This is a genomic window from Streptomyces sp. NPDC002463, assembly GCF_042889835.1.
Classification (GTDB): Bacteria; Actinomycetota; Actinomycetes; order Streptomycetales; family Streptomycetaceae; genus Streptomyces; species Streptomyces nymphaeiformis.
The window spans coordinates 1-56,410 of sequence record NZ_JBIARL010000035.1; the positions used below are offsets into that span (position 1 = coordinate 1).

Annotated in this window: 54 protein-coding genes and 1 riboswitch; of the genes, 9 read left to right on the forward strand and 45 right to left on the reverse strand. The window is 72.1% G+C overall.

Translation table 11 applies throughout. The features are described from left to right. From ACFYX3_RS39405 to ribD, 11 genes are all read right to left on the reverse strand, one after another. The coding region (locus ACFYX3_RS39405; protein ID WP_389024628.1) for a CapA family protein at positions 1-1,242 on the reverse strand (1,242 nt) is incomplete at its 3' end. An 87-nt stretch (positions 1,243-1,329) separates the two neighbouring features. Then, on the reverse strand, positions 1,330-2,400 hold the full coding sequence (locus tag ACFYX3_RS39410) for a hemolysin family protein (RefSeq protein WP_376590794.1): 1,071 nt from the start codon (positions 2,398-2,400) through the stop codon (positions 1,330-1,332). Beyond that, on the reverse strand, positions 2,397-3,806 hold the full coding sequence (locus ACFYX3_RS39415) for a hemolysin family protein (RefSeq protein ID WP_389024630.1): 1,410 nt from the start codon (positions 3,804-3,806) through the stop codon (positions 2,397-2,399). Before ACFYX3_RS39415 ends, ACFYX3_RS39410 begins: the two co-directional genes overlap by 4 nt. 219 nt (positions 3,807-4,025) lie before the next feature. Beyond that, positions 4,026-4,478, reverse strand: a complete 453-nt coding sequence (locus ACFYX3_RS39420) for a PH domain-containing protein (RefSeq protein WP_359511851.1) — start codon at positions 4,476-4,478, stop codon at positions 4,026-4,028. Between the two features lie 46 nt (positions 4,479-4,524). Then, positions 4,525-5,373, reverse strand: a complete 849-nt coding sequence (hisG, locus tag ACFYX3_RS39425) for an ATP phosphoribosyltransferase (RefSeq protein WP_030691289.1) — start codon at positions 5,371-5,373, stop codon at positions 4,525-4,527. A gap of 92 nt (positions 5,374-5,465) precedes the next feature. Then, entirely contained in the window at positions 5,466-5,738 is a 273-nt protein-coding gene (locus ACFYX3_RS39430) for a phosphoribosyl-ATP diphosphatase (protein ID WP_116162050.1), read from the reverse strand. Between the two features lie 35 nt (positions 5,739-5,773). Next, positions 5,774-6,259, reverse strand: a complete 486-nt coding sequence (ribH, locus tag ACFYX3_RS39435) for a 6,7-dimethyl-8-ribityllumazine synthase (protein WP_024760819.1) — start codon at positions 6,257-6,259, stop codon at positions 5,774-5,776. 55 nt (positions 6,260-6,314) lie between these two features. Next, the gene (locus ACFYX3_RS39440) at positions 6,315-7,592 is read right to left on the reverse strand and encodes a bifunctional 3,4-dihydroxy-2-butanone-4-phosphate synthase/GTP cyclohydrolase II (RefSeq protein ID WP_389024634.1); all 1,278 of its coding nucleotides are present in this window, start codon (positions 7,590-7,592) and stop codon (positions 6,315-6,317) included. Next, positions 7,589-8,179, reverse strand: coding sequence for a nicotinamide mononucleotide transporter family protein (locus ACFYX3_RS39445; protein ID WP_116165633.1), 591 nt, complete (start codon positions 8,177-8,179; stop codon positions 7,589-7,591). Before ACFYX3_RS39445 ends, ACFYX3_RS39440 begins: the two co-directional genes overlap by 4 nt. A gap of 44 nt (positions 8,180-8,223) precedes the next feature. Then, complete coding sequence (locus tag ACFYX3_RS39450; RefSeq protein WP_359511843.1) at positions 8,224-8,832, reverse strand: riboflavin synthase; 609 nt, start codon at positions 8,830-8,832, stop codon at positions 8,224-8,226. A gap of 2 nt (positions 8,833-8,834) precedes the next feature. Beyond that, on the reverse strand, positions 8,835-9,908 hold the full coding sequence (ribD, locus tag ACFYX3_RS39455) for a bifunctional diaminohydroxyphosphoribosylaminopyrimidine deaminase/5-amino-6-(5-phosphoribosylamino)uracil reductase RibD (protein ID WP_389024637.1): 1,074 nt from the start codon (positions 9,906-9,908) through the stop codon (positions 8,835-8,837). A gap of 171 nt (positions 9,909-10,079) precedes the next feature. Then, positions 10,080-10,210, reverse strand: a riboswitch (FMN riboswitch). A gap of 245 nt (positions 10,211-10,455) precedes the next feature. Here ribD and ACFYX3_RS39460 point away from each other — a divergent pair. Next, the gene (locus ACFYX3_RS39460) at positions 10,456-12,825 is read left to right on the forward strand and encodes a chitinase C-terminal domain-containing protein (protein WP_389024639.1); all 2,370 of its coding nucleotides are present in this window, start codon (positions 10,456-10,458) and stop codon (positions 12,823-12,825) included. A 132-nt stretch (positions 12,826-12,957) separates the two neighbouring features. Continuing rightward, complete coding sequence (locus tag ACFYX3_RS39465) at positions 12,958-13,698, forward strand: SDR family oxidoreductase (protein ID WP_389024641.1); 741 nt, start codon at positions 12,958-12,960, stop codon at positions 13,696-13,698. Between the two features lie 43 nt (positions 13,699-13,741). On the opposite strand, the gene ACFYX3_RS39470 is transcribed toward ACFYX3_RS39465, so the two are convergent. Next, the gene (locus ACFYX3_RS39470; RefSeq protein WP_389024643.1) at positions 13,742-14,866 is read right to left on the reverse strand and encodes an ROK family transcriptional regulator; all 1,125 of its coding nucleotides are present in this window, start codon (positions 14,864-14,866) and stop codon (positions 13,742-13,744) included. A gap of 119 nt (positions 14,867-14,985) precedes the next feature. On the opposite strand from ACFYX3_RS39470, the gene ACFYX3_RS39475 reads away from it, so the two are divergent. The 3 genes from ACFYX3_RS39475 (at position 14,986) to ACFYX3_RS39485 (ending at position 18,485) form a co-directional block, all read left to right on the forward strand. Next, positions 14,986-16,200: an MFS transporter gene (locus tag ACFYX3_RS39475; RefSeq protein ID WP_376590811.1), complete on the forward strand. Its 1,215-nt coding sequence runs from the start codon at positions 14,986-14,988 to the stop codon at positions 16,198-16,200. A 109-nt stretch (positions 16,201-16,309) separates the two neighbouring features. Further along, the gene (locus tag ACFYX3_RS39480; RefSeq protein ID WP_389024645.1) at positions 16,310-17,704 is read left to right on the forward strand and encodes a uracil-xanthine permease family protein; all 1,395 of its coding nucleotides are present in this window, start codon (positions 16,310-16,312) and stop codon (positions 17,702-17,704) included. Between the two features lie 73 nt (positions 17,705-17,777). After that, positions 17,778-18,485, forward strand: coding sequence for a DUF5995 family protein (locus ACFYX3_RS39485; protein WP_382662569.1), 708 nt, complete (start codon positions 17,778-17,780; stop codon positions 18,483-18,485). 6 nt (positions 18,486-18,491) lie between these two features. Here ACFYX3_RS39485 and ACFYX3_RS39490 read toward each other — a convergent pair whose 3' ends face one another. Continuing rightward, on the reverse strand, positions 18,492-20,189 hold the full coding sequence (locus ACFYX3_RS39490) for a flavin monoamine oxidase family protein (protein WP_385664470.1): 1,698 nt from the start codon (positions 20,187-20,189) through the stop codon (positions 18,492-18,494). Between the two features lie 60 nt (positions 20,190-20,249). Beyond that, complete coding sequence (locus ACFYX3_RS39495) at positions 20,250-21,056, reverse strand: carbon-nitrogen hydrolase family protein (protein WP_389024648.1); 807 nt, start codon at positions 21,054-21,056, stop codon at positions 20,250-20,252. Between the two features lie 286 nt (positions 21,057-21,342). Here ACFYX3_RS39495 and ACFYX3_RS39500 point away from each other — a divergent pair, with 286 nt between their 5' ends. Next, entirely contained in the window at positions 21,343-21,900 is a 558-nt protein-coding gene (locus ACFYX3_RS39500) for a Repetin (protein ID WP_389024650.1), read from the forward strand. 76 nt (positions 21,901-21,976) lie between these two features. Here the strand turns inward: ACFYX3_RS39500 and ACFYX3_RS39505 are convergent, their stop codons facing one another. Next, a complete protein-coding gene (locus tag ACFYX3_RS39505; protein ID WP_030691274.1) occupies positions 21,977-22,432 on the reverse strand; it encodes an Lrp/AsnC family transcriptional regulator in 456 nt (151 codons plus the stop codon). Positions 22,433-22,442: 10 nt separating this feature from the next. Further along, positions 22,443-23,930, reverse strand: coding sequence for an amino acid permease (locus tag ACFYX3_RS39510; RefSeq protein WP_382662573.1), 1,488 nt, complete (start codon positions 23,928-23,930; stop codon positions 22,443-22,445). Positions 23,931-24,219: 289 nt separating this feature from the next. Here ACFYX3_RS39510 and ACFYX3_RS39515 point away from each other — a divergent pair, with 289 nt between their 5' ends. Continuing rightward, on the forward strand, positions 24,220-25,278 hold the full coding sequence (locus ACFYX3_RS39515) for a GDSL-type esterase/lipase family protein (protein WP_389024653.1): 1,059 nt from the start codon (positions 24,220-24,222) through the stop codon (positions 25,276-25,278). A 63-nt stretch (positions 25,279-25,341) separates the two neighbouring features. On the opposite strand, the gene ACFYX3_RS39520 is transcribed toward ACFYX3_RS39515, so the two are convergent. The 8 genes from ACFYX3_RS39520 to fmt form a co-directional block, all read right to left on the reverse strand. Further along, positions 25,342-26,784 (reverse strand): GuaB1 family IMP dehydrogenase-related protein, encoded by a 1,443-nt coding sequence (locus ACFYX3_RS39520; protein ID WP_382662576.1) that lies wholly within the window; start codon positions 26,782-26,784, stop codon positions 25,342-25,344. 116 nt (positions 26,785-26,900) lie between these two features. Beyond that, the gene (locus ACFYX3_RS39525; protein WP_389024655.1) at positions 26,901-27,233 is read right to left on the reverse strand and encodes a barstar family protein; all 333 of its coding nucleotides are present in this window, start codon (positions 27,231-27,233) and stop codon (positions 26,901-26,903) included. After that, a complete protein-coding gene (locus ACFYX3_RS39530; RefSeq protein ID WP_382662577.1) occupies positions 27,223-27,645 on the reverse strand; it encodes a ribonuclease domain-containing protein in 423 nt (140 codons plus the stop codon). The genes ACFYX3_RS39525 and ACFYX3_RS39530 overlap by 11 nt, the downstream gene beginning before the upstream one ends. 55 nt (positions 27,646-27,700) lie before the next feature. Continuing rightward, the gene (locus ACFYX3_RS39535; protein ID WP_181924900.1) at positions 27,701-28,750 is read right to left on the reverse strand and encodes a sugar-binding transcriptional regulator; all 1,050 of its coding nucleotides are present in this window, start codon (positions 28,748-28,750) and stop codon (positions 27,701-27,703) included. A 134-nt stretch (positions 28,751-28,884) separates the two neighbouring features. After that, complete coding sequence (gene rpe / locus ACFYX3_RS39540; RefSeq protein ID WP_389024657.1) at positions 28,885-29,568, reverse strand: ribulose-phosphate 3-epimerase; 684 nt, start codon at positions 29,566-29,568, stop codon at positions 28,885-28,887. A 150-nt stretch (positions 29,569-29,718) separates the two neighbouring features. Then, positions 29,719-31,131 (reverse strand): RsmB/NOP family class I SAM-dependent RNA methyltransferase, encoded by a 1,413-nt coding sequence (locus ACFYX3_RS39545; RefSeq protein WP_389024659.1) that lies wholly within the window; start codon positions 31,129-31,131, stop codon positions 29,719-29,721. A 37-nt stretch (positions 31,132-31,168) separates the two neighbouring features. After that, positions 31,169-31,525: a hypothetical protein gene (locus ACFYX3_RS39550; RefSeq protein ID WP_389024661.1), complete on the reverse strand. Its 357-nt coding sequence runs from the start codon at positions 31,523-31,525 to the stop codon at positions 31,169-31,171. Positions 31,526-31,527: 2 nt separating this feature from the next. Next, on the reverse strand, positions 31,528-32,460 hold the full coding sequence (gene fmt, locus ACFYX3_RS39555) for a methionyl-tRNA formyltransferase (RefSeq protein WP_376590839.1): 933 nt from the start codon (positions 32,458-32,460) through the stop codon (positions 31,528-31,530). Between the two features lie 227 nt (positions 32,461-32,687). On the opposite strand from fmt, the gene ACFYX3_RS39560 reads away from it, so the two are divergent. Continuing rightward, positions 32,688-33,206 carry a hypothetical protein gene (locus ACFYX3_RS39560; protein ID WP_389024663.1) on the forward strand — a complete coding sequence of 173 codons (519 nt, stop codon included), beginning with the start codon at positions 32,688-32,690 and terminating at the stop codon, positions 33,204-33,206. Positions 33,207-33,381: 175 nt separating this feature from the next. Here ACFYX3_RS39560 and ACFYX3_RS39565 read toward each other — a convergent pair whose 3' ends face one another. The 14 genes from ACFYX3_RS39565 to pyrR form a co-directional block, all read right to left on the reverse strand. After that, positions 33,382-35,511, reverse strand: coding sequence for a primosomal protein N' (locus tag ACFYX3_RS39565; protein ID WP_389024665.1), 2,130 nt, complete (start codon positions 35,509-35,511; stop codon positions 33,382-33,384). Between the two features lie 96 nt (positions 35,512-35,607). Continuing rightward, positions 35,608-36,816, reverse strand: a complete 1,209-nt coding sequence (gene metK / locus ACFYX3_RS39570) for a methionine adenosyltransferase (RefSeq protein ID WP_382662584.1) — start codon at positions 36,814-36,816, stop codon at positions 35,608-35,610. A 288-nt stretch (positions 36,817-37,104) separates the two neighbouring features. Continuing rightward, positions 37,105-38,316 carry a bifunctional phosphopantothenoylcysteine decarboxylase/phosphopantothenate--cysteine ligase CoaBC gene (gene coaBC / locus ACFYX3_RS39575; RefSeq protein ID WP_389024668.1) on the reverse strand — a complete coding sequence of 404 codons (1,212 nt, stop codon included), beginning with the start codon at positions 38,314-38,316 and terminating at the stop codon, positions 37,105-37,107. A 117-nt stretch (positions 38,317-38,433) separates the two neighbouring features. Further along, a complete protein-coding gene (gene rpoZ / locus ACFYX3_RS39580; protein WP_005319902.1) occupies positions 38,434-38,706 on the reverse strand; it encodes a DNA-directed RNA polymerase subunit omega in 273 nt (90 codons plus the stop codon). 28 nt (positions 38,707-38,734) lie between these two features. Then, positions 38,735-39,298, reverse strand: coding sequence for a guanylate kinase (gene gmk / locus ACFYX3_RS39585; RefSeq protein WP_359511801.1), 564 nt, complete (start codon positions 39,296-39,298; stop codon positions 38,735-38,737). Between the two features lie 73 nt (positions 39,299-39,371). After that, entirely contained in the window at positions 39,372-39,695 is a 324-nt protein-coding gene (locus ACFYX3_RS39590) for an integration host factor (protein ID WP_030204477.1), read from the reverse strand. 319 nt (positions 39,696-40,014) lie between these two features. Further along, positions 40,015-40,851, reverse strand: coding sequence for an orotidine-5'-phosphate decarboxylase (gene pyrF / locus ACFYX3_RS39595; RefSeq protein ID WP_116162024.1), 837 nt, complete (start codon positions 40,849-40,851; stop codon positions 40,015-40,017). Further along, entirely contained in the window at positions 40,848-41,957 is a 1,110-nt protein-coding gene (locus ACFYX3_RS39600) for a quinone-dependent dihydroorotate dehydrogenase (protein ID WP_389024671.1), read from the reverse strand. Before ACFYX3_RS39600 ends, pyrF begins: the two co-directional genes overlap by 4 nt. Positions 41,958-42,028: 71 nt before the next feature. Continuing rightward, positions 42,029-45,337 carry a carbamoyl-phosphate synthase large subunit gene (gene carB, locus ACFYX3_RS39605; RefSeq protein WP_389024673.1) on the reverse strand — a complete coding sequence of 1,103 codons (3,309 nt, stop codon included), beginning with the start codon at positions 45,335-45,337 and terminating at the stop codon, positions 42,029-42,031. Then, positions 45,330-46,472, reverse strand: a complete 1,143-nt coding sequence (carA, locus tag ACFYX3_RS39610) for a glutamine-hydrolyzing carbamoyl-phosphate synthase small subunit (RefSeq protein WP_376585869.1) — start codon at positions 46,470-46,472, stop codon at positions 45,330-45,332. The genes carB and carA overlap by 8 nt, the downstream gene beginning before the upstream one ends. Further along, entirely contained in the window at positions 46,469-47,050 is a 582-nt protein-coding gene (locus tag ACFYX3_RS39615) for a hypothetical protein (RefSeq protein WP_352024447.1), read from the reverse strand. The genes carA and ACFYX3_RS39615 overlap by 4 nt, the downstream gene beginning before the upstream one ends. Next, entirely contained in the window at positions 47,047-48,333 is a 1,287-nt protein-coding gene (locus ACFYX3_RS39620; RefSeq protein ID WP_389024676.1) for a dihydroorotase, read from the reverse strand. Before ACFYX3_RS39620 ends, ACFYX3_RS39615 begins: the two co-directional genes overlap by 4 nt. Before the next feature lie 2 nt (positions 48,334-48,335). Next, positions 48,336-49,313 (reverse strand): aspartate carbamoyltransferase catalytic subunit, encoded by a 978-nt coding sequence (locus ACFYX3_RS39625; protein WP_352024449.1) that lies wholly within the window; start codon positions 49,311-49,313, stop codon positions 48,336-48,338. An 83-nt stretch (positions 49,314-49,396) separates the two neighbouring features. Next, on the reverse strand, positions 49,397-49,966 hold the full coding sequence (pyrR, locus tag ACFYX3_RS39630; RefSeq protein WP_116162017.1) for a bifunctional pyr operon transcriptional regulator/uracil phosphoribosyltransferase PyrR: 570 nt from the start codon (positions 49,964-49,966) through the stop codon (positions 49,397-49,399). 245 nt (positions 49,967-50,211) lie between these two features. Here pyrR and bldD point away from each other — a divergent pair, with 245 nt between their 5' ends. Beyond that, positions 50,212-50,712, forward strand: a complete 501-nt coding sequence (gene bldD, locus ACFYX3_RS39635) for a transcriptional regulator BldD (protein ID WP_015032294.1) — start codon at positions 50,212-50,214, stop codon at positions 50,710-50,712. A 154-nt stretch (positions 50,713-50,866) separates the two neighbouring features. On the opposite strand, the gene nusB is transcribed toward bldD, so the two are convergent. The 7 genes from nusB to ACFYX3_RS39670 form a co-directional block, all read right to left on the reverse strand. Further along, complete coding sequence (gene nusB / locus ACFYX3_RS39640) at positions 50,867-51,304, reverse strand: transcription antitermination factor NusB (RefSeq protein ID WP_116162016.1); 438 nt, start codon at positions 51,302-51,304, stop codon at positions 50,867-50,869. A gap of 2 nt (positions 51,305-51,306) precedes the next feature. After that, on the reverse strand, positions 51,307-51,873 hold the full coding sequence (gene efp / locus ACFYX3_RS39645) for an elongation factor P (RefSeq protein WP_376585882.1): 567 nt from the start codon (positions 51,871-51,873) through the stop codon (positions 51,307-51,309). Positions 51,874-51,921: 48 nt separating this feature from the next. Then, complete coding sequence (locus tag ACFYX3_RS39650) at positions 51,922-53,034, reverse strand: aminopeptidase P family protein (RefSeq protein WP_389024681.1); 1,113 nt, start codon at positions 53,032-53,034, stop codon at positions 51,922-51,924. A gap of 60 nt (positions 53,035-53,094) precedes the next feature. Next, complete coding sequence (locus tag ACFYX3_RS39655; protein ID WP_389024683.1) at positions 53,095-54,171, reverse strand: AAA family ATPase; 1,077 nt, start codon at positions 54,169-54,171, stop codon at positions 53,095-53,097. A 122-nt stretch (positions 54,172-54,293) separates the two neighbouring features. Further along, complete coding sequence (gene aroQ, locus ACFYX3_RS39660; protein ID WP_376585891.1) at positions 54,294-54,740, reverse strand: type II 3-dehydroquinate dehydratase; 447 nt, start codon at positions 54,738-54,740, stop codon at positions 54,294-54,296. Further along, positions 54,737-55,834 carry a 3-dehydroquinate synthase gene (gene aroB, locus ACFYX3_RS39665; RefSeq protein ID WP_184932496.1) on the reverse strand — a complete coding sequence of 366 codons (1,098 nt, stop codon included), beginning with the start codon at positions 55,832-55,834 and terminating at the stop codon, positions 54,737-54,739. The genes aroQ and aroB overlap by 4 nt, the downstream gene beginning before the upstream one ends. Beyond that, on the reverse strand, positions 55,831-56,349 hold the full coding sequence (locus ACFYX3_RS39670; RefSeq protein ID WP_030693083.1) for a shikimate kinase: 519 nt from the start codon (positions 56,347-56,349) through the stop codon (positions 55,831-55,833). The genes aroB and ACFYX3_RS39670 overlap by 4 nt, the downstream gene beginning before the upstream one ends. Positions 56,350-56,410 lie beyond the last annotated feature (61 nt).

Consider the following 56,410-nt stretch of genomic DNA (forward strand, 5'->3'; position numbering starts at 1 on the left):
GAGAGCTACGCGGCAGGACTTCACCTTCGAGGATCGATCATGTGGCTGAAACACATCACCGCAGCCACATGATCCGAACCTCGAACAGCTCCTAGAGGCCGTCCCGGGCCCCCGCAGGGGCCGGGCCGTCAGGGCCGGGCCGTCGTCCTCTCCCTCGGGCGCGGAGTCGATCCGCATGCCGAAGGGGCGGCTGATCCGGCCGAGCACGTCATGGAGCCATCGCGCGTCCTGCCGTGGGACCCGTTCCAGCCGCAGCCGTCGGCTGCGCAGCGGCACGAGCCGGACCTCCGCCAGGGTGCCGTCCTCGTCGTGGACGGTGACGAAGTACAGCAGGCGCAGGTCGTCGCGGTACTGCTCCTGGCCGGTGATCCCTTCGTAGTCGTTGACGAGGTCGCCGCACCCGTGCAGCACGAGCCTGCCCCCGTACGCCTCCATGGGCCGCGGGTGGTGCGAGGAGTGCCCGTGCACGATGTCGGCGCCCGCGTCGACGAGGGCGTGCCCGAACGCGACCTGGGCGCGGTCCGGGGCGTAGCCCCAGTTGGAACCCCAGTGGACCGAGACGACGACCAGGTCTCCGGGGCGCCGGTCCGTACGCAGCCGGTCGGCCAGCCGGGTCGCGGCTCCGTCGTACGGCCCCTCGGCGTAGTGCACCCCTCCCCCGCGATCGGTGGCGGCCCATGCGCGGGGCACCCCGCTCGACGCCAGGCCGAGCGCGTGGACGAGCAGTCGGCGTCCGCCCGGCAGCGGCACCACCGCGGGCCGGATGGCCTCCTCGGCGTCCCGCCCCGCGCCCGCGGTGCGCAGCCCGGCGTCGGCGAGGGCGTCGAGGGTGTCGTCAAGGCCGCGCCGCCCGTAGTCGAGGACGTGGTTGTTGGCGAGGACGACCACATCGGGGTGGACGGCGGTGAGCGCGGGCAGATCGGCCGGCGACATGCGGTAGTGGACGGCCTTGCCGGGCGCAGGCACGTCGTGGTGGGTGACGGCGGTCTCCAGATTGACCACGCGGGCGTCCGGCCCGGCCTCGTCGATCAGTCGGAGCGCCTCGCCCCAGGGATAGGTGGGGGCGACCGGCCGGGGCACGGGCCCGGAGCGCGCCTCGGCGAGGGCCACGTAGTCACGGGCGTCCCGTACGTACCACTCGGTCAGGGCGGGATCCAGGGGATGGGGAAGGATCTGGTCGATTCCCCGGCCGAGCATCACATCTCCGCAGAGGAACAGTCCGGTCAGACCGCCGCCGCCCATGCTCCCAGGCTAGTCGCAGGGCCGTTCGGCGTTCCGCGGGCCCGTGACGTCCTGCCTCGACGGCGGACGTCACGGGCCTGCCGGATGCTAGCCCCGAGCCGGGACGGCGGCCGGAGCCGGGCCGGACGGCGGCTGGACCCGGTGGGCGGGGTCGCGGACCTCGCCGACCAGCATCTCCAGGACGTCCTCCAGGGCGACCAGGCCCAGGACCCGGCCCTGGCCGTCCGCGACCTGGGCCAGGTGGGTGGCGGCGCGGCGCATCACGGTGAGGGCGTCGTCGAGCGGCAGCTCCGCGCGGAGCGTCGCCATCGGGCGCCACAGCCGCTGCGGCACCGCCCGCTCCCGCTCCTCCAGGTCCAGGACGTCCTTCACGTGCACGAAGCCCATGAAGGTCGCCCGGCCCTCGGCGCGGACCGGGAAACGGGAGTACCCGGTCCGTACGGTCAGCTCCTCGATCTCGCGCGGGGTGACCGACGGCGGGACCGTGACGAGGGAGGCGGGGGCGATGAGGACGTCCGTCACCGGGCGGCTGCCCAGTTCGAGCGCGTCCTCCAGGCGCTCCTGCTCGACCGGGTCGAGCAGACCCGCCTGGCCCGCGTCCTCCACGAGGCGGCCGAGCTGGGTGCTGGTGAAGACCGCCTCCACCTCGTCCTTCGGCTCCACCTTGAACGCCCGCAGGACCAGCCGGGCGCAGGCCCCGAGCGCGGCCGTGACCGGCCGGCAGAGCCGCTCGAAGCCGACCAGACCGGGGGCGAGCCAGAGGGCGGTGCGCTCGGGGTCGGCCATCGCCAGGTTCTTCGGGACCATCTCGCCGATGACGAGGTGGAGGAAGACGACCGCGGCGAGGGCGATGACGTAGCCCAGCGGATGGATCAGCCCCTCCGGGACGCCGATCGAGTGGAAGACCGGTTCGAGGAGCTGGGCGACGGTCGGCTCGGCGACGGCGCCGAGCGTCAGGGAGCAGACGGTGATGCCGAACTGGGCGGCGGCCATCATCTGCGGCAGGTTCTCCAGGCCGTACAGGACCTGCTTGGCCCTGGCACCCCCGAGCGGCTCGATCTGGCTGCGCCGGACGGAGACGAGGGCGAACTCGGCGCCGACGAAGAAGCCGTTGGCGAGGACCAGGAGGACGGCGAAGAGGAGTTGCAGCGTGCTCATCGGCCGGCCTCCGCGGGGACGGGCACCGGGTCGGCCGCCGGGGCGGAAACCACCGCGACCGGGTCGTGACCCGAGGCCGACGCCTCGTCCTGCTCGGGTGCCGTCCGGACGATCCGCACCCGCTCGGCGCGGTAGCGGTCGACCTGGCGGACCGAGAGGCGCCAGCCGGGGAGCTCGGCGCGGTCTCCCGGGGCCGGGATGCGCCCGAGGAGGTCGGCGACGAGCCCGGCGACGGTCTCGTACGGCCCGTCGGGCACGTCGAGGCCTATCCGGCGCAGGGTGTGCACCCGGCAGGAGCCGTCGGCCTCCCAGGCGGGACGGCCGTCCTCGGCGGGCGCCGCGGCCAGCTCGGGCCTCCCGTCGGCGGCCGTGTCGTGCTCGTCGCGGACCTCGCCGACGAGCTCCTCCACGATGTCCTCCAGGGTGACGACCCCGGCCGTGCCGCCGTACTCGTCGACGACCACCGCGATCGGCTGCTCCCGGCGCAGCCGCTCCAGGAGCGTCTGGGCGGGCAGCGTCTCGGGGACGAGCAGCGGCGGGACCGCGATCCGTCCGACGGGCGTGCGCAGGCGGGCGTGCGGGGCGACGGCGAGCGCGTCCTTGAGGTGGACCATGCCGACGATCTCGTCGATCCGGTCGCGGTAGACCGGGAAGCGCGAGAGGCCGGTGGCCCGGGTGAGGTTGAGGACGTCGGCCGCGGTGGCGTCCCACTGGAGGGCGCTCACCTTCACGCGCGGCGTCATGACCTGCTCGGCGGTGAGACCGCCGAGGCTCAAAGTCCGTACGAAGAGGTCCGCGGTGTCCTGTTCGAGGGCGCCGGCCTCGGCGGAGTGCCGGGCCAGCGAGACGAGCTCGCCCGGGGTGCGGACCGAGTCCAGCTCCTCGGTGGGCTCGACGCCCAGGAGCCGTACCAGCCGGTTGGCGACCCGGTTGAGCAGCGAGATCACCGGCCGGAAGAGGGCCGAGAAGCGGCGCTGCGGGGTGGCGACGAAGCGGGCGACCTGGAGCGGCCGGGAGACCGCCCAGTTCTTCGGGACGAGCTCGCCGACCACCATCTGGACGGCGGAGGCGAGCAGCATGCCGATCACCACCGAGATCCCGGAGACGGCCCCTTCGGGCAGTCCAATCGCGGTGAGCGGCCCGTGCAGCAGTCCGGCGAGCGCGGGCTCGGCGAGCATGCCGACGACCAGCGAGGTGATCGTGATGCCGAGCTGGGTGCCGGAGAGCTGGAAGGACAGCTCGCGCAGGGCGGTGACGACGGTGCGGGCGCGCCGGTCGCCGGCGGCCGCGGCTCGCTCGGCCTCGGCGCGCTCGACGGTCACGAGACCGAACTCGGCGGCCACGAAGAAGCCGTTGGCGAGGATCAGGAGGAAGGCCGCGAAGAGCAGCAGAAGGGAGACGATCATGCCGCCGCCTCCGGGGAGGGGGCGGCGCAGGTACTACCGGACGATCCGTCCATTGCTGGAGGGAGTCACTCCTCGGGTCGAAGGGTGGTCTCGCGGGCCGCGGCTGCGGCCCTGCACACGCGAGACGGTGGCGCCGCTCGGCACCACCGTCTCCAGAGTAGTCATGTGGATGCCCCGAGGGGCAGGGGGTCGGCCCCCGGATGGGGGACGAACCAGGGTTCAGGCCTGCTCGGCGCCCGTCCCGTGGCTGTCCGCGAGGGCCCGCAGGGCGCGGGCGTCGCGGATCGCCGACTCCTTGGCGATGCCCGGCTGGATGCCGAGCACCGGCAGGCTGGTGCCGTCGCTCAGGTCGAGGAAGACCCAGGGGTCGCCGGGGCGGAGGTTGACCTTGAGGATCTCCGCCCAGGCGAGCCGCCGGGTCCTGGTGATGTTGACGACCGTCACGCCCTCGTCGTCGGCGACGACCTTGGGCCGGCTCAGCAGGACGAGGACCCCGGACAGCAGCACGGCGGTGAAGACGAAGCTGGCGCGCTCCCCCGGTCCGAGCCGCTCCAGCATCATCGCGACGCCGGTGATGACCACGAACATCGCGACGCTCATGGTCAGCAGGACGGCCCGGGTGCGCCCGGGACGGAAGGTGACCGGGAGGGCGGGCGTCGTGGACTGCGACATCGGAGGTTCCTCGGTGCCTGGTGGGACAGTGCGGGCAGGACGGCCGTCAGAGGCGGCAGGCGTGGATGGCGGTGGTGAGGATGGCGCGGGCGCCGATCTCGTACAGGTCGTCCATGATCCGCTGCGCCTCCTTGGCGGGGACCATCGCGCGGACGGCGACCCAGCCCTCGTTGTGCAGCGGGGAGACGGTCGGCGACTCCAGGCCCGGGGTGAGGGCGACGGCCTGCTCCAGGTGCTCGGCCCGGCAGTCGTAGTCCATCATCACGTACGAGCGGGCCACCAGGACGCCCTGGAGGCGGCGCATGAACTGCTGCACCTGCGGGTGGTCGTCGGAGGCGCCGTGGCGGCGGATGACGACGGCCTCGGAGGTCAGGATCGGCTCGCCGATGACCTCCAGGCCAGCGTTGCGCAGGCTGGTGCCGGTCTCCACGACGTCCGCGATGACCTGGGCGACGCCCAGCTGGATCGCGGTCTCGACCGCGCCGTCCAGGTGGACGACGGAGGCGTCGATGCCCTGGTCGGCGAGGTGCTTGGCGACGATGCCCTCGTAGGAGGTGGCGATCGTCATGCCGCCGAAGTCCTCGGGGCCGTTCGCGGTGCCCGGGCGGGTGGCGTAGCGGAAGGTGGACCGGCCGAAGTTCAGCGGGAGGATCTCCTCGGCGCTGGCTCCGGAGTCCAGGAGCAGGTCACGGCCGGTGATGCCGATGTCCAGCTTCCCCGAGGCGACGTAGATCGCGATGTCCTTCGGCCGCAGGTAGAAGAACTCGACCTCGTTGTCGGGGTCGATGACCACGAGCTCCTTGGACTCTTTGCGCTGGCGGTAGCCGGCCTCATGGAGCATTGCCGACGCAGGTCCTGAGAGGGAACCCTTGTTGGGGACGGCGATGCGCAGCATGGGGTGAGCTTCCTTTGCCTGGGAATTCGGGGAGGGGGTGACGCGTGTGCTCAGAAAGTCGTGCTCGGAGATTCGTGCTCGGAGGTTCGTGATCAGAGATGGGCGTAGACGTCGTCGAGCGAGATCCCGCGGGCGACCATCATCACCTGGACGTGGTACAGCAGCTGCGAGATCTCCTCGGCGGCCGCTTCCTTGCCCTCGTACTCGGCGGCCATCCAGACCTCGGCGGCCTCCTCGACGACCTTCTTGCCGATGGCATGGACGCCCTTGCCCACCAGTTCCGCGGTGCGGGAGGTGGCCGGGTCACCGGTCTCTGCCTTGAGCTTGAGCTCGGCGAAGAGCTCTTCGAAGGTTTTGTTCGCCATGATGGTCCTAAGAGTACGGGGTAAGGGTCGCGTCATCAGCGCCAGGGTTCGCTGACCGTGCGCAGCGTGGTGGCGGTGGCGACGGCTGCGGTGACGGCCTCGTGGCCCTTGTCCTCGGAGGATCCCTCGAGGCCGGCCCGGTCGAGCGCCTGCTCCTCGTTGTCGACGGTGAGGACACCGAATCCGACGGGTACGCCGGTGTCGATCGAGACCTGGGTGAGGCCGTGGGTGACGCCCTGGCACACGTACTCGAAGTGCGGCGTTCCGCCGCGGATGACGACGCCGAGCGCCACGATGGCATCGTAGCCGCGCCCGGCGAGGACCTTGGCCACGACCGGGAGCTCGAAGCTGCCGGGGACGCGGAGCAGCGTCGGCTCGTCGATGCCGAGCTCGCTGAGGGCGCGCAGGGCGCCGTCGACGAGGCCGTCCATGATCTTCTCGTGCCACTGCGCCGCGATGACCGCCACCCGGAGGTCGCCGCAGTTCTTCACGCTGAGGACGGGTGCGCCCTTGCCGCTCATGTCTCTCCTAGCCGACTTGCCGATTGATCGATTTACCGATGTCGTACGTACGTGGTTACTGGTTGCCGCAGGTGGAGGCCTGGGAGCCGTCCAGCCAGGGCAGGTCGTGCCCCATCCGGTCCCGCTTGGTGCGCAGGTAACGGAGGTTGTGCTCGCCGGCCTTGACCGGCATGGGCTCCCGGCCCTCGACGCGCAGGCCGTGCCGGGTGAGGGCGGCGATCTTGTCGGGGTTGTTGGTCATCAGGCGCAGGCTGCGGACGCCGAGGTCGCCGAGGATCTGCGCGCCGGCCGCGTAGTCGCGGGCGTCGGCGGGCAGTCCGAGTTCCAGGTTGGCGTCGAGGGTGTCGCGGCCCTGCTCCTGGAGCTCGTACGCGCGCAGCTTGGACAGCAGGCCGATGCCTCGGCCCTCGTGGCCGCGCAGGTAGACGACGACGCCGCGGCCGGCCTCGGTGATCCGGTCCATGGAGGCCTGGAGCTGGGGGCCGCAGTCGCAGCGCTGCGACTGGAAGATGTCGCCGGTCAGGCACTCGGAGTGGACGCGGACGAGGACGTCCTCGCCGTCGCCGATCTCGCCGTGGACGAGGGCGACGTGCTCGACGCCGTCGACGGTGGAGCGGTAGCCGTACGCGGTGAACTCGCCGTGCGCGGTGGGGAGCTGGACCTCGGCCTCGCGGCGGACGGTCGGCTCGGCGGAGCGGCGGTAGGCGATCAGGTCCTCGATGGAGATGATCGTCAGACCGTGCTTGCGGGCGAAGGGGACCAGTTCGGGCAGGCGCAGCATCACGCCGTCCTCGCCGGCGATCTCGACGATCGCGCCGGCCGGGCGGAGGCCCGCGAGGCGGGCGAGGTCGACGGCGGCCTCGGTGTGTCCGTTGCGGACGAGGACGCCGCCGGGCTTGGCCCGCAGCGGGAAGATGTGGCCGGGGCGGACGAAGTCGGACGGCTCGTGGCTGCCGGAGGCCAGCATCCGCAGGGTGGTGGCGCGGTCGGCGGCGGAGATGCCGGTGGTGACGCCGTGGGCGGGGGACGCGTCCACGGAGACGGTGAAGGCCGTGCGCATCGACTCGGTGTTGTGCTCGACCATCTGCGGGAGTTCGAGGCGCTGCAGCTCCTCGTCCTCCATGGGGGCGCAGATGAGGCCGCGGCACTCGCTCATCATGAAGGCGACGATCTCGGGCGTGGCCTTCTCGGCGGCGATGACGAGGTCGCCCTCGTTCTCGCGGTCCTCGTCGTCGACGACGACGACGGGGCGGCCGGCGGCGATGTCGCGGATGGCCTGCTCGACGGGGTCGAGGGCGAGGTCGGTGGCGTCCCACATCGGAAGCGCGCTCATGCCGTGACTCCTTCCAGGGCGGGGGTCGTGCGGGTCCGGAGCCACCAGTCGCGCATGCCCCAGATGACGAGGGCGAAGTAGACGACGTAGACGAGGCCGGAGAAGGCGAGGCCGCTGTTGAAGGCGAGCGGGACGCCGACGAGGTCGACGAGGAGCCAGGCGAACCAGAACTCGACGAGGCCGCGGGCCTGGGCGATCATCGCGACGAGGGTGCCGACGAAGATGTACGCGTCGGCCCAGGGGCTCCAGGAGAGCGACGGGTAGAGGGTGAAGAGCCCGCCGACGGCGAGGGTGCCGAGGGCAGCGCCGGCGAGGAGCAGTCCGCGCTCCTTCCAGGTGGCGAAGCGGACGGCGATGGAGCCGTCCTGGGCCTGCTGCTTGCCGCGGTTCCACTGCCACCAGCCCCAGGCGGCGACGCCGATGACGAGGAGCTGCTTGCCGACCCCGCCGGAGAGGTGGGCGGTGGCGTAGGCGCCGACGAGGATGACGCCGGAGAGCAGCTGGGCGGGCCAGGTGAGGATGGAGCGGCGCCAGCCGAGGGCCAGGGCGATCAGACCGATCGTGTTGCCGATCATGTCGGACCACATGATGTGCTGGCCGAAGACGCTGAACGCCTCGGAGTTGAGCCAGTTCACTTCTCGTTCTCCTTGGCGTCGGTGCCGAGCAGCCGCTCGACGTACTTGGCGATGACGTCCACTTCGAGGTTGACCGGGTCGCCGGACTGCTTGATGCCGAGCGTGGTCAGGTCGAGGGTGGTCGGGATGAGGCTGATGGTGAACCAGTCGTCGGCGACCTCGACGACGGTGAGGCTGACGCCGTCGACCGTGATCGAGCCCTTCTCGACGACGTACCGGGAGAGGTGGGCGGGCAGGCCGACCTTGACGAGTTCCCAGTGCTCGGACGGGGTCCGCTCCAGGATGGTGCCGGTGCCGTCGACGTGGCCCTGGACGATGTGACCGCCGAGGCGGCCGCCGACGGCCATGGGCCGCTCCAGGTTGACGCGGGATCCGACGGCGAGGGCGCCGAGGCTGGACCGCTTGAGGGTCTCGGCCATGACGTCGGCGGTGAACTCGCCGTCGCCGTGCTCGACGACCGTGAGACAGACACCGTTGACGGCGATGGAGTCGCCGTGCTGGGCGCCTTCCGTGACCAGGGGGCCGCGCAGCCGGAAGCGGGAGGCGTCCTCCAGCTGCTCGACGGCGACGACCTCTCCCAGTTCTTCGACGATTCCGGTGAACACGGTCAGGCTCCCTTGAGGGTGGCGGTGATGCGGATGTCGGATCCGATGTGCGCGGTCTCGGTGATGTCGAGCCGCAACGCTTCGGTGAGGGTGGTGATTCCGGCGTCGGCGAGGGCGGCGGGGCCCGCGCCGAGGAGGACCGGGGCGAGGTAGCCGACGACCTGGTCGACGGCGCCCTCGGCGAGGAAGGCGCCCGCGAGGGTGGGGCCGCCTTCGAGGAGTACGGAGCGGACACCGCGCGCGTGCAGGGCGTCCAGGAGGGCGGGGACGGCGAGGCCGCGCTCGGCCCTGGGGAGCCGTACGACGTCCGTGAGGGTGGTCTCGGCGTCCTCGGCGATCGCGATCAGGGTGGGGCCGGCGTCGTCGAGGACCCGGGCGCCGGGCTTGACGGCGGTGGCCTCGGTGTCGACGACGACCCGCAGCGGCTGGACGGCGCCGTCGACGCCCCGGACGGCCAGGTGGGGGTCGTCGGCGCGGGCGGTGCCGGAGCCGACGACGACGGCGTCGGCCTCGGCGCGCAGCCGGTGGACGTCGGCGCGGGACTCGGCGGAGCTGATCCAGCGGGAGGTGCCGTCGGCGGCGGCGATCCGGCCGTCGAGGGTGGCGGCGTACTTCCAGCGGACGAAGGGGCGGCCGCGGCGGACGGAGGTGAGCCAGGCGATGTTGCCGGCCTCGGCCTCGTCCTCCAGGAGGCCCTGCTCGACCTCGATCCCGGCGGCGCGGAGCGTGTCGGCACCGCCGGTGGCCTGCGGGTTCGGGTCGGCGACGGCGTACACGACGCGGCTGACGCCGGCCTCGATCAGGGCCTGGGCGCAGGGGCCGGTGCGGCCGGTGTGGTTGCAGGGTTCGAGGGTGACGTACGCGGTGCCGCCGCGGGCCAGGACGCCGGCCGCGCGCAGGGCGTGGACCTCGGCGTGGGGGCCGCCGGCGCGCTGGTGGAAGCCTTCGCCGACCGGGTGGCCGGAGGCGTCGGTGATGACGCAGCCGACGACCGGGTTGGGGCTGGTGGCGCCGAGACCGCGTGCGGCGAGCTCGACGGCGCGTCGCATGGCGGTGATGTCGGCCTGCTGGGCCACCGGGTCCTCCTGCCTCTTCGGGCACGGACTCCGGGGCCTGTCGATGACGACAGAGAGCGGGTACGACGCTACGCACGGGTGTGCCGGTACGGCCGGAGGTCCACGGGTGCGCCGACGGAACGCGGCCACCAGCGGACGTACGGCCGGCACACCCCTGGTGGGGGTCGCCCGCCGCGCACTGCCTCCCATCCGGACTTTCACCGTCGGTCCAGGAATCTCACCTGGTCAACCGGCCGCTGGCTTGCGGACGGGTCGCGGACTATACCGCCGGTTCGGAATTACACCGACCCCGGAGTGCGCTGCTGCTGATACAGGGCCAGTGTGCCACGACCGGCGTGGATCACCAGGCCCGGGCCCTGTGGGCTGACTCACAGATTCCCACACGTGGCGTCTTTGGTCCAGACCTATTGACGCACTGGTCTAGTCCTCTTAATCTCCGTGTCACCTCCGAGGTGACGGTCCGTCGGTGTGCGCACTCCACGGGCCCAACACGTACCACCCCCCTGTTCGTTGCGTGTTTTCTCCGACCTCCCCAGGAGGACCGATCGTGCTGTCCCCCACGACCAAGAGAGCCTCGCTGTTCGCGTCCGGCGCGGCCGCCGCCGGGCTGCTGCTCAGCTCGCTCTCCGGCGGCGTCTCGTACGCGGCCGACAACGAGTCCTGTCGCCCCGACGGGCTCTACAAGACCCCGGGCGTCGACGTCCCGTACTGCTCGGTCTACGACACCGAGGGCCGCGAGAAGATGGGCGCGGACCACCAGCGCCGGGTCATCGGCTACTTCACCGGCTGGCGCACCGGCAAGAACGGCCAGCCCGCGTACCTGGCCAAGGACATCCCGTGGGACAAGATCACCCACATCAACTACGCCTTCGGCCACATCGGCGGCGACAACAAGCTCTCCGTGGGCACGGACGGCCCGGACAACGCGGCCACCGGGATGACCTGGCCCGGTGTCGCCGGCGCGGAGATGGACCCCGCGTACCCGTACAAGGGCCACTTCAACCTGCTCAACAAGTTCAAGAAGCAGCACCCGAACGTCAAGACGCTGATCTCGGTCGGCGGCTGGGCGGAGACCGGCGGCTACTTCGCCGACAACGGCGACCGGGTCTCCTCCGGCGGCTTCTACTCGATGGCCACGAACGCCGACGGTTCGGTCAACCAGGCCGGGATCGACACCTTCGCGAACTCGGCCGTCGACTTCATCCGCAAGTACGGGTTCAACGGCGTCGACATCGACTACGAGTACCCGACCACGATGAAGGACTCGGGCAACCCGCTCGACTGGCAGATCTCCAACGCGCGCCGCGCCGGACTCGTGCAGGGCTACGCGGCCCTCATGAAGTCCCTGCGCGAGAAGCTGGACACGGCCGGTGCCGCCGACGGCAGGCACTACCTGCTGACCGTCGCCGCCCCGTCCTCCGGCTACCTCCTGCGCGGCATGGAGACGTTCCAGATGCAGAAGTACCTGGACTACGTCAACATCATGTCCTACGACCTGCACGGCGCCTGGAACGAGTACGTCGGCCCCAACGCCTCGCTCTTCGACGACGGCAAGGACGCCGAGCTCGCCGCCGCGAACGTCTACGGCTCCTCGCAGTACGGCTCCATCGGCTACCTCAACACCGACTGGGCGTACCACTACTTCCGCGGCTCCATGCCGGCCGGCCGCATCAACATCGGCCTGCCCTACTACACCCGGGGCTTCAAGAACGTGCAGGGCGGCACCGACGGCCTGTGGGGCAAGGCCGCCACGACCACCTGCCCGGCCGGCGCCGGCCTGACCAAGTGCGGCGACGGCGCCACCGGCATCGACAACCTCTGGCACGACAAGGACACCAACGGTGTCGAGTCGCCCGCCGGCTCCAACCCGATGTGGCACGCCAAGAACCTGGAGAAGGGGATCGTCGGCGACTACGTCACCCAGTACGGCTTCCCCGCGAACACCACGCTGACCGGCACGTACGCCCGCAAGTACGACGCGACCCTGGTCGCGCCGTGGCTGTGGAACGCCGACAAGAAGGTCTTCCTCTCCACCGAGGACGAGCAGTCCGTGGCCGCGAAGGCCGACTACGTGGTCGACCGCGGCATCGGCGGCACCATGGTCTGGGAGATGGCCGGCGACTACGCCTGGAACGCCGGCAAGGGCCAGTACGAGATGGGTTCCACGCTCACCTCGCTGATGTACGACAAGTTCAAGGCGGCCACCCCGTACGGCGCGAAGAAGGCCGGCAAGGCGCTGCCGACCCAGGCCGTGAAGATCGACACCCAGTTCACCGAGTTCAAGCTGGGCGACTCGAACTACCCGATCACGCCGAAGATCAAGATCACCAACAACACGGCGACGACGCTGCCCGGCGGCACGGAGTTCCAGTTCGACTACGGCACCTCGGCCCCGAACAACGCCTCCGACCAGTCCGGCTTCGGCACGAAGGTCATCAGCAGCGACCACACGGGCTCCAACGTGGGCGGTCTGAAGGGCGACTTCCACCGCGTCTCCCTGAAGCTCCCGGCCTGGCAGTCGCTGGCCCCGGGCGCGACGGTCGACCTGGCCTTCAACTACTACCTGCCGGTGTCCACCCCCTCCAACTGGACGGTGAACATCAACGGCACGACGTACGCCCTCGCCGGTGACCTGGCGCGCGGCACGACGGTCGTGGAGCCGGGCACCACCACCCCGCCGACCACGCCCCCGACCACGCCGCCCACCACCCCGCCGACGACTCCCCCGACCACGCCTCCGACGACGCCGCCCACCACGGGCTGCACCGCCCCGGCGTACGTGGCCGGCCAGGTCTACACCGCGGGCACCACGGTCTCCCACAAGGGCCACCAGTGGAAGGCCCAGTGGTGGACCCAGAACGAGGAGCCGGGCACGACCGGCGACTGGGGCGTCTGGAAGGACCTCGGCACCTGCTGACGCACCCCCGCTGAAACCCCCGGCGGCGGACACTCACGGCCCTTGCCCCCGCCGGGCCCCCTCCGCGCCGCGCCCCCCTGTCCGGGGCGCGGCGCGGTCGCGTTCGCGCTCCCGTGCGGTCAGTCTGGAGAGATGAGCACGATCCTGGTGACCGGCGGCACGGGAACGCTCGGCCGTCCCGTCTGCGAGCGGCTGCGCGCGGACGGCCACGAGGTGCGGGTGCTCAGCCGGCACTCCCCGCCGTACGCCGTCGACCTCCGCAAAGGCGGACCGCTTCTCGACCGGGCGGTCGACGGGGTCGACGCGGTCGTCCACTGCAGCAACATCCTGCGCGGCGACAGGGAGGCCGCCCGCCTCCTCGTCGAGGCCTCGCGGCGGGCCGGGGTGCCGCACCTGCTGTACATCTCGATCGTCGGCGTCGACCGGGTGCCGCTCGGCTACTACCGGACCAAGTACGCGGTGGAACGCATGATCCAGCAGTCCGGTGTCCCGTGGACCCTGCTGCGGGCCACCCAGTTCCACGACCTGATCCTCCAGCTGCTGCAGGGCCTCGCCAAGCCCCCGGTGATGCTCCTGCCGAAGGAGGTCCGGGACCAGCCGCTGGAGGTGACGGAGGCGGCCGCCCGCCTCGCCGAACTGGCCGCGGGGCCGCCGGCGGGCCGGGTGGAGGACATGGGCGGCCCCGAGATCCGCACCTTCGACGAGCTGGCCCGCGCCTACCTGCGGGCGAGCGGACGGGGGCGCCGGCTGGTGGAGGTGCCGCTGCCGGGCCGGGTCTACCGGGCGCTGCGGCGCGGCGGACACCTGGCGCCGGACCGCGCGGTGGGCCGGGTGACGTTCGAGGAGTTCCTCGCGCGGCGGTTCGCCGCTTGAGCCGGTTCGGGGACCTCCTCGCCCGGCGCCTCGCCGCCCGGACCTACGGGAACAGCTCGTCCTGGGCCGCGTCACGGGCGCGGAGCAGGGCGCCGCGGAGGACCGCCGCGTCGCCGAGGGTGGTGGCGCGGACCTCCGTGCGGAGGGGGGAGAGGGCCGCGAGTTCGGCCTCCACGCGGGCGGCGAGGCCGGCGCCGCCCTGGTGGCCGGTCTCTCCGGCGAGGACCACGCAGCCGGGGTCGAGGACGGAGACGACGGCGGCCGCGCCGACGGCGAGACGGCGGGCGAGGGCGTCGAGAAAAAGCCCGTGCCCGGAGGCGAGCGCGTCGGCCGGGGCGAGGCCGTGGTCGGCGGCGAGGGCCTCGACGGCGGCCGTGCAGGCCAGTTCGTGGAAGCCGCCGTCGCAGCCGGTGGCCGAGGGGAGCCCCGAGGTGCCGGGAACGGGCAGGAAGCCGATCTCCCCCGCGCCGCCGGAGGCTCCCCGGCGCAGGCGCCCGTCGAGGACGACGGCGGCGCCGACGCCCTGGCCGAGCCAGAGCAGGACGAAGTCCTCGCGGTCGCTGGCCGCGCCCTCGCGGAGCTCGGCGACGGCGGCGAGGTTGGTCTCGTTCTCGACGAGGACGTGGGCGGGCAGCCGTTCCTGGAGGACGCCGACGAGCCGGCGGTGCCAGGCGGGCAGCCCCGAGGAGTCGCGCAGTTCGCCGGTGGCGGGGTCGATGAGCCCGGGCGCGCCGACGGCGACGCTGTGCAGCCGGTCGGCGCCGGCCTCCTTCACGGTGCGCTCCAGGAGGGCGACCGCCTTCTCGACCGCGGGTCCCGTGCCGCTCTCGTCGCCGACGGGGACGGACGCCTCGGCGAGCGTGGTGCCGAGCAGGTCGGCGACGGTGACGGAGACGGAGCGGGTGCGGACGTCGAGGGCGGCGAGGTGGGCGCGGTCGGCGACGATCCCGTACAGCTTGGCGTTGGGGCCGCGGCGCTCGGCTCCGGCCTCGCCGACGACGTGGACGAGTCCGGAGCCCTGGAGCCGCTCGACGAGGTCGGCGACGGTCGGGCGGGAGAGTCCGGTGAGCGTCTTGAGCTGAGCGGCCGTCAACGGGCCTTCGTCCTGGAGCAGTCGCAGGGCGAACCGGTCGTTGATGGCTCGTGCGGTGCTCGGGGATGCGGCCATGCGGCGATCCTCTCAGACGTGCGAGGAGCTGGGCTCTCTCCGCGGTCTATTTATCAGGCAGGGTTCCTGATAGTTTACGCGGCACACACCACGAGCACCTACGAGCACCGGGAGGGCCCATGGCGGCGGAGACCGTCACCAGCACCGAACGCCTCCGGCGCGCGCGCTTCGCCGTCGCCGCCGTCTTCTGCGTCCACGGCGCCGTCACCGGCAGCTTCGCGACCCGGATCCCCTGGATCCAGGAGCACGCGGGCGTCGGCGCCGGGCAGCTCGGCCTCGCCCTCGCCTTCCCCGCGCTCGGCGCCTCCCTCGCGATGCCGCTCGCCGGGGCCGTCTCGCACCGCTTCGGCGCCCGCACGGCGCTGCGCGGCCTGCTCGCCCTGTGGACCCTCTCGCTCACCCTGCCCTCGCTCGCCCCGAACATCTGGGGCCTGTGCGGAGCACTCCTCGTGTACGGGGCGACCGCCGGCATGTCGGACGTGGCGATGAACGCGCTCGGCGTCGAGACCGAGAACCGGCTCGGCAGGTCCATCATGTCGAGCCTGCACGGCATGTGGAGCGTCGGCGCCCTGCTCGGCTCCGCCGCCGGCACGGTCGCCGCCCACCTCGGCGGCGACGCCCGGCTGCACCACCTGACCGCCGCCCTGGTGCTCACCGCGCTCGGCCTGGTCTTCTGCCAGGGCGTGCTCGACGTCCGCAGCACCCCGGAGGAGGAGCCGCCGCCGCGCTTCTCGCTGCCGCCGAGGTCCGCGCTGATCATCGGCGCCATCGGCTTCTGCGGGGTGTTCGCCGAGGGCGCCAGCCTCGACTGGTCGGCGGTCTACCTCAGGGACGAACTGAGCAGCTCGGCGGGGCTCGCGGCCGCGTCCACCACCGCCTTCGCGCTGACGATGGCGGTGGCACGGCTCGCCGGCGACCGCGTGGTGGACCGCTTCGGGGCCGTTCGTACGGTACGGGTCGGGGGCGCCGTCGCCACGCTCGGCGGGGTCCTGGTGGTCCTCGCCCCGCACGCCGCCGTCGCGATGGCCGGATTCGGTCTGATCGGACTCGGGATCGCGGTCGTCGTCCCGCTGGCCTTCGCGGCGGCCGGGCGCAGCGGCCCGAACCCGAGCCAGGCCATCGCGGGGGTCGCCACCATCACGTACACCTCGGGTCTCATCGCCCCCTCGGCGATCGGAGGCATCGCCGACGCGACCTCCCTGGTCCTCTCCTTCGGACTGGTCACGCTGCTCGCCCTGGGGCTGGTGCTCGGCGCGGGCGTCCTCAGGACCGGCGGGCGGGAGACGGCGTCGGGGACGCCGGAGCCGGCGAAGAGCGCAGGGCCCGTGGCGTAGACCGAGCGGCGTCCCGAAATCCCAGGTCCGCGGCCGTGGCGCCTACCATATGGCTGAACTTCTGCGGTCTCGACACGGCCGCCGGAACCGGAGAACGGGAGCAGACCTCATGAACCTCGGCGTGCGCTGGACCCTGCACGGCGACGGGAGAACACCCGCTCCCGGAGCCGTCGTCCGCCCGGACGAACGGCTCTCCTGGCCCCGTACGGTCGGGCTCGGAGCCCAGCACGTCGTCGCGATGTTCGGGGCGTCGTTCGTCGCCCCGGTCCTCATGGGTCTCGACCCGAACCTGGCGATCATGATGTCCGGTGTCGCCACCGCGATCTTCCTGCTCGCGACCCGCGGCACCGTCCCGTCCTACCTGGGCTGCTCGCTCTCCTTCGTCGGCGTCGCCGCGGCCATCCGGGCCTCGGGCGGCACCAGCGCCACCGTCACCGGTGCGGTGTTCGTCGTCGGCGGGGTGCTCTTCCTGGCCGGTCTCGCCGTGAAGAAGTTCGGCGCGCGGATCATCCACGCGGCGATGCCGCCGATCGTGACCGGCGCGGTCGTCATGCTGATCGGCTTCAACCTGGCGCCGGTCACCGCGTCGACGTACTGGCCGCAGGATCAGTGGACGGCCCTGCTCGTCATGCTGTTCACCGGTCTGGCCGTGGTGTGTCTGCGCGGCTTCTGGTCCCGGATCGCGATCTTCCTCGGCCTGATCTTCGGCTACGCCATCTCCTGGATCTTCGACCTCGTCTTCGGCAAGATCCACTCGGTGTCCCCGAGCGGCCAGGTCACCGACCACTGGCGGCTCGACCTCTCCGGCGTCTCCAAGGCCGACTGGATCGGTCTGCCGTCGCTGCACGGCCCGAGCTTCGAGTGGTCGGCGATCCTCGTGGCGCTGCCCGTGGTCATCGCGCTGATCGCCGAGAACGCCGGTCACGTCAAGGCCGTCGGCGAGATGACCGGTACCTCCCTCGACGACAAGCTCGGTACCGCGATCGCCGCCGACGGCGTCGCGTCCATGCTCTCCACCGGCGTGGGCGGCCCGCCGAACACCACGTACTCCGAGAACATCGGCGTCATGGCCGCCACCCGGGTCTACTCGACCGCCGCCTACTGGGCCGCCGCCGGCTTCGCGCTGCTCTTCGGCCTCTGCCCCAAGTTCGGCGCGGTCGTCGCCGCGATCCCCGGCGGTGTCCTCGGCGGCATCACCGTGATCCTGTACGGCATGATCGGCCTGCTCGGCGCCCAGATCTGGATCAACGCCAAGGTCGACCTGCGCAACCCGCTCAACCTGGTCCCGGCCGCCGCCGGCATCATCATCGGCGTCGGCGGCGTGAAGCTGCACTTCACCGACACCTTCGAACTGGGCGGCATCGCGCTCGGCACGATCGTCGTCATCACCGGCTACCACGTGCTGCGGGCCTTCGCCCCGGCCCACCTCAAGATCCAGGAACCGCTCCTGGACGCGGGCACCAGCTCGTACGAGACGGACACGGAAGACGTGTCGAAGAACTGAGTGATTCGCCCGTTCTGGGTAAGCCGGGCCCGAGGAGTTCCCCCGCGGGCCCGGCGGCTGGGAGCCTGCCCCCATGACGCAGACCCAGTGGTGCCCGGAACGGATCGGCCAGTTCGTCGCGGTCGACCCCGTGCTGGACCGGATGCGGGCGCTTCGCGCGGCCTGGCATCCGGCCGACGGGGTCGCCGTCTTCAACCGGGTCTACCTGACGGTCACCGAGGAGATCGGCCACGCGCTCGACGCGGGCGCCTTCGCCGACCGGCGGGCCGCCGCGACCCTCGACGTACGGTTCGCGGAGCGCTATCTCGCGGCGGTCGACGCCGCCACCACCGGCCGTCCCGCGCCCGCCTGCTGGCGGCCCCTCTTCCACTACCGGCGCCATCCCGGCGTACGGCCGCTGCAGTTCGCGCTCGCCGGGATCAACGCGCACATCGGCCACGACCTGGCGCTCGCGGTGGTCGACGCCTGCCGGATCCTGGAGTGCGCGCCGGCCGACCTGGAGGACGAGTTCGACCGGGTCGGCGACGTCCTCGTCCTCCTGGAGGAGCGCATCCGGGAGGAACTGATGCCGGGCCCGGACCTCCTGGAGGTCGCGGACCCGCTGACGCATCTGCTCGGCTGCTGGAGCCTGGACCGGGCCCGTGACGGGGCCTGGCTCGCCGCCCGCTCGCTGTGGCAGCTGCGGCGGCTGCCCGACCTGGCCGAGGAGTTCACGGAACGCCTCGACCGGTCGGTGGGCCTGGTGGGGCGGATGCTGCTCACGCCCCTGACCAGGCCCTGACGGGGATCAGTCCTCCGGCAGCTCGACCGGGGCGATCTCGTCGTACACGTCGCCCGGGCCGGGGTTGGTGCCGTCGGTCGCGCCACCGAAGTGGTGCATGACGCCCCAGACCGCGTTGAGCGCCGTCTGCACCGCGCCCTCGGCCCAGCCGGCCGTCCAGGAGATGTCGTCGCCGGCGAGGAAGATGCCCCGCTTGTCCTCGGGCAGCCGGTCCTGCATGAAGTGCGTGAACAGGCGGCGCTGGTAGCGGTAGTGGCCCGGCAGGTTCGCCTTGAAGGCGCCCATGAAGAAGGGCTCGTTCTCCCAGGAGACCGTCACCGGGTTGCCGATGATGTGCTTCCGGATGTCGACCTTCGGGTAGATCTCGCCGAGCGACTTCAGCATGACCTCCATCCGCTCGTTCGCCGAGAGCGGCAGCCACTTCAGGCTGTCGTCGCACCAGGTGTACGAGAGGCAGATGACGGCCGGCTTGTCCGGGCCGTCGTCCAGGAGGTACGTGCCGCGGGTCATCCGGTCGGTCAGCGTCATCGACATGACGTCGCGGCCGGTCTCCTCGTCCTTGTCCAGCCAGAACGGCCGGTCGACGGGGACGAAGAGCTTCGAGGACTCCATGTAGTGGGTGCGCTCGATCGCCGTCCAGTGGTCGATCGGGAAGAGCGAGTCGTCGCAGGCGATCTTGGACAGCAGCATCCAGGACTGGGCGGTGAAGATCGCCGCCTGGTACGTGCGGATGTCGCCGGAGGCGTCGGTGACCGTGATGCGGTTGCCGGCGGTCCGGTTCAGCCGGGTCACGGCCGGCTTCGGGGCGCCCTCGTGCAGGGAGCTGAGCGAGGTGCCCGGCGCCCAGTGGACGATCTTCTCCGGCTCGCGCTCCCACAGGCGCAGCGGCAGCTGCTGCGAGCCGCCGACGATGCCGCGGTGGTGGTCGTCGGCCTCGGTGTAGACGACGCGGAGGATCTCCAGGATGGAGTTGGGGAAGTCGGTGTCCCAGCCGCCGGTGCCGAAGCCGACCTGGCCGAAGATCTCGCGGTGGCGGAACGACTTGAAGGCCTCGGAGTCGCAGAGGAAGCCGTAGAAGGTCTGGTTGTCGAGCTTCTCGACGAGCTTCGCCCAGATCTCGCGGATGCGCGGGACGTCGCGCTCGCGCATGGCCTGGTTCATGTCGGAGAAGTCGGCGCCCTCGTCGAGGCACTTGTTCCAGGCCTCGGCGACGTCGCGGTAGACCTGCGGCAGGTCGGCGATCGTCTCGGCGTAGTGCGACTCGCCCTTGAGGTCGACGACGGTCGACGGGGTGGCCTCGGCCAGCGGGTTCGGGAAGTCCCTGGTCTCCAGGCCGACGAGGTCGATGTAGTACTGGAGCGCGGTCGAGGAGGGCGGGAAGCGCATGGCGCCCATCTCGGCGGTCAGGCCCTCGGTGCCGGTGCCCTCGAAGCCGACGGTGCGCAGCCGGCCGCCGATCTCGTCGGCCTCGTAGACGACGGGCTTGAGGCCCATCTTCATGAGCTCGTACGCGGCGATGATGCCGGAGAGCCCGCCGCCGATGACGGCGACCTCGGTGCCGTGCTCGGTGGCCGGTATCTGGCCGAGCCCGGCCGGGTGGGCCAGGAAGTCGTCGTAGGCGTACGGGAAGTCCGGACCGAACATGGTGATCGGCGGCTGGCCGTCGCTGTGCGGGACGGCGGTCGTGGGCACCGTGGACGTCATGGGGTACGGACTCCTTGCACGGAAAAAAGGGTGAGGCGGGGAGGTGGGTGGGGCAGCGGCTCAGACGAGGGGGCCGTAGAGGCCCGGGCGCCGGTCGCGGAGGTAGGGGTTCTCCTGACGGGAGGCCGCGAGGAAGGCCGGGTCGACGTCGCCGATGACGAGCTCCTCGCCGCGTCCGGCACGGGCCCGGGCGGTGCCGTCGGGACCGGCCAGGGTGGAGAGGCCGACGAACTCGAAGTCGCCCTCGGGGCCGGTCCGGTTGGCGTACGCGAGGTAGAGCTGGTTCTCGAAGGCGCGGACCGGCACCACGGACAGCGGCACGACCTCGGCGGGGTGCATGAGCGCGGTCGGTACGAGGAGGAGGTCCGTACCGGCCAGCGCGTGCGCCCGCACGTTCTCCGGGAACTCGACGTCGTAGCAGATCATCATGCCGACGGTGAGCCCGCCGAGCTCCGCCTGGACGACCGGCTGGTCGCCGGGGGTGAACCACTGCGTCTCGAAGCCTCCGAAGAGGTGGGTCTTGCGGTACTGCACCAGCGGGACGCCGTCGGCGCCGATGAGCTGCGCGGAGTTGTACAGGACGCCGTGCCGCTCGGTGTCCCGCTCCGGGTAGCCGTAGCCGACGGCCAGGCCGTGGCGCACGGCGATGGCCGCGACGGCGCGGGCGGAGGGCCCGTCGACAGGCTCGGCCAGGCGCGCGATGTCGGCGCCGATGGCGTAGCCGGTCAGGAAGAGCTCGGGGGCGAGCAGGACGCCCGCTCCGGCGGCCGCGGCGCGGGCGGCGGCCTCGTCGAGGATCTTGAGGTTGGCGGCCACGTCACCGAGCTCACCGGAGCTCTGGAGCAGGGCGGTGCGCAGCGCGGGCATCGGCGATCCTCGTGGGTCGGAAGTTGAGGGGGAAGACGTCAAAAACGGTACGGTTTCGCGCTCTCCCGGGACAAGGCGGAGGCGTTGCGGACCGACCGTCGAACCGTTGCGCGATCGGTGGCCGGTGCGTCGATTCGTTGCGTACGGCTCCGACCGGGGTCGTAGGGCTCCCCGCCGCGCGGCGGAGACGAGGACCGTCCTGCGGCCCGACGCCCGGGCGCGGTCCGGGCGGAAGAGTGGTGCTCGTCCGGAAGACCTGCCGGACGACCTGTCGAAGGGGACCACGATGAACCGTCGTACGAAGATCGTCGCCGTAGCCGCCGCGGTGCTGCTCACCCTGGGGGCCGGGGGTGTCGCCGTCGCCTCGGGGAACGACGCTCCCGCGCTGGCCGCCGCCACCGTCAAGGAGGCCGCCGCGCTGACCGGCACCGCCAAGCTGTACCGGCCGGCCGGGGACGACATCACGTTCAGCTTCGACGCGCATCTGGCGGCGAAGGACAACAAGGATCCCGAGGCGGCGACCGGCACCTTCCGGTTCAGCCACTACAAGGGCGGGAAGGGCGGCTACGCGGTGGCGAAGGTCGACTGCCTGGTCACCGGGGGGAAGGTCGCGGTGGTGACGGGGGTCGTCACCGAGACCGACGTGGAGGGATTCCGGAACAAGCGGGTCGGCGTGTCGGTGCACGACCTCGGCAGGCACGACCGGCTCGGCTACAGCTGGATGACCCGGGGCCAGACCACGGAACTGCCGCCCTGCCAGAGCATGCCGCCCTTCGAGAAGGTGCTGCCGGGCACCGGTGACTTCACGGTGCTGCCCTGGCAGATCGACTACCCGACCGAATAGACCGCCCCACGGGGGTGGGCGGGCGAGGGGGCGGTGCGGGAACCACGGCCCGCACCGCCCCGGCGGCCCACACCCGCTATGCGGGCGAGCCGGAGGAGAAGCGCCGCAGGAGCGGCGAGAGCACCAGGACGGACTTGGTGCGCTCCACGAAGGGCTCGCCCGCGATGCGCTCCAGGACGCGCTCGAAGTGGCGCATGTCCGAGGCGAAGACCTGGACGACGGCGTCCGCGTCACCGGTGACGGTCGACGCGGACACCACCTCGGGGTACCGCTCCAGACCTCGCCGGATGTCCTCCGGCGAGGTGTTGTGGCGGCAGTAGATCTCGACGAAGCCCTCGGTCTCCCAGCCGAGTGCCGCCGGGTCCACCCGGACGGTGAAGCCGGTGATGGCACCCTCGGCCCGGAGCCGGTCCACGCGCCGCTTCACGGCGGGCGCGGAGAGTCCGACGAGCGAGCCGATGTCGGCGTAGCTGCGGCGGGCGTCTTCCGCGAGGGCGTGGACGATGCGTTCGTCGAGGTCGTTGAGTCGCACTACGGGTGGATCACTTCTCTGCTGGAGCCTCTGCCAGGGCCGGAGCCGTGGCCAGTCGGGAGCGGCGCATGCCGTACAGGAAGTAGAACACGAGCCCGGCGGCCATCCATCCGCCGAAGTACGTCCAGGTGACGGCGTCGAGGCCGAACATGTTGTACACGCAGAAGCCCAGGCCGAGGATCGGGAAGACCGGTCCGAGGGCCACCTTGAAGGTGCGCGGCATGTCGGGGCGGGTGTACCGGAGCACGATGACCGCGATGTTGACCAGGCCGAAGGCGAAGAGCGTGCCGATGCTGGTGGCGTCGACGAGCTTGTAGAGCGGGACGACCGAGGCGAGGACGGCGCAGAAGAGCGACACGATGACCGTGTTCACGCGCGGGGTGCCGGTCTTGCCGCTGACCTTGCCGAAGACCTTGGGGACCAGACCGTCGCGGGACATGGCGAAGAGGATGCGGGTCTGGCCGTAGAGGACGGTGAGGACGACGCTGGCGATGGAGATGACCGCGCCGGCGGCGAGCATCGTGCCCCAGAAGGTCTGGCCGGTGACGTCGTTCATGATCGCCGCGAGCGTGGCCTCGGAGCCCTCGAACTCCTTCCAGTTCCACGCCCCGACCGCGACGGCGGCGACGAGGACGTAGAGGACGGTGACGATGAGCAGCGAGAGCATGATCGCGCGGGGCAGGTCGCGCTTGGGGTTCTTCGCCTCCTCGCCGGCCGTGGAGGCGGCGTCGAAGCCGATGTACGAGAAGAAGAGGCTGGCGCTCGCAGCGCCGACACCGGTCATGCCGAGCGGCATGAAGTCCTTGTAGTTGCCGGACTTGAAGCCCATGAAGCCGATCGCGCAGAAGAGGGCGAGCGCGGCGATCTTCACCACGACCATGATCGTGTTGACGACGGCGGACTCCTTGGCGCCGCCGAGCAGGAACACCATGGCGAGCAGCACGACGATCAGCCCGGGCAGGTTGATGAAGCCGCCCTCGCCCGGAGCCGAGGAGAGCACGTCGGGAATGGTGACGCCGATCGTCCCGTCGAGCAGCTCGTTGAGGTACTCGCCCCAGCCGACGGCCACGGCGGCGACGGAGACGCCGTACTCCAGGACCAGACACCAGCCGCAGACCCAGGCGACGAGTTCACCCATCGTTGCGTACGCGTACGAGTACGAGGAGCCGGCGACCGGTATGGAGCCGGCCAGCTCGGCGTACGAGAGCGCCGAGAACAGCGCCGTGAGGCCGGCGATGACGAAGGCGATCGTGACGGCGGGGCCGGCCTTCGGAACCGCGCCACCGAGGACGACGAAGATGCCGGTGCCGAGCGTGGCACCGATGCTGATCATGGTCAGCTGCCACATCGAGAGCGAGCGGCGGAGACTGCCACCCTCGCCCTGGCCACCCTCGTCGACCAGGCGTTCCACCGGCTTGCGCCGGACGAGTGCGCCGAGAGCGGAGGTCTTCGGGGCGGTCGCGTCGACGACCGGTGGGGCTGCGCCTTGATCCAGCACTGCGGAGGCTCCTTATCGCTGCCTGTGGGGTTCGGAGACGACCGCGGCGGTACGAAGGCATGCCGAAGCAAGCCATCGGGGGACGGAAACCGCCGAGCAGGCGGTCGACGCCACTCCTGGTACGGGGCACGAGCCTAAGGGGCGGAGCTTCGCAGTCGTAATGCAGGGTTGTTGCGCACTGCCGGATGATCATTGCGCGCTTCGGGCACAGACGGGTGAACATTGCGCTCCCCCGCATGAATCGACACATCCGGGTGTGAACCGGCACGTGCACGCGTATGGACTCCTCATGCGGAATGACGCACGCTGCGAGGCCCTGGCGACCGCCTTCGGCGCCCCACGATCGGAGGCCCCGGTGCACTGGCTCGACCCGGCTCCGTTCCTGCGCGGCACGGCCTGGCTTGACGGCGACCGGCCCGTCCGCGCCGACCCCGACGACCTCGAACGGCTGCCGTGGGACATCGCCGAGCGGGCCGCGCTGCCCATCGGCGTACGGATCGAGTTCGGGGCCGCCCCCGGCACGCGCGCGGTGGAGCTCCGCTACCGGGCGGCCGTCCCCGGGCCCGACGACCCCCTGCGCGCGCTGCGCCACTGCTTCGCCCTCTGGCAGGGGACACGGCTCGTCGGCGAGACGTGCGCGGCTCCGGCGCCGGAGGCCGTCGTGAGGCTCCCCCTCCCCCCGTGCGGCGGCGTCTTCACCGTCCACCTCCCGGAGGGCCAGGCGCCCGTTCCGCTCGCCCTGCGGGCCGTCGGCGGCGCCCTCTCCCCCGCCCCGGCCCGGCCCCGCTGGCTCGTCCACGGCGACTCGATCACCGAGGGCTGGTGGTCGACCCGCCCGGCACACTCCTGGCCCGCCACGGCGGGCCGGCTCCTCGGCCTCGACCCGGTCAACCTGGGGTACGCGGGCGGGGCGCGGGGCGAGCTGCCGCTGGCGGAGCATCTGGCGCGGCTCCGAGGCGATGTGATCACCCTCGCGTTCGGCACGAACTGCTGGTCCCGGGTGCCGGCGACGGCGGACTGGCTCTACGCGACGGTCCGCGCCTTCGTGGGCCTGGTCCGCAGGGGCCACCCGTCCACGCCGCTGTTGATCCTCTCCCCGGTCCTGCGCCCGGAGGCGGAGCACACCCGCAACGCCCTGGGGGCGACCCTGACGGAGCTGCGCAGGGCGATGGAGCGCGCGGGCCGGGACCTGGCCGCCGAGGGCGACCGTCGCCTCCTGGTCCTCTCCGGCCGCCCGCTCCTGGGCCCGGAACACCTGGCGGACGGGCTGCATCCGAACGACGCGGGGCATGCGCGGATGGCGCGCGCGGTGACGGAGGTGCTGCGGGAGGCGCTGGCGGGCCGGTGAGGGCCCCGCAGACGACCACGGGCCCCCGGGAGTGGTCTCCCGGGGGCCCGTGGCCTGTGACGACTAGCTCCAGCTGGCGTGGAGCGGCTTGCCCTCCGCGTAACCGGCGGCGGACTGGATGCCGACGGTCGCCTTCTCCTCGAACTCGGCCAGCGAGCTGGCGCCGGCGTAGGTGCACGACGACCGCACGCCCGCGATGATCGAGTCGATCAGGTCCTCGACGCCCGGACGCTGCGGGTCGAGGAACATGCGCGAGGTGGAGATGCCCTCCTCGAACAGCGCCTTGCGGGCGCGGTCGTAGGAGGACTCGTCGGAGGTCCGGTTCCGGACGGCGCGGGCCGAGGCCATGCCGAAGGACTCCTTGTACGCACGCCCCTTGGCGTCGTGCTGGAGGTCGCCCGGAGACTCGTACGTCCCGGCGAACCAGGAGCCGATCATCACGTTGGACGCGCCGGCGGCGAGCGCCATGGCGACGTCGCGCGGGTGGCGGACACCGCCGTCGGCCCAGACGTGCTTGCCGTACTTCTTCGCCTCGGCGGCGCACTCCAGGACGGCGGAGAACTGCGGCCGGCCGACGCCGGTCATCATGCGGGTGGTGCACATGGCGCCGGGGCCGACACCGACCTTGATGATGTCGGCGCCCGCCTCGATGAGGTCCTTGACTCCCTCGGCGGCGACGATGTTGCCCGCGACGATCGGGACCTGCGGGTCGAGCGCCCGCACGGTGCGGATCGCGCTGATCATCGACTCCTGGTGGCCGTGCGCGGTGTCGATGACGAGCGTGTCGACGCCCGCGTCGAGGAGCTGCTTGGCCTTGCCGGCCACGTCGCCGTTGATGCCGACGGCGGCGGCGATGCGCAGGCGGCCCTGGGCGTCGACGGCCGGGGAGTACAGCGTCGCGCGCAGCGCGCCCTTGCGGGTGAGGATGCCGACGAGCTTGCCGTCCGCGTCCACGGCGGGGGCGTAGCGGCGGTTGGCGGCGTCGAGGGTGTTGAAGGCCTCGCGCGGGTCGATGTCGGCGTCCAGGAGCAGCAGGTCCTTGGACATGACCTCGGAGAGCTGGGTGAAGCGGTCGACGCCGGAGAGGTCGGCGTCGGTGACGACGCCCACCGGGCGGCGGTTCTCGTCGACGACGACACCGGCCTCGTGGGCGCGCTTCGGCAGCAGCGACAGCGCGTCGGCGACGGTCTGGTGCGGCTCCAGGACGATCGGGGTGTCGAGCACGTGGTGGCGGCTCTTCACCCACGAGATGACGTCGGTGACGACCTCGATCGGGATGTCCTGCGGGATGACGACCAGGCCGCCGCGGCGGGCGACCGTCTCGGCCATCCGGCGGCCGGCGATGGCGGTCATGTTGGCGACGACGAGCGGGATGGTCGTCCCGGTGCCGTCGGGCGAGGAGAGGTCCACGGCCTGGCGGGAACCCACGGCCGAGCGGCTCGGCACCATGAACACATCGTCGTACGTCAGGTCGTAGGGCGGCTTGACGTCATTGAGGAAACGCACGTGCTGACATCCCAGTCGTTCGGATCGGCCCCTAGGCATTTCAGCCAGGGGAAAAAGCACGTAGTTCATTGTCCCACGCCAGTACGAATACCAGTCCAGGGCGAATCCTCCGAGGCTTACGACATGTGGTTCGTCGGATCCTCCGAAAAGCCCTCCCTCGGCTCCCCCAGCGCGAGGAGGACGGAGAGGTGGGTGGGGCGTTCGTCGACCGCCGTGGCGAAGACGTCCTGGGCGATCCCCCACTCGCGCGGGTGCGTCCTCGCGTAGGTCTGCCAGCCGGTGACGACGAGGGTGACCGGCTCGGGCAGGTCGGTGAGGCAGTCCGCGAGGGCGTCCCAGTTGCGGCCGAACCAGTCGGGCAGGGCGAGCGCGACGGCGCACCGGTCCATGAGGGCGGCCTTGTCCATCACGCCGGTCAGGTCGAGGACGACGGGGTCGTCAAGCCTCATCCGTGACCACCTCCCGGAAGGTCTCGTAGTGGTCGTCTGTGTAGTACGTCTCGCCGCCGCGCCCGGTGACGATGCGCCGCGCTCCCCGGTCGCGTTCGCCGGGGGTCTTCACGGTGTACTCGTGGTAGTAGCCGCGTTCGCGCCGGGGCAGGACCCGCTCGAAGTTCGAGAAGACCGTGCCGTCCTTGGCGTACGGGAAGGGGCCGCCGCGCGCGATGAGGGCGAGCGTCTCGCGCGCCTCGGGCGGCAGCTGCGACGCCCGTACGGTGGGCAGCCCGGAGGTTCCGGTGGCCGCGGCGGCCGCGGCCGTACGGGTCGGGGTGGCGGTGCCGGTGCCACCCGCCGACGAGCACCCGGCCAGGAGGACGGCGAGGACGAGCGCGAGGAGTACGCGCAGGGGCCGGAGCGACATGTCCCGAACATACCGTTACGGAACGGCTCCGGCCCCTGGGCTCACGCGGCCTCGTTCAGTTGCCGTCGGGGTCCTTGCGGTCGAGCGCCGGGTGCGTGCCCGGGCTGGACTCGGTGAGCAGGTAGTCCGCCGCGGCGCGGTCGGTGACCAGGCTGGTGACGAGGCCGGAGCGGAGCACCGCGCCGATCGCCGCCGCCTTGCGCTGGCCGCCGGCGATCGCGACGACCTCGGGAATCCGGCGCAGCCGGTCCGCCTCGACGGTGATGCAGCGCTCGCCCAGGTCGCGGCCGACCCGGCGCCCCTCGGTGTCGAAGAGGTGCGCGGACATCTCGGCGGCGACGCCGAGCGAGGCGTAGTGGGCGCGCTCGGCGTCGGAGAGCATGTCGTGGACGGTCGAGATGCCCGGCTCCCAGGAGCCGATGGAGACGCAGGCGACGGTCACCTTGTCGAAGTACTCGAAGGCCCGCGCGATGCCGGTCTGGCTGCGCAGCGCGGCCGCGGTCGCCGGGTCGGGCAGCAGCATGGGCGCGTAGATGGGGTGGGCCTCGCCGCCGGAGACCTGCGCGGCGCGGCGCACGGCCTCGACGGAGCCGCGCTCGGCGGTCCCTGCGTCGTACACACCGGTGAGCTGGACGACCGTACAGGGCGGCAGCCGGTCGAGGGCCGCCGCCATGTGGATGGTGGAGCGGCCCCAGGCCAGGCCGAGGACGTCGCCCTCGGTGACGAGCTCGCCGAGCAGGTCGGCCGCGACCTCGCCGAGGTTCTCCGGGTCGGGCGACTCGTCGTCACCCTCCGCCGGGGACTCGACGACGACGGCGTGGCGGAGCCCGTAGCGGGCGCGGAGCGCGTCGGAGCGCTCGGCGTCCAGCTCGGCCGGTACGCGGATCTCGATCCGCACGAGGTCGCGCTCCAGGGCGGTCTCCAGCACCCGGGCCACCTTGAAGCGGCTCACGCCGAACTCCTCGGCGATCTGGATCTTGGACTTGCCCTCGAGGTAGAAGCGGCGGGCCATGGCCGCCGCCTGCACCAGCTCCGCGGGGCCCATCCGCAGGGCTGACCGTCCCGCCGACATACCCGCCACCGCGATCTCCTCACTGCTGTTCACGTACCGCTGTTCACGTACGGAAGTCACATACCGATGTCGTTCACACTCTGGACTCGCCGTTCATCCTGTCAGATCCGGCGGGCCTTGATCAGTCCTGTCGACGGCCCGACGGACCGCGTTCATCCGCCGGAGGCTCAGTGGCCACACGCCCACGCGGCGGACGCGGTCGCGGCCTCCGCGCCGGCCCGGAGCGAGGCGACGGCCGCGGCCGGATCCGCCGCGCCGTACACCGCGGAACCGGCGACGAAGACGTCGGCACCGGCCTCGGCGCACCGCTCGATCGTGGACTCGGAGACCCCGCCGTCGACCTGGAGCCACAGCTCCAGACCGTGCTTGGAGATCAGCTCACGGGTGCGGCGGATCTTGGGAAGCATGATGTCGAGGAAGGCCTGGCCGCCGAAGCCGGGCTCGACGGTCATGATGAGCAGCATGTCGAGCTCGGGGAGCAGGTCCTCGAACGGCTCGATGGGCGTGGCCGGCTTGAGGGCCATCGACGCCCTCGCGCCCTTGGCCCGGATCTCCCGCGCGAGCCGGACCGGCGCGGCGGCCGCCTCGACGTGGAAGGTGACCGAGCCGGCGCCCGCCTCCACGTACTGCGGGGCCCAGCGGTCGGGGTCCTCGATCATCAGGTGGCAGTCGAGCGGGGTGTCCGTCGCGCGGGCCAGCGACTCCACGATCGGGACGCCGAGCGTCAGGTTGGGGACGAAGTGGTTGTCCATCACGTCGACGTGCAGCCAGTCGGCACCGCCGACGGCCTTCGCCTCATCGGCGAGCCGGGCGAAGTCCGCGGACAGGATGCTGGGGTTGATCTGCGCCATGTGCCAAGCCTCCCACGTTCTTGGGCACTTCTTTGCCGCTGAGCGGTTTCGGATCCGGTCCAGACCAATTTCGGTACGAAGCGACGAGTCCGGGACCCGCACAGACCGGGCGATTGCGGTCAGGTGATCGAACAGCCGATCGACCGGAGGTCAGGCGGTCCGGCGCAGCAGCGCCAGGTACATGGCGTCCGTGCCGTGCAGATGCGGCCACAGCTGGACGTCAGGACCGTCGCCGAGCTCCGGGACGCCGGGCAGCAGCGGGCGGGCGTCGATCAGCTCGGCGCCGCCGACCTTCTTCAGGACGTCGTCGACGACGACCCGGGTCTCGGCGAGGTGCGGCGAGCAGGTCGCGTACCCCACGACGCCGCCGACGCGGACGGCGCTCAGCGCCTCGGTGAGCAGGGCGCGCTGGAGCGGGGCGAAGCCGTCCAGGTCCTCGGGGCGGCGGCGCCAGCGGGCCTCGGGGCGGCGGCGCAGGGCGCCGAGACCCGAGCAGGGCACGTCCATGAGGACCCGGTCGAAGGAGCCGGGGAGCCACGGCGGGCGGGTGCCGTCGGCGGCGATCACCTGGTACGGGCCGGGGTTGCCGGCGAGGGCGCGCTCGACGAGGCGGGCACGGTGCGGCTGCTTCTCGGAGGCGAGCAGGAAGGCGCCGCGCTCGGCCGCGAGGGCGCCGAGGAGGGCGGCCTTTCCACCGGGCCCGGCACAGCCGTCGAGCCAGCGGGTGTCGGAGCCCTCCACGGGGGCGTTGGCGAGGGCGATCGCGACGAGCTGGCTGCCCTCGTCCTGGACGCCGGCCCGGCCCTCCTTGACCGCCTCGATGGCGCCGGGCTCGCCGCCCTCGGCCATCCGCAGCGCGTACGGAGACCAGCGCCCGGGCTCGGTCTCGGCGCCGGCGGCCAGCTCCTCGGTGGTGATCCGGCCGGGGCGGGCGACGAGGGTGACCTCGGGCCGCTCGTTGTCGGCCTCCAGGAGGCTCTCGATCCCGGCCCGCCCGCCGCCGAGGGAGTCCCACAGCGCCGAGACGACCCAGCGCGGGTGCGAGTGGACGACGGCGAGGTGGTCCTCGGCGTCCTTGTCGTACGGCGGGGCGACCTGCTCCACCCAGGCGTCGAGGTCCTGCTGCGAGATCTTCCGCAGCACGGCGTTCACGAACTTGGCGCGCCCGTCGCCGAGCACGACCCGGGCCAGCTCGACGCTGGCGGAGACGGCGGCGTGGGTGGGGATCCGGGTCCCGAGCAGCTGGTGTGCGCCGAGCGACAGCACGTCGAGCACGGGCGGGTCGACCTCGCGCAGCGGCCGGTCGACACAGGCGGAGATGATCGCGTCGTACGTGCCCTGCCGGCGCAGCGTCCCGTACACGAGCTCGGTCGCGAGCGCCGCGTCCCGCCCGTCGAAGTCCCCCTTCTCCCGCGCCTTCCGCAGCAGCGGCGGCAGCACCAGGTTCGCGTAGGCGTCCCGCTCGTCCACCGCCCTCAGCGCCTCGAAGGCGAGCATCCGCACGGGGTCCTTCTGGGGCCGCCGGTAGGGCTTGTGGGGACGACGACGTGCCTGCTCGCTCAAAGGTGCTCCGCGTGACGAAATGAGGGGTGGAACTCCCTCAGCGTACGTCCGTCGGCGCCTGCCGGGAAAAACGCCCCTGGCGGATCTCCCAGGCCTCGGCCGTGATCAGGCACACGGCCGGCTCCGTGCCGCCGCCGTCCGCCTCGGAGGCGACGAGCACGGGCGGCTCCGTGCCGACGAGACGGGCGGCCTCCGCGCGCTCCTCCGGCGTGGGCGCGCGGAATTCCGGGTCGCTGAAGTCCATCGGGCACCGGACGTAGAGGGTGTCCGTGAAGACGACTTCGAGCCCGTGGTGGTACGAGAGGTCGTGGCCGGCGACGAGGGTGAGCCGACTGCCGTCGTAATGGCGGACCTCCCAGTCCCACCAGGACCCTTCGGGGAGCGGCAGCGGCACCGTCAGGCGCCGAGCCGCTCACCCGGGGCGATGCGCACGCCCCGGGCCCAGTCCGCGGCCTTCATCGGCTTCTTGCCCTGGGGCTGGACCCAGAGGAGTTCGACGGCGTACGAGCCGGTGCCCGCGTACACGTTGTTCTTGCCGGCCGCGAGCTCGCCGGGGGCGAGGTCGGTGCGGTCCGGGAGGGGGGTGACCTGGATCAGCTTGAGGCGTTCGCCGCGGAAGACGGTCCAGGCGCCGGGGGCCGGGGTGCAGCCGCGGACCACGCGGTCCACCCGGAGCGCGGGGGCGGCGAAGTCGACGTGGGCGTCCTCGACCTGGATCTTCGGGGCGAGGGTGATGCCCTCGATCGGCTGCGGGACGGCCTGGAGCGTGCCGTCCTCGATGCCGTCCATCGTCGCGGCGAGCAGCCCGGCGCCCGCGAAGGCGAGCCGGGTCAACAGGTCGCCGCTGGTGTCCGTCGGGCGGACGTCCTCGGTGACGACGCCGTAGACCGGCCCGGAGTCGAGGCCCTCCTCGATGAGGAAGGTGGACGCGCCCGTCACCTGGTCGCCGGCCATCAGGGAGTGCTGCACGGGCGCCGCGCCGCGCCACGCGGGCAGCAGCGAGAAGTGCAGGTTGACCCAGCCGCGCGCGGGGATGTCGAGGGCGACCTTGGGCAGCAGCGCGCCGTACGCGACGACCGGGCAGCAGTCCGGCGCGATCTCCCGCAGCCGGGCGAGGAACTCCTCGTCGCGCGGCCTGGCCGGCTTCAGGACCTCGATCCCGGCCTCCTCAGCCCGTTGGGCCACCGGGCTGGCGACGAGCCGCCGGCCGCGCCCCGCCGGGGCGTCCGGCCGGGTGACCACGGCGGCCACCTCGTGCCGCCCGGAGGCGATCAGGGCGTCCAGGGCGGGAACGGCGACCTCGGGGGTGCCTGCGAAGACGAGCTTCATGGGTCGGGACTGCCTGTCTCTCCGGGGGCGTGCGGGCAGCGCACCAGTCTAGGGCCGCTGGGGCGGAGGGGGCGTACGGGACGGTGAGCGCCCCGCGCATATGCGTGTACGCCCCCGCAGCGTGACCCAAGTCCCGGTGGCGCGTTGGTCAAGAGAGATTGACCGAATCGGGTCGCTGCTCCCCCCTGCGGCCCGCCCCCTTAAACGCCGGTTCGAGAGGCTTTCACATGGCCGACCACGCAACCCACGACGCCCAAGCCCGGGCAAGTCTGCACCTGCTGGTGCGGGACATCGAGCGGGTCCGGCGGCAGGTGGACGCACTGCGCACGCTCACGGCCCAGCTGGGCAATGTCTACCGCCCTCGCCGCTCCGGCCCGTCGACGGGCTTCGTCGTCTACGGGCGCGCGCCCGCCCCGACCGTACGTCTCGCCCAGGAGCTGCGGGACAGTGTCGAGACCCTGGTGACCGCGGCGGTCGACTTCGACCGCTCGCTCGGCTTCTCCTGGGACGCGGTGGGTTCCGCGCTCGGGGTCACCAAGCAGGCCGTCCACCGCCGCTACGGCGCCCGGCGCGCGCCCCAGCCGGGCGTGGCCGTGGACCAGGACCACGCGGTGGAGCCGGGCGTGACCCGCACGCTCCCCTCGGTCCCCGCCGCCCGTTCGATGCCGCCGCAGCCCACCTCGGGCAGCGCCGCCCTCCGCGAGGACCCGCGCCCGCCGGCCTTCCCGGGCCGACGCAACGGCTGAGCCGGTAAGAACGGACCACGGCCGCCCGCCCCCACCGGGGACGGGCGGCCGTGGCGCGTCCGGGGCCCCTCGGAGCGGCCGTGAAGCAGCCGGGCGGCACCTCCCAGCCGATGTCCGGCGGACAGGGCCACCCGGCCCGTCAGCCGATGCCCGACGGAGAGCGCCGCCCGTCCCCTCAGCCGATGTCCGGCGGATCCACCCTGATCCGGACCGGTTCCCCGCCCCCGCGCGCCGTCCGCGCCGCCCTCGCCTGCTTCAGCGAGGACGCCAGGGCCGCACCGCTGCCCGGCGGAACCCGGACCAGGGCCCGGTCCCACTGCTCGCCGGGCGGCGGATCGCCGGGTCTGCGGGGGCCGCCGGGGCGGACGACGGGCAGCGGCACGGGGCCGAGGACCTCCGCGTCGGCGGGCAGCCCGGCCGCCGTCAGGAAGCCCTCGACGGCCTCCGGCGGCCCGGTCACGGCGGCCATCCGGGAGACCGGCGGAAAGCCCAGCTCGGCCCGCTCGGCCAGCTCCCGCTGGGCGTGCCCGACCGGGTCCCAGCGGACCAGCGCCTGGACGGGCCGGAGGGTCGGTTCGGCGACCACGACGACGGCGCCGCCCTCGGCCTGGCCGCGGACCAGCGAGGCCGCGTCGATCCAGCGGCGCAGCGCCTCCTCGCCGGCGCGCAGGTCCGGCCGGCCGAGCATGGCCCAGCCGTCGAGGAGCAGCGCGGCCGCGTAGCCGCCCTCGGCGACGGGTTCGGCTCCGGGGGTGGAGACGACGAGCGCGGGGCGCCCGGGCACGCTGTCCAGGACGTGGTCGCGTCCGGAGGTCCGTACGGGCACGGCGGGGAACGCCCGCCCGAGCTCCTCCGCGGTCCGCCGGGCGCCGACCACCTGGGCCCGCAGCCGGGTCGAGCCGCACTCCGCGCAGTGCCAGTCGGGGGCGCCGCGGCCGCACCAGCCGCACCGCAGCTCCTGCTGCTCGGGGGCCTCGAGGGGCCCGGCGCAGTGCCGGCAGCGGGCGGGCGTGCGGCAGCGCTCGCAGGCCAGTCTCGGCACGTACCCCCGGCGGGGGACCTGGACGAGGACCGGCCCGGTCTTGAGGCCCTCCCGCACGGTCTGCCAGGCGAGCGAGGGCAGCCGGGCGGCGCGCGCGGCCTCGTCGCGGGCGAGTTCGCCGTCGCCGACGGTCCGGATCAGGGGCGCGGCCTTGCGGACCTGCTCGCGTCCGGCGCCGAGCGCCTGGGCCCAGCCGGACTCGACGAGCTGGGCGGCCTCGACGGTGCAGCTGGTGGAGCCGAGGAGGAAGGCGCACCGGTCGTGGGCGGCGCGCAGGAGCAGCACTTCGCGCGCGTGGGGCTGCGGGGCGTGCGGCTCGCTGTGGCTGCCGTCGCCGTCGTCCCAGATGACGGCGAGGCCGAGGTCCCGTACGGGGGCGAACATCGCGGCCCGGGTGCCGACGACGGCCCGCACGGCGCCGCGCCGCACGGCGAGCCACTGCGCGTACCGCTTCTCGGGTCCGGCCTCGGCGGTGAGCACCGCGTGCCGGCCCTCCCCCAGGACCTCGGTCAGCGCCGCGTCGACCCGGCCGGCGGCCCGCCCGTCGGGGACGACGACGAGCGCGCCCCGCCCGGAGGCGAGGGTGGCGGCGACGGCACGGGCGATCTCCTGTGCCCAGTACGGCCCCGGCAGCGCGTTCCACACGGCCCGGGGCGCCCCGCCGCGCGCGAGGGAGTCCAGGAACGCCGGCCCGCGCTCGTACCGCGTCCAGCTCCCCGGCTCCGGCGCCCTGGGCGGCGGCAGCGGCGCGGGCGAGGGCCGGCGCTCGGCGCTCGCGTTGCGCGGGGGTACGGCCAGCTGGAGGACGTCGGCGAGACTCCCCGCGTACCGGTCGGCGACCGCCCGGGCGAGGCCGAGCAGCTCGGGTCCGAGCACCGGCTCGGGCGAGACGACGTCGGCGAGCGCGGCCAGCGGCCCCGAGTAGTCGGACTCGGCGCGCCGCTCCACGAGGAAGCCGTCGATCAGCCGACCGCCCTCGCGCCGCCCGCCCCGCACCTGATGCGCCCCCGCCCCGAACCGCACGCGCACGCGCACGCCGGGCCGGGCGGCCTCGTCGAGCTCCTCGGGGACCGCGTAGTCGAAGAACTGGTCGAGGTGGAGCGCCCCCTTGTTCACGACGACCCGGGCGACGGGCAGCTCCTTGGCCAGCGCGGCCCCCCGCCACGTCCGCGGCTTGGCCCGCGGCACCTTCGCCTTGCGGACGGTCTCCCGGATGAGCGCGAGCTGCTCGGGCTCGTCGGACTTCTCGTTCTCGCTGCTCACAGCCCCATACCTACCAGACGCCACCGACAGCCGGACGTGCCCGGAGCCCGGCACCCCCCGCTGGGGGTACCGGGCTCCGTGGGTGTCCGGGTGGGACTACAGGCCGGCGGCCTGCTTCAGGGCGTCCACGCGGTCCGTGCGCTCCCAGGTGAAGTCCGGCAGCTCGCGGCCGAAGTGGCCGTAGGCGGCGGTCTGGGAGTAGATCGGGCGGAGCAGGTCGAGGTCGCGGATGATCGCGGCCGGGCGGAGGTCGAAGACCTCGCCGATGGCGTGCTCGATCTTCTCGGTCTCGATGGTGTTGGTGCCGAAGGTCTCGACGAAGAGGCCGACGGGCTCGGCCTTGCCGATCGCGTAGGCGACCTGGACCTCGCAGCGCGAGGCGAGGCCCGCGGCGACGACGTTCTTGGCGACCCAGCGCATGGCGTAGGCGGCGGAGCGGTCGACCTTGGACGGGTCCTTGCCGGAGAAGGCGCCGCCACCGTGGCGGGCCATGCCGCCGTAGGTGTCGATGATGATCTTGCGGCCGGTGAGGCCGGCGTCGCCCATCGGACCGCCGATCTCGAAGCGGCCGGTCGGGTTCACGAGCAGGCGGTAGCCGTCGGTGTCGAGCTTGATGCCGTCCTCGACGAGCTGCTTGAGCACGTGCTCGACGACGAACTCGCGGATGTCGGGCGCGAGCAGCGACTCGAGGTCGATGTCCGAGGCGTGCTGCGAGGAGACGACGACCGTGTCGAGGCGGACGGCCTTGTCGCCGTCGTACTCGATGGTGACCTGGGTCTTGCCGTCGGGACGCAGGTACGGGATGGTCCCGTTCTTGCGGACCTCGGTGAGGCGGCGGGAGAGCCGGTGCGCGATGTGGATCGGCAGCGGCATGAGCTCGGGGGTCTCGTCCGACGCGTAGCCGAACATCAGGCCCTGGTCGCCGGCGCCCTGCTTGTCGAGCTCGTCCTCGTCGCCCTCGACCCGCTTCTCGTACGCGGTGTCCACGCCCTGGGCGATGTCCGGGGACTGGGATCCGATGGACACCGACACGCCGCAGGAGGCGCCGTCGAAGCCCTTCTTCGAGGAGTCGTAACCGATCTCGAGGATCTTGTTCCGGACGAGGGTCGGGATGTCCGCCCACGCCTTGGTGGTCACCTCACCGGCGACGTGCACCAGGCCGGTGGTGATCAGCGTCTCGACGGCGACGCGCGAGGTGGGGTCCTCGCGCAGCAGCGCGTCGAGAATGGTGTCGCTGATCTGGTCAGCGATCTTGTCGGGGTGGCCCTCGGTGACGGACTCCGAGGTGAACAGACGACGGGACACAACGCTCCCTGGGGTTGCAGCGGCTGCTGGCTACTCGTGACGCGGACCGGCAGGGGGCTGCGCCCCGCGACGTTCCACGAACAGTCTATCGGTCGTGGTCGGACAATGGACCAGGTGTCTCGCCTGGCGAATGCCGGTGAGACGGCGGAACCGCCTGCCGGCAGGGCAGACCTGCCCAGCCGGGTGGGGCGCAAATCACTCGTCAGGCGGTGTTTCGCACCTCCCCGGACGGCGGATCGCGCCCCCGGAGGCGGCACCGGTGTCCGCCCCGGGGGCGGACCGGATGCGTCAGGTCGAGGGGCGCAGCCGCGGCAGGACCAGGTCCCAGACCGTCTCGGCGAGCGCTTCCTTCGGCCCGTACGGTACGGGGGTCTCAACGCCGTCCGAGGCGAGGACGACGGCCTCGTTCTCCTCGGAGCCGAAGGTCTTCCGCTCCCCCACCTCGTTGACGACGAGGAGGTCGCAGCCCTTGCGGGCGAGCTTGGCGCGCCCGTTGGCGAGGACGTCGTCGGTCTCCGCGGCGAAGCCCACGACGACCTGGCCGGGCAGGGCGCGGTCGGCGGAGAGCTCGGCGAGGATGTCGGGGTTGCGCACGAGCTCGATGGTCGGCGCGCCGCCGTCGTCCTTCTTCTTGATCTTCCCGGGGGCGTAGACGGCCGGGCGGAAGTCGGCGACGGCTGCGGCCATCACGACCGCGTCGGCGTCGGCGGCGGCCTTGAGGACGGCCTCGCGGAGCTGGACGGCGGTGCCGACGTGGACCACGTCGACTCCGGCGGGGTCGGCGATGCCGGTGTTCGCCTCGACGAGGGTGACGCGGGCGCCGCGGGCGGCGGCCGCCTTCGCGAGGGCGTAGCCCTGCTTCCCGGAGGAGCGGTTGCCGAGGTAGCGGACGGGGTCGAGGGGCTCGCGGGTCCCGCCCGCGCTGACCACGACGTGGCGTCCGGCGAGGTCGGGGGTGGTGACGCCGCGGGCGAGGATCCGGCGGCAGACCTCGAAGATCTCGGCCGGGTCCGGGAGCCGGCCCTTGCCGGTGTCGACGCCGGTGAGGCGGCCGACGGCGGGCTCGATGACGACGGCGCCGCGGCGGCGCAGGGTCGCCACGTTCTCCTGGGTCGCCGGGTGCTCCCACATCTCGGTGTGCATGGCGGGGGCGAAGACGACCGGACAGCGCGCGGTGAGCAGCGTGTTGGTGAGCAGGTCGTCGGCGAGGCCGTGGGCCGCCTTGGCGAGCATGTCGGCGGTGGCGGGGGCGACGACGACGAGGTCGGCGCCCTGGCCGATCCGCACGTGCGGGACCTCGTGGACGGACTCCCACACCTCGGTGGAGACGGGGTTGCCGGAGAGCGCGGACCAGGTGGCGGCGCCGACGAAGTGGAGGGCGGAGTCGGTGGGCACGACCCGGACGTCGTGGCCGGACTCGGTGAGCCGGCGCAGCAGCTCGCACGCCTTGTAGGCGGCGATGCCGCCGCTGACGCCCAGGACCACCTTCGGCTTGGTCACGACTGTCACTGCTCCCCTGGTCTTCTGGAGGCTCGGATGCGTACGACTCCATGAGACACCACAGGCCCGGCGGATGTTCCGCCGGGCCTGTGGTGACAAGCGTTACACGCTCAGTGCTTACTGCGCGGGGCCCTCGATGGCCTCGGACGTCAGCAGACCCGCGTTGATCTCGCGCAGGGCGATCGAGAGCGGCTTCTCGTGGACGTGGGTGTCGACGAGCGGACCCACGTACTCCAGGAGGCCCTCGCCGAGCTGGGAGTAGTACGCGTTGATCTGACGCGCGCGCTTGGCCGCGTAGATCACGAGGCTGTACTTCGAGTCCGTGGCCTCGAGCAGCTCGTCGATCGGCGGGTTGATGATGCCCTCGGGCGCGGTGATGGAAGAGGACACGCTCTACCTTCCGAAGATGGAAAAAAGATCAGACAACGTGCATCAACGTTAGCAGCTCGCGTGCGACGTCCTCGACGGAGGTGTTGACGAGGGTGGTGTCGAACTCCGATTCGGCGGCCAGCTCGACCTTCGCGGCCTCCAGGCGGCGCGCGATGACCTCGGGCGACTCGGTGCCGCGGCCGGTGAGCCGGCGGACCAGCTCCTCCCAGCTCGGCGGGGCCAGGAAGACCAGCTGGGACTCGGCCATGGAGTCCTTCACCTGACGGGCGCCCTGGAGGTCGATCTCCAGGAGCACGGGCTCGCCGGAGTCGAGCCGCTCCAGGACGGCTCCGCGCGGGGTGCCGTAGCGGTTGCCCGCGAACTCGGCCCACTCGAGGAGCTCACCGTTGGCGATCAGCTTGTCGAACTCGTCGTCCGTGACGAAGAAGTAGTGGACGCCGTGCTTCTCGCCGGGGCGGGGCTTCCGCGTCGTCGCCGACACCGAGAGCCAGACCTCGGGGTGGACCTTGCGCATATGAGCGACGACCGTGCTCTTGCCGACCCCTGAGGGGCCGGAGAGCACGGTCAGCCGCGGACGTACCTCTGCTGCCATGCAGCGATTATTCCAGCTTCACCGGCGTGCCCGGGACGCGTGCCCCGGATCGACGGCCGGACCGGCCGCCGGTTCAGGCGCCGGTGCTGCCGAACTCGCGCTCCAGGGAAGCGATCTGGTTGGAGCCGAGACCACGGACACGACGGCTCTCGGAGATGCCGAGGCGCTCCATGATCTGCTTGGCACGGACCTTGCCGACGCCGGGCAGGGACTCAAGGAGGGCGGAGACCTTCATCTTGCCGATGACGTCGTTCTCCTGGCCGGTCTTGATGACCTCGTGCAGGGAGGCGCCGGAGTGCTTGAGTCGATTCTTGACCTCGGCCCGCTCCCGGCGAGCCGCGGCGGCCTTTTCGAGCGCGGCTGCGCGCTGTTCAGGGGTAAGGGGCGGAAGAGCCACGCCTACGTCACCTCGGATGTCGATCTGTCGGATACGGACCGGTGAGGAACCTGGACGCCCCACACCAGTGGAGCAACGATCAACGGTGTGGTCGTTGAACGCCTGCTCTGCCCCGGAGACTAGCGGCCGAGGCCGCTCCAGTCAGCGAGAACAGCGGAAAAGTCCTGGTCAGCATCGACCGACCAGGACTTTTCAGGCATAACGACCCGGTTTTGAGCCAAGTTTTCGTCAAGGAGTGAGACGGCTCACCACCGGGGGCCCCGTCCGCTCCGACCTGCGGATTGTCCCGGGAGACCCGTCGGCCCCTCCCGGAGACACGTCAGCCGGCGACGGCCGCGCGGATCTCGTCCGCGTAGCGGTGCGCGGAGTCCCGCAGGGCGGCCACGTCCGGACCGTTGCGCAGGACGCCGCGGCTGACGTTCGGGACGACGTTGCGGACCGCGGCGCCGAAGACGGCCGGGAGGTCGGCGGGGGTCGCGCCCTGGGCGCCGATGCCGGGGGCGAGGAGCGGCCCGTTGATGTCCAGGTCGAAGGAGGACAGGTCGCCGAGGGTGGCGCCGACGACCGCGCCGAAGGAGCCCATCGGCGTCTCCCCCGCGTTCTCCTCGGCGAGGTGGGCGAGCATGGTCGCGCCGATGGTGCGGCCGTCCTCGCGGACCGCCCGCTGGACCTCCGCGCCCTCCGGGTTGGAGGTGAGGGCCAGCACGAAGAGGCCGGCGCCGGACTCGCGGGCCAGGTCGACGGCCGGCTTCAGGGCGCCGTAACCGAGGTACGGGGAGACCGTCAGTGCGTCGGAGAAGAGCGGGGAGTCCTTGCGCAGGAAGGTCTCCGCGTACGCGGCCATGGTGGAGCCGATGTCGCCGCGCTTGGCGTCCATGACGACCAGGCCGCCCGCCGCGCGCAGGTCGGCGGTGGCGCGCTCCAGGACGGCGATGCCGCGCGAGCCGAAGCGCTCGAAGAAGGCGGACTGCGGCTTGAAGACGGCCACGGTCTCGGCGAGGGCCTCGACGACGGTGAAGGTGAAGCGCTCGAGACCGGCGATGTCGTCGGTCAGGCCCCAGGAGTCGAGCAGGGCGGCGTGCGGGTCGATGCCGACGCAGAGGGGGCCGCGCTCGTCCATGGCGGTGCGCAGGCGGGTTCCGAAGGAGAGGGTCACTTCGTGGCCTTTCGGTTGTCGGCGCCGACGGCCTCGGCGAGGGTGGCGTACGGGGAGGCCGCGAGGCGCGCGGCGAGGCCCTTGTGGATCGCGCGGGCGTAGAACGGGCCCTCGTAGATGAAGGCGCTGTAGCCCTGGACGAGGGTGGCGCCGGCGAGGATGCGCTGCCAGGCGTCCTCGGCGTTCTCGACGCCGCCGACGCCCACCAGGACCAGCCGGTCGCCCACGCGCGCGTGGAGGCGGCGCAGGACGGCCAGGGAGCGCTCCTTGACCGGCGCGCCGGACAGGCCGCCGGTCTCCTTGACGAGCGCCGGGTCGGACTTCAGGCCGAGGCCCTCGCGCGCGATGGTGGTGTTGGTGGCGATGATGCCGTCGAGGCCGAGCTCCAGGGCGAGGTCGGCGACCGCGTCGACGTCCTCGTCGGCCAGGTCGGGGGCGATCTTGACCAGGAGGGGGACCCGGCGGCCGGTGACCGTGCGGTCGGCGGCCTCGCGGACGGCCGTGAGGAGCGGGCGCAGGGACTCGGTGGCCTGGAGGTTGCGCAGGCCCGGGGTGTTCGGGGAGGAGACGTTGACGACGAGGTAGTCGGCGTGCGCGGCGAGGCGCTCGGTGGACTTCACGTAGTCGGCGGCGGCCTCGGCCTCGGGGACGACCTTGGTCTTGCCGATGTTGACCCCGACGACCGTCTTGAAGACGGGGTTGCGGGTGGCCAGGCGCTCGGCGACGGCGGCGGAGCCCTCGTTGTTGAAGCCCATGCGGTTGATCAGGGCGCGGTCCGGGACGAGCCGGAAGAGGCGCTTCTTGGGGTTGCCGGGCTGGGCCTCGCCGGTGACGGTGCCGATCTCGACGTGGTCGAAGCCGAGCATCGACATGCCGTCGATGGCGACGGCGTTCTTGTCGAAGCCGGCGGCGAGCCCGAAGGGGCCGTGCATGCGGAGGCCGAGGGCCTCGGTGCGCAGCTCCTTGTACCGGGGCGCGAGGACGGCGGCGACGAAGGTGCGCAGGACGGGGATCCGGGCGGCGAGGCGGATCCAGCGGAAGGCCATGTAGTGGGCCTGCTCGGGGTCCATGCGCTTGAAGACCAGGTTGAAGAAGAACTTGTACATGCTGGTGGCTCCAGGTCATGACGAGGGGGACACCGCGGTCCTGCCGGTGTCCCCCTCCTCGTACGGGCTTGCTAGTCGCGGGCCGCGATCAGGTGCTCCGCGTGCTCCTGGAGCGAGCGGACGCCCACGCCGCCGTGGTTCAGCGCGTCGATGCCCTGGACGGCCGCGGCGAGCGCCTGGACCGTGGTGAGGCAGGGGACGCTGCGCGCCACCGCGGCCGTACGGATCTCGTAGCCGTCGAGGCGGCCGCCGGTGCCGTACGGGGTGTTGACGATCAGGTCGACCTGGCCGTCGTGGATGAGCTGGACGATGGTCTTCTCGCCGTTCGGGCCTTCGCCCTCGCTGAGCTTGCGGACGACCGTGGCGTTGATGCCGTTGCGCTTGAGGACCTCGGCGGTGCCGGAGGTGGCGAGCAGCTCGAAGCCGTGGGCGACGAGCTCGCGGGCCGGGAAGATCATCGAGCGCTTGTCGCGGTTGGCGACCGAGATGAACGCGCGGCCCTTGGTGGGCAGCGGGCCGTAGGCGCCGGCCTGCGACTTGGCGTAGGCCGTGCCGAAGACCGCGTCGATGCCCATGACCTCGCCGGTGGAGCGCATCTCCGGGCCGAGGACGGTGTCGACGCCGCGGCCGTGCACGTCGCGGAAGCGCGACCACGGCATCACGGCCTCCTTGACGGAGATCGGCGCGTCGAGCGGCAGGGTGCCGCCGTCGCCGGTCTTCGGCAGCAGGCCCTCGGCGCGCAGCTCGGCGATGGTGGCGCCCAGCGAGATGCGGGCGGCGGCCTTCGCGAGCGGCACGGCGGTCGCCTTCGAGGTGAAGGGGACGGTCCGGGAGGCGCGCGGGTTGGCCTCGAGGACGTAGAGGATGTCGCCGGCCATGGCGAACTGGATGTTGATCAGGCCACGGACGCCGACGCCCTTGGCGATGGCCTCGGTGGAGGCGCGCAGGCGCTTGATGTCGAAGCCGCCGAGGGTGATCGGGGGCAGGGCGCAGGCCGAGTCGCCGGAGTGGATGCCGGCTTCCTCGATGTGCTCCATGACGCCGCCGAGGTAGAGCTCGGTGCCGTCGTAGAGCGCGTCGACGTCGATCTCGATGGCGTCGTCGAGGAAGCGGTCGACCAGGACCGGCCGGGTGGGGCTGATCTCGGTGGACTCGGCGATGTACGACTCCAGGCGGGCCTCGTCGTACACGATCTCCATGCCGCGGCCGCCGAGCACGTACGACGGGCGTACGAGGACGGGGTAGCCGATCTCGTCGGCGATGGCCTTGGCGTCGGCGAAGGTGGTCGCGGTGCCGTGCTTCGGCGCGGGGAGACCGGCCTCGGCGAGGACGCGTCCGAAGGCGCCGCGGTCCTCGGCGGCGTGGATGGCCTCCGGGGAGGTGCCGACGACCGGCACGCCGTTGTCCTTGAGCGCCTGGGCGAGGCCCAGCGGGGTCTGGCCGCCGAGCTGGACGACGACACCGGCGACGGGACCGGCGAGGGTCTCGGCGTGGACGATCTCCAGGACGTCCTCGAGCGTGAGCGGCTCGAAGTACAGGCGGTCGGAGGTGTCGTAGTCCGTCGAGACGGTCTCCGGGTTGCAGTTGACCATCACGGTCTCGTAGCCGGCGTCGCTCAGGGCGAAGGAGGCGTGGACGCAGGAGTAGTCGAACTCGATGCCCTGGCCGATGCGGTTCGGGCCGGAGCCCAGGATGATCACCGCGGGCTTCTCGCGCGGGGCGACCTCGGTCTCCTCGTCGTAGGACGAGTAGAAGTACGGGGTCTTGGCGGCGAACTCGGCGGCGCAGGTGTCGACCGTCTTGTAGACCGGGCGGACGCCGAGGGCGTGCCGGACCTCGCGGACGACGTCCTCGCGCAGGTCCCGGATCTCGGCGACCTGGGCGTCGGAGAAGCCGTGGCGCTTGGCCTCGGCGAGCAGCTCGGGGTCGAGCTTCTCGGCGGCGGCCAGCTCGTCGGCGATCTCCTTGATCAGGAAGAGCTGGTCGACGAACCACGGGTCGATCTTCGTGGCGTCGAAGACCTCCTGCGGGGTGGCGCCGGCGCGGATGGCCTGCATGACCGTGTTGATGCGGCCGTCGGTCGGGCGGACCGCCTCGCGGAGGAGTTCGGCCTTGTCGCCGGGCTCTCCGGTGAAGGAGAACTGCGAGCCCTTCTTCTCCAGGGAGCGCAGGGCCTTCTGGAGCGCCTCGGTGAAGTTACGGCCGATGGCCATGGCCTCGCCGACCGACTTCATCGTGGTGGTGAGGGTGGAGTCGGCCTGCGGGAACTTCTCGAAGGCGAAGCGCGGGGCCTTGACGACGACGTAGTCGAGCGTGGGCTCGAAGGACGCCGGGGTCTTCTCCGTGATGTCGTTCGGGATCTCGTCCAGCGTGTAGCCGACGGCGAGACGGGCCGCGATCTTGGCGATCGGGAAGCCGGTCGCCTTGGAGGCGAGCGCGGAGGAGCGGGAGACGCGCGGGTTCATCTCGATGACGATGATCCGGCCGTCGTCCGGGTTGACCGCGAACTGGATGTTGCAGCCGCCGGTGTCGACGCCGACCTCGCGGATGATCGCGATGCCGATGTCGCGGAGGCGCTGGTACTCGCGGTCGGTGAGCGTCATCGCCGGGGCGACGGTGATCGAGTCACCGGTGTGGACGCCCATCGGGTCGAAGTTCTCGATGGAGCAGACGACCACGACGTTGTCGTGCTTGTCGCGCATGAGCTCCAGCTCGTACTCCTTCCAGCCGAGGATGGACTCCTCCAGGAGCACCTCGGTGGTCGGGGAGAGCGTGAGGCCCTGGCCGGCGATGCGGCGCAGCTCGTCCTCGTCGTGGGCGAAGCCGGAGCCGGCGCCGCCCATGGTGAAGGAGGGGCGGACGACGACGGGGTAGCCGCCGAGCGTCTCGACGCCCTTGAGGACGTCGTCCATGGAGTGGCAGATGACGGAGCGGGCGGACTCGCCGTACCCGATCTTGGCCTTGACGGCCTCGACGACGCCCTTGAAGAGGTCGCGGTCCTCGCCCTTGTTGATGGCCTCGACGTTGGCGCCGATGAGCTCGACGCCGTACTTCTCGAGCACACCCTGCTCGTGCATGGAGATCGCGGTGTTGAGCGCGGTCTGGCCGCCGAGGGTGGGCAGGAGGGCGTCGGGGCGCTCCTTGGCGATGATCTTCTCGACGAACTCGGGGGTGATCGGCTCGACGTACGTGGCGTCGGCGATCTCCGGGTCGGTCATGATCGTGGCCGGGTTGGAGTTGACCAGGATCACCCGCAGGCCCTCGGCCTTGAGGATGCGGCAGGCCTGGGTACCGGAGTAGTCGAACTCGGCGGCCTGGCCGATGACGATCGGGCCGGAGCCGATGACCAGGACGGACTGGATATCGGTGCGCTTAGGCACGCTCGGCCTCCATCAGAGAAACGAAGCGGTCGAAGAGGTACGCGGCGTCGTGCGGGCCCGCGGCCGCCTCGGGGTGGTACTGGACGGAGAAGGCCGGCTGGTCGAGCAGCTGGAGGCCTTCGACGACCTGGTCGTTCAGGCAGACGTGGGAGACCTCGGCACGCCCGTAGGGGGTGTCGGAGACCCTGTCGAGGGGCGCGTCGACGGCGAAGCCGTGGTTGTGCGCGGTGACCTCGACCTTGCCGGTGGTGCGGTCCTGGACCGGCTGGTTGATGCCCCGGTGGCCGTACTTCAGCTTGTAGGTGCCGAAGCCGAGCGCGCGGCCGAGGATCTGGTTGCCGAAGCAGATGCCGAAGAGCGGCGTCTTGCGCTCCAGGACGGCCTGCATGACGGCGACGGGGCCGTCGGCGGTGGCCGGGTCGCCCGGGCCGTTGGAGAAGAAGACACCGTCCGGGTTCACGGCGTAGATGTCCTCGGCGGTGGCGGTGGCGGGGAGGACGTGGACCTCGATGCCGCGCTCGGCCATCCGGTGCGGGGTCATGCCCTTGATGCCGAGGTCGACGGCGGCGACGGTGAACTTCTTCTCGCCGATCGCGGGGACGACGTACGTCTCCTTGGTGGCGACCTCGGCGGAGAGGTTGGCGCCCTTCATCTCGGGCTGCTGGCGGACCTCGGCGAGCATGGTGCCCTCGTCGGGGAGCGCGCTGCCGGAGAAGATGCCGACGCGCATGGCGCCGCTCTCGCGCAGGTGGCGGGTGAGGGCGCGGGTGTCGATGCCCTGGATGCCGACGACGCCCTGGTTGCGCAGCTCCTCGTCGAGGGAGCGCTGCGAGCGCCAGTTGGAGGAGACGCGGGCGGGGTCGCGGACGACGTAGCCGGAGACCCAGATCTGCGCGGACTCGGGGTCCTCGTCGTTGACGCCGGTGTTGCCGACGTGGGGAGCCGTCATGACCACGACCTGCCGGTGGTACGACGGGTCGGTGAGGGTCTCCTGGTAGCCGGTCATGCCGGTGGAGAACACGGCCTCGCCGAAGGTCTCCCCCACGGCCCCGTAGGCGCGGCCGCGGAAGATGCGGCCGTCCTCCAGGACGAGTACGGCGGGAGTCTTGGCGGCTCCCCTGGTGGAGGTCGTCATCGTGCGATGCCTTCCGTCGTGGTGGTTACGGCGTTCATGGAGTTGATGGCCTCGACCCAGGCCGTGTGCTCGGCCGCCCGGTCGGAGCGGAAGCCGGAGTCGAGCTGCTTGCCGCCGTGCTCCCAGGTGACGATCAGGAGCCCGCCCTCGGTGAGGACCTTGCCGGCGATGCCCTTGTCGAGGCGGGCCTCGCGCAGCGCGGCGGCCGGCACGAAGAAGTCGTTCGCCCCGGGGCGGACGACCTCGATGCCGGCGTCGGTGAGCGTGAGCTCGACGCGGCTGCGGGTGCCGAGGCCGTGGGCGACGATCCGGTCGAGCCACTGCCCGGCGGTCGTGGACCCGTGGTAGCGCCCGCTGAGAGTCAGTTTCGCCTCACCGGTGGACTCCGGCGCGGTGGGGAGCTCCGGGAGGTCGGACTGGAGGCTGCCGCGCCACTTCCATCCCTGGCGCATGAGCCAGTACACGAAGACGACGAAGAGCAGCAGTCCTGCGACCCAGCCGAGCCGCCCGGCCCAGTCGGTCACCTCCGCCGACTTCTGCTCGGCTGCCTCTGCGGCGATTGCGATGAGTGGTGTCACGCCAGCTTCCCGTCCACGACCGTTGCCCGGCCCCGCAGGAAGGTGTGGGTGACGCGTCCCGGCAGCTCACGGCCCTCGTAGGGGGTGTTGCGGCTGCGGGAGGCGAAGTCCGCGGGGTCCACGACACCACGGTAAGCCGGATCGACCAGCGTCAGGTTCGCGGGCTCACCTGCCGAGACGGGGCGTCCGTGACCCTTCGCCCGTCCGATGCGGGCGGGCGCGAAGGACATCCGGTCGGCGACGCCGGCCCAGTCGAGGAGGCCGGTCTCGACCATCGTCTGCTGGACGACGGAGAGGGCGGTCTCCAGGCCGACCATGCCCATGGCGGCCGCGGCCCACTCGCAGTCCTTGTCCTCGTGCGGGTGCGGGGCGTGGTCGGTGGCGACGATGTCGATCGTGCCGTCGGCCAGCGCCTCGCGCAGGGCGAGGACGTCCTTCTCGGTGCGCAGCGGCGGGTTGACCTTGTAGACCGGGTTGTACGAGCGGACCAGCTCGTCCGTGAGGAGGAGGTGGTGCGGGGTGACCTCGGCGGTGACGTCGATGCCGCGGGACTTGGCCCAGCGGACGATCTCGACGGAGCCGGCGGTGGAGAGGTGGCAGATGTGGACGCGGGAGCCGACGTGCTCGGCGAGGAGGACGTCGCGGGCGATGATCGACTCCTCGGCGACGGCGGGCCAGCCGCCCAGGCCGAGCTCGGCGGAGACGACGCCCTCGTTCATCTGGGCGCCCTCGGTGAGGCGGGGCTCCTGGGCGTGCTGGGCGACGACGCCGCCGAAGGCCTTCACGTACTCCAGGGCGCGGCGCATGATCACGGCGTCGTCGACGCACTTGCCGTCGTCGGAGAAGACGGTGACGCCTGCGGCGGAGTCGTGCATGGCGCCGAGCTCGGCGAGCTTCTTGCCCTCGAGGCCGACGGTGACGGCGCCGATGGGCTGGACGTCGCAGTAGCCGTGCTCCCGGCCGAGGCGGTAGACCTGCTCGACGACGCCGGCGGTGTCGGCGACCGGGTGGGTGTTGGCCATGGCGAAGACGGCGGTGTAGCCGCCGGAGGCGGCGGCGCGGGTGCCGGTGAGGACGGTCTCGGAGTCCTCGCGGCCGGGCTCGCGCAGGTGGGTGTGGAGGTCGACCAGGCCGGGCAGCAGGATCTGGCCGTCGGCCTCGATGACGGTGGCGCCCTCGGCGGACAGGCCCGTGCCGACCTCGGCGATGGTCTCGCCGTTGATGAGGACGTCCTGGACGTCGCCGCCGAGGACCTTCGCACCGCGGATAAGGATCTTGCTCATGGTTACTTGTTCTCCTCGGTACGGGCGGGGGTGGCGGAGTCGTTGCCGCCGAGCAGCAGGTAGAGGACGGCCATCCGGATGGAGACGCCGTTGGCGACCTGCTCGACGACCGTGCAGCGGTCGGAGTCGGCGACCTCGGCCGTGATCTCCATGCCGCGGACCATCGGGCCGGGGTGCATGACGATGGCGTGCTCGGGCATCTTCGCCATCCGCTCGCCGTCGAGCCCGTAGCGGCGCGAGTACTCGCGCTCGGTCGGGAAGAAGGCGGCGTTCATCCGCTCGCGCTGCACACGCAGCATCATCACCGCGTCCGACTTCGGCAGCACGCTGTCGAGGTCGTACGAGACGTCGCAGGGCCAGGTCTCGACGCCGACGGGGACCAGGGTGGGCGGGGCCACCAGGGTGACCTCGGCGCCGAGGGTGTGCAGCAGGTCGACGTTCGAGCGGGCGACCCGGCTGTGCAGGACATCACCCACGAGGGTGATGCGCTTGCCCGCGAGGTCCTGGCCGAGGCCGGCGTCGCGGCCGACGAGGCGGCGGCGCATGGTGAAGGCGTCCAGGAGGGCCTGGGTGGGGTGCTGGTGGGTGCCGTCGCCGGCGTTGATGACGGGGGCGTCGATCCAGCCGGAGGTGGCGAGCCGGTACGGGGCGCCGGAGGCGCTGTGCCGGATGACGACCGCGTCGACGCCCATGGCCTCCAGGGTCTGCGCGGTGTCCTTGAGGGACTCGCCCTTGGAGACGCTGGAGCCCTTGGCCGCGAAGTTGATGACGTCGGCGGAGAGGCGCTTCTCGGCGGCCTCGAAGGAGATCCGGGTCCGGGTGGAGTCCTCGAAGAAGAGGTTGCAGACGGTCCGGCCGCGCAGGGTCGGCAGCTTCTTGATGGGCCGGTCGGCCACCCGGGCCATCTCCTCGGCGGTGTCGAGGATCTGGACGGCGTCGTCGCGGGTGAGGTCGGCGGCCGAGATGAGGTGACGCATCATCGGGTTTTCGCTCCGTGGTGGGAGGGTGAGGGCATGCGGGTGCGCAGGGCTGTGCCCCGGACCCGTCGGGGGTGCCGGTCCGGTTAGGAGGAGGCGGGCTTGCCGCCGAGCAGGACGGTGTCGCGACCGTCTTCCTCGGCGAGCAGGACCTTGACCGTCTCCCGCAGCGACGTGGGGAGGTTCTTGCCGACGTAGTCGGCGCGGATCGGAAGTTCGCGGTGGCCGCGGTCGACGAGGACCGCGAGCTGGACGGCGCGCGGGCGGCCGATGTCGCCGAGGGCGTCGAGGGCGGCGCGGATGGTGCGGCCGGAGAAGAGGACGTCGTCGACGAGGACGACGAGGCGGCCGTCGATGCCGTCACCGGGGATCTCGGTGCGGCCGATGGCGCGGGCGGGCTTCAGCCGCAGGTCGTCCCGGTACATGGTGATGTCGAGGGAACCGACCGGGATCTTGGAGCCGGTGATCGATTCGAGCTTCTCGGCGAGCCGGCGGGCGAGGAAGACGCCGCGGGTGGGGATGCCGAGGAGGACCACGTCGTCGGCGCCCTTGGCGCGCTCGACGATCTCGTGGGCGATGCGGGTCAGGACCCGCGCGATGTCAGGGGCCTCGAGAACGGGCCGCGCTTCGTCGCCGTACTGCTGCTGAGTGTCCATGGAAAACGGACCTCCTTCTCCGCCTCACGGGACGGCTCTTAAAGGACGTCGGATTTGCGCCGTTCACTCTACCAGGGGTCGGAGGCCCGGTCCCGCGCACCCCTGCCGCCCCTCCGGGCGCCGTCCCCCGGGAGGAGGCGGTACGGACCATTCGGCTTGACGGGTAGGTGTAACGCTGCGTAACCTCACAGTGAGTTACCAGCCGCGCGGCGCAGCCGCATGTCGTCACAGCGTCCGGGAGCGTTATGTCCAGCGAATACGCAAAGCAGCTCGGGGCCAAACTCCGTGCCATCCGCACCCAGCAGGGTCTGTCCCTCCACGGGGTGGAGGAGAAGTCCCAGGGCCGCTGGAAGGCGGTCGTGGTCGGCTCGTACGAGCGCGGAGACCGCGCTGTGACCGTGCAGCGTCTTGCCGAGCTGGCCGACTTCTACGGGGTGCCGGTGCAGGAGCTCCTGCCGGGCACGACCCCGGGCGGGGCCGCCGAGCCGCCGCCGAAGCTGGTCCTGGATCTGGAGCGCCTGGCCCACGTCCCGCAGGAGAAGGCGGGCCCGCTCCAGCGCTACGCGGCGACGATCCAGTCGCAGCGCGGCGACTACAACGGCAAGGTGCTGTCGATCCGTCAGGACGACCTGCGCACCCTCGCCGTCATCTACGACCAGTCCCCCTCGGTCCTCACCGAGCAGCTGATCAGCTGGGGCGTCCTGGACGCGGACGCGCGCCGCGCGGTCGCCCACGAGGAGAACTGACCCCTTACGAGGGCACAGCAGAAACGTACCGCCGGGCCCGTGGCCGTCATCCGACGACCACGGGCCCGGCTTCGTTCTTCCCCGGACGAGCCGGCGATACGCGAAGGGGCCCGCAGCACCGAGTGCTGCGGGCCCCTTCGCGTGCCGTACGGGACTAGACGTCCGCGTCCCGGCGCAGGCGCGGCTTCAGGTCCTTGAAGCGTCCCAGCAGGCCGTTGACGAAGGCCGGGGACTCGTCCGTGGAGAACTCCTTGGCGAGCTGCACCGACTCGTCGATCGCGACCGCGTCCGGCGTGCCGTCCTCCCAGATCAGCTCGTACGCACCGAGGCGCACGATGTTCCGGTCGGCGACGGGCATCCGGTCGAGGGTCCAGTCCACCGAGTAGGTCTCGATGAGCTCGTCGATCCGCGCCACGTGGGCCGCGTATCCCTCGACCAGCTGCATGGTGAAGTCGTTGACCGGCGGCTGACGGTCGTCCGACCGCGCCAGCCGGACCTGGTCCGCGAGAACCTCCTGGACGGAGGCGCCACGCTGGTCGGCCTCGAAGAGGATCTGGAAGGCGCGCTTGCGCGCCTTGCTCCGAGCGGCCACGGTTACTTGTTCACCCGGCCGAGGTAGTCGCTGGTGCGGGTGTCGACCTTGACCTTCTCACCGGTGGTGATGAAGAGCGGGACCTGGATCTCGTGGCCGGTCTCCAGCGTGGCGGGCTTGGTGCCACCGGTGGAGCGGTCGCCCTGGACACCCGGGTCGGTGTGCTGGATGGTCAGCTCGACGGCGGCCGGGAGCTCGACGTAGAGGACCGAGCCCTCGTGCTGCGCGACGGAGGCGGTGAAGCCCTCGATGAGGAAGTTGGCGGCGTCGCCGACCGACTTGCGGTCGACGTGCAGCTGGTCGTAGGTGTCCATGTCCATGAAGACGAAGTACTCGCCGTCCATGTAGGAGAACTGCATGTCGCGGCGGTCGATGGTGGCCGTGTCGACCTTCACGCCCGCGTTGAAGGTCTTGTCGACGACCTTGCCGGACAGCACGTTCTTGAGCTTGGTGCGCACGAAGGCCGGGCCCTTGCCGGGCTTGACGTGCTGGAACTCGACGACGGACCAGAGCTGGCCGCCTTCGAGCTTGAGCACCATGCCGTTCTTGAGGTCGTTCGTGGAAGCCACGGTTGCGGAATCTCCTGGACTGACGTGGACCAAAAAGGCGTACGCGCCCTACAGCGCGAGCAGCTCCTTGGTCGTGATGGTGAGTAGCTCGGGTCCGCCGTCCGCCTCCTGGCGTACGACGAGCGTGTCATCGATCCGGACTCCGCCCCGGCCCGGGAGGTGGACCCCCGGTTCGACGGTGACCGGCACGCAAGCGTCCAGTTTACCCATGGCCGAGGGTGAGAGCTGCGGGTCCTCGTCGATTTCGAGCCCCACCCCGTGCCCGGTGAGCGGTACGGCGGACTCCGCATGCCCCGCGGCGTCCAGGATCTGGCGGGCCGCCCGGTCCACGTCGCGGTACTCGGCGCCGGGTGCGAGGGACTCCCGTCCGGCCCGCTGAGCGGCGAAGACGAGCTCGTACAGCTCGATCTGCCAGTCGGCGGGGGTGGTGCCGATGACGAAGGTGCGGCCGATCTCGCACCGGTAGCCGCGGTAGTCCGCGCCGAGGCAGACGGTGAGGAAATCACCCTCCTCGACCCGTCGGTCGGTGGGCCGGTGCCCGCGGCGCCCGGAGTGCGGGCCGGTCCCGACGGAGGTGGGGAAGGCGGCCCCGTCGGCGCCGTGGTCGACGAGCCGCCGCTCCAGCTCCAGGGCGAGGTGGCGCTCGGTCCGCCCGACGAGGATCGACTCCAGGAGCTCGCCGAGGGCCTGGTCGGCGATCTCCGCCGCGATCCGCAGGCAGGCGATCTCGTCCTCGTCCTTGACGATCCTGAGCTGTTCCACGGCGCAGGCGAGGTCGGCGAGGCGCAGTGCGGGGGCGACGGAGCCCATGGCCCGGTGCCGGGCGACCGTCAGGTGGTGCTCCTCGACCGCGAGCGCGTCGGCGCCCGCCCGGCGGGCGAGATCGACGGCGGCGACCGCCGGATCGCCCCCTCCGGAGGGCAGGACCTGCTGCCGGAGCAGCTCGTCGAGCCGCCCGTCGGCCGGCTCGCCGCCGGGCGGGACGGGGCAGAGCAGCACGTCCGACTCCGGTTCCGGCCCGACGAGCAGGACGGAGCCGGGCGGCGAACCACCCGCGAGATAGCGGACGTTGGCGGGGCGGGAGACCAGGGCCGCCGGGCTGCCCGCGGCCGCGCACCGGTCGCGCAGCCGCACCCGGCGGTCCGCATACACCTCTGACATGCTCCGAGCCTACGAGCGCCGCGCCGCGACGGCCTGTTCAGGACGGCCGTCCGGGCGGGGTCACCAGGTGGGCGGGCTCGCGATCGCGCGGGCGAGGACGTCGTCGAGGACGCGCGCGGTGGTCTCCACGTCGTACGTGGAGTTGTCGATGATCGGCAGGCCCGAGCCGTACCAGCCGGCCATCCGGCCGTGGATGGCGGCGACCTCCTCGTCCGACAGGCGCCGGTTGCCGCTGCGCTCGGCGTTGCGCTCCAGGACGATCTCCAGCCCCGGCAGCAGGACGACGGGCAGCAGACCGGGGCCGACGTGCCGCTTCCAGCCGCCCAGCCCGACGACGGGCCGGTCCGGGAAGACGGCGTCGTCGACGATGCAGGAGATGCCGTTGGCGAGGAAGTTGCGCGCGGCGAAGCCGCAGGTGCGGCGGGCGAGCCGGTACTGCGCCTCGGAGTGCTCGTTCCAGCCGGACTGCGGGTCGGCGAAGCCGGAGCAGACCCACTCGCGGACGTCGTCGAGGCTGATGTGCGCGGTGGGCACGCGGCGGCGCTGCGCCCAGTGCCGCGCGACGGTCGTCTTGCCCGCGCCCGCGGGGCCGATGAGCAGGACGGCGAGGGTGGCCGCACCGGTCCCGGCGCCGAGCTCCGCGGGCGGCGCGAGCGGCGCGCTCACGGGCGGCAGCGGCACGTGCCCGGTCATGTCCCCGCGCGGCGGCGCGGAGGAGGGGTGCTGCGGGGGTGCGGCAGGGTGCTGGTGCTGGGGTATGCCTCCCGGCGCGCCCCAGCCCGGTCCGGGCCCGGAGGGCGGCGGGGCGTGCGGGGGCCGGGGAGCACCGGCCTGAACCGTCGGGTGCACACCGAGCCGGGGTCCGGACGGCGGCGCGGGGTACGGGGTGCCGGGCGGCAGCGGCGGAGGCACGGGCACCTGCCCACCGGGCTCCCCCCCGCCTGCCGCGGGTGTCGGTACGGAACCGGGCACGGGTACGGACCCGGGGGCTTGTGCGGAACCCGGCACCATCACAGACCCGGGCGCCGGTGCGGAACCGGATGCCGGTACCGGACCGGGCGCGGGTCCCGGGCCGGGGCCGGGTGCCCGGCCCGGCTGCTCGGGCGGTGGCAGCGGACCCCCCACTGCGTGCTGCATCCGGTGCCACTCCCACTCGTGCGCCTGCTGGATCCCCGGACAGGTGTGTCCGGGGACGGCGGAACGTTACCGCCCCGGCCCCCCCACAGGGGGAACGGCCGGGGACGCCTCCTGGTGCCCTGTCAGTCGGTGAGTTCCTCGGCGAGCGCCCGCAGCGCCAGCCGGTAGGAACCGATCCCGAACCCGGCGACCGTGCCGGTCGCCACGGCCGCGATGACCGAGGTGTGCCGGAACTCCTCACGGGCGTACGGGTTCGAGATGTGCACCTCGATCAGCGGGGCGGTCCGCTGGGCGGCGGCGTCGCGCATTCCGTACGAGTAGTGGGTGAAGGCGCCCGGGTTGATCACCACGGGGACCGAGCGGTCCGCGGCCTCGTGCAGCCAGCGGATCATCTCGCCCTCGTCGTTGGTCTCCCGCACCTCGACGTCGAAGCCGAGCTCCGCGCCGAGGGTCCGGCAGGACTCGACGAGCCCCTTGTAGGAGGTGGCGCCGTAGATGTCGGGCTCGCGGGAGCCGAGGCGGCCCAGGTTGGGCCCGTTGAGCACCAGGACCGGACGCGCCTCGCTCACGCCGACACCTCCCCGTACGCCGCGATCAGGACGGCCGGGTCGGGGCCCTCCAGGACGGTCGGCTTGCCGAGCCCGTCGAGCACGATGAAGCGCAGCAGGTCGCCGCGGGACTTCTTGTCGACCCGCATCGTCTCCAGGAGCTTGGGCCACTGGTCGCCGCGGTAGGTGAGCGGCAGGCCGACGGACTCCAGGATCGCCCGGTGCCGGTCGGCGGTGGCGTCGTCGAGGCGACCGGCGAGGCGGCCGAGCTCGGCGGCGAAGACCATGCCGACGGAGACGGCAGCGCCGTGGCGCCACTTGTACCGCTCGTTCTTCTCGATGGCGTGGGCGAGGGTGTGGCCGTAGTTGAGGATCTCCCGGCGGCCGGACTCCTTGAGGTCGCCGGAGACGACCTCCGCCTTGACCTTGATCGAGCGGACGAGCAGCTCGGCGGTGTGCGGCCCGGCAGGGGTGCGGGCGGCCTGCGGGTCCTCCTCGATGAGGTCGAGGATCACCGGGTCGACGATGAAGCCGGCCTTGATGATCTCCGCGAGACCGCTGACGTAGTCGTGCACGGGCAGCGAGTCGAGCGCCGCGAGGTCGCAGAGGACGCCGGCGGGCGGGTGGAAGGCGCCGACGAGGTTCTTGCCCTCGGCGGTGTTGATGCCCGTCTTGCCGCCGACGGCCGCGTCGACCATGGCCAGGACCGTGGTCGGCACGGCGATCCAGCGCACGCCCCGCAGCCAGGTCGCGGCGACGAAGCCCGCGAGGTCGGTGGTGGCGCCGCCGCCGACGCCGACGACGACGTCGCTGCGGGTGAAGCCGGTCTGTCCGAGCGCCTTCCAGCAGTAGGCGGCGACCTCGGCGGTCTTCGCCTCCTCGGCGTTCGGCACCTGGATGGCGACGGCCTCGTAGCCCTGCTCGGCGAGGTCGGCGCGGAGCGCCTCGCCGGTGTCGGCGAGCGCCTCCGGGTGGATCACGGCGACCCGCTTGGCCTGGGTGCCGATCAGCGCGGGGAGCTCACCGAGGAGCTGCCGGCCGACCAGTACCTCGTACGGATCGGTGCCCGCGGAACCGCCGACCTGGATACGGGTCACCTGGTCCTGGTCCGTCATACGTCCTTCAACTCCAGAGCGTCGAGGACCGCCTGGGCGACCTCTTCGGGGGTGCGGTCGTCCGTCGCGACGACGACCCGTGCGACTTCGGTGTACAGGTGGCGGCGCGCCTCCATCAGCTCGCGCCACTGGCGGCGCGGGTTGACGGCGAGGAGCGGCCGGGCGGTGTTGAGTCCGACCCGCCGTACGGCCTCCTCGACGTCCATGGAGAGGTACGCGACGGGCAGCCCGGTGAGCAGGGCGCGGGTCCCGGCGTCGAGGATCGCGCCGCCGCCGAGGGCGAGGACGCCCTCGTGCTCGGCGACGGCCGTGGCCACCGCGGCCCGCTCCAGGGCGCGGAAGTGCTCTTCGCCGTCCTCGACGAAGATGTCGGAGATCTCGCGTCCTTCGGCGGCGACGATGTCGGCGTCGGTGTCCCGGTAGGGCGCGCCGAGCCGTTCGGCCAGGAGCGCGCCCACCGTGGACTTGCCGGAGCCCATGGGGCCGACGAGGACGACCAGGGGTCCGGCGGTCACCGGATGTTCAGGTTGTCGAGGTACGACCGCACGTTGCGGCGGGTCTCGGCCACGCTGTCGC

Excerpts from the sequence above, each read along its gene's own strand:
- ACFYX3_RS39410 (WP_376590794.1), bottom strand. The coding sequence starts at position 2,400 with ATGAGCACGCTGCAACTCCTCTTCGCCGTCCTCCTGGTCCTCGCCAAC.
- ACFYX3_RS39415 (WP_389024630.1), bottom strand. The coding sequence starts at position 3,806 with ATGATCGTCTCCCTTCTGCTGCTCTTCGCGGCCTTCCTCCTGATCCTC.
- ACFYX3_RS39420 (WP_359511851.1), bottom strand. The coding sequence starts at position 4,478 with ATGTCGCAGTCCACGACGCCCGCCCTCCCGGTCACCTTCCGTCCCGGG.
- hisG (WP_030691289.1), bottom strand. The coding sequence starts at position 5,373 with ATGCTGCGCATCGCCGTCCCCAACAAGGGTTCCCTCTCAGGACCTGCG.
- ACFYX3_RS39430 (WP_116162050.1), bottom strand. The coding sequence starts at position 5,738 with ATGGCGAACAAAACCTTCGAAGAGCTCTTCGCCGAGCTCAAGCTCAAG.
- ribH (WP_024760819.1), bottom strand. The coding sequence starts at position 6,259 with ATGAGCGGCAAGGGCGCACCCGTCCTCAGCGTGAAGAACTGCGGCGAC.
- ACFYX3_RS39440 (WP_389024634.1), bottom strand. The coding sequence starts at position 7,592 with ATGAGCGCGCTTCCGATGTGGGACGCCACCGACCTCGCCCTCGACCCC.
- ACFYX3_RS39445 (WP_116165633.1), bottom strand. The coding sequence starts at position 8,179 with ATGTGGTCCGACATGATCGGCAACACGATCGGTCTGATCGCCCTGGCC.
- ACFYX3_RS39465 (WP_389024641.1), top strand. The coding sequence starts at position 12,958 with ATGAGCACGATCCTGGTGACCGGCGGCACGGGAACGCTCGGCCGTCCC.
- ACFYX3_RS39470 (WP_389024643.1), bottom strand. The coding sequence starts at position 14,866 with ATGGCCGCATCCCCGAGCACCGCACGAGCCATCAACGACCGGTTCGCC.
- ACFYX3_RS39475 (WP_376590811.1), top strand. The coding sequence starts at position 14,986 with ATGGCGGCGGAGACCGTCACCAGCACCGAACGCCTCCGGCGCGCGCGC.
- ACFYX3_RS39480 (WP_389024645.1), top strand. The coding sequence starts at position 16,310 with ATGAACCTCGGCGTGCGCTGGACCCTGCACGGCGACGGGAGAACACCC.
- ACFYX3_RS39485 (WP_382662569.1), top strand. The coding sequence starts at position 17,778 with ATGACGCAGACCCAGTGGTGCCCGGAACGGATCGGCCAGTTCGTCGCG.
- ACFYX3_RS39490 (WP_385664470.1), bottom strand. The coding sequence starts at position 20,189 with ATGACGTCCACGGTGCCCACGACCGCCGTCCCGCACAGCGACGGCCAG.
- ACFYX3_RS39495 (WP_389024648.1), bottom strand. The coding sequence starts at position 21,056 with ATGCCCGCGCTGCGCACCGCCCTGCTCCAGAGCTCCGGTGAGCTCGGT.
- ACFYX3_RS39500 (WP_389024650.1), top strand. The coding sequence starts at position 21,343 with ATGAACCGTCGTACGAAGATCGTCGCCGTAGCCGCCGCGGTGCTGCTC.
- ACFYX3_RS39515 (WP_389024653.1), top strand. The coding sequence starts at position 24,220 with ATGCGGAATGACGCACGCTGCGAGGCCCTGGCGACCGCCTTCGGCGCC.
- ACFYX3_RS39525 (WP_389024655.1), bottom strand. The coding sequence starts at position 27,233 with ATGAGGCTTGACGACCCCGTCGTCCTCGACCTGACCGGCGTGATGGAC.
- ACFYX3_RS39530 (WP_382662577.1), bottom strand. The coding sequence starts at position 27,645 with ATGTCGCTCCGGCCCCTGCGCGTACTCCTCGCGCTCGTCCTCGCCGTC.
- rpe (WP_389024657.1), bottom strand. The coding sequence starts at position 29,568 with ATGGCGCAGATCAACCCCAGCATCCTGTCCGCGGACTTCGCCCGGCTC.
- fmt (WP_376590839.1), bottom strand. The coding sequence starts at position 32,460 with ATGAAGCTCGTCTTCGCAGGCACCCCCGAGGTCGCCGTTCCCGCCCTG.
- ACFYX3_RS39560 (WP_389024663.1), top strand. The coding sequence starts at position 32,688 with ATGGCCGACCACGCAACCCACGACGCCCAAGCCCGGGCAAGTCTGCAC.
- gmk (WP_359511801.1), bottom strand. The coding sequence starts at position 39,298 with ATGGCAGCAGAGGTACGTCCGCGGCTGACCGTGCTCTCCGGCCCCTCA.
- ACFYX3_RS39600 (WP_389024671.1), bottom strand. The coding sequence starts at position 41,957 with ATGTACAAGTTCTTCTTCAACCTGGTCTTCAAGCGCATGGACCCCGAG.
- carA (WP_376585869.1), bottom strand. The coding sequence starts at position 46,472 with ATGACGACCTCCACCAGGGGAGCCGCCAAGACTCCCGCCGTACTCGTC.
- ACFYX3_RS39620 (WP_389024676.1), bottom strand. The coding sequence starts at position 48,333 with ATGAGCAAGATCCTTATCCGCGGTGCGAAGGTCCTCGGCGGCGACGTC.
- ACFYX3_RS39625 (WP_352024449.1), bottom strand. The coding sequence starts at position 49,313 with ATGATGCGTCACCTCATCTCGGCCGCCGACCTCACCCGCGACGACGCC.
- pyrR (WP_116162017.1), bottom strand. The coding sequence starts at position 49,966 with ATGGACACTCAGCAGCAGTACGGCGACGAAGCGCGGCCCGTTCTCGAG.
- bldD (WP_015032294.1), top strand. The coding sequence starts at position 50,212 with ATGTCCAGCGAATACGCAAAGCAGCTCGGGGCCAAACTCCGTGCCATC.
- ACFYX3_RS39650 (WP_389024681.1), bottom strand. The coding sequence starts at position 53,034 with ATGTCAGAGGTGTATGCGGACCGCCGGGTGCGGCTGCGCGACCGGTGC.
- ACFYX3_RS39655 (WP_389024683.1), bottom strand. The coding sequence starts at position 54,171 with ATGCAGCACGCAGTGGGGGGTCCGCTGCCACCGCCCGAGCAGCCGGGC.
- aroB (WP_184932496.1), bottom strand. The coding sequence starts at position 55,834 with ATGACGGACCAGGACCAGGTGACCCGTATCCAGGTCGGCGGTTCCGCG.